We start from the raw sequence: 56,443 nt of genomic DNA on the forward strand, positions 1-56,443 counted from the left end.
TTCCGCCTCTTGCTGGTGCTTCTGCTGGCCCTGCCCGCTACTCCGGCCGCGGCCTATTCGGTGCTTACCCACCAGGCCGTTATTGATTCCACTTGGGAGCGGTGCCTGGTGCCGCTACTGCGCCAGCGCTACCCCACCACCGACTCGGTGCAGCTTATGGAGGCCAAAAGCTACGCTTATGGAGGAGCCATCTTGCAGGACATGGGCTACTACCCGCTGGGGGCCGAGTTCTTCACCAACCTCACGCACTACGTCCGCAGCGGCGACTTTGTGCGCAACCTGCTGCGCCAGGCCCGCAACCCCACTGAGTACGCCTTTGCCCTGGGTGCCCTCTCGCACTACGCCGCCGACAATGTGGGGCACCCTGAGGGTACCAACCGCATCATGCCCACCGTATACCCCGATTTGCGCGCCGAATACGGCCCCATTGTGACCTACGAAAACGCACCCATTCGGCACACCGAGCTGGAGTTTTCGTTTGATGTAGTGCAGGTGGCCGCCGGCCGCTACCGCACCCAGGACTACCACAAGGCCGTGGGGTTTCGGGTGAGCAAGCCGGTGCTGGAGCGGGCGTTCCGGCAGACGTACGGATTGGAGCTGGGGCAGGTATTTCTGAACGTGGACGTGAGTGTGGCCTCGTTTCGGTTTGCCGTCAACCAGCTGCTGCCGGCGGCGGCGCGGGCGGCCTGGCACAGCCAGCACCGGGAAATCCGGCGGGTGAGCCCCCGCGCCCGGCGCCGCGAGTACCTCTACAAAACCAACCGCCGCCGGTTCGAGCAGGAGTTTGGCACCGACTACGAGAAGCCCGGCTTTGGAGCCCGGATGGCGGCGCGCGTCATCAACCTGCTGCCCAAAATCGGGCCGTTGAAAACCTACGCCTTCGAGCTACCCAGCGCCGAAGGGGAGCGGCAGTTTCGGCAAAGCTACCGGGCCGTGCTGGGGCAGTTCTGCACCCTCACCGCCCAACTGCCCCCCGATACCACTGCCCGCAGCCCGCACTTGCTCAACACCAACCTCGACACCGGCCAACCCGCCCGCGCCACCGCCTACCAGCTAGCCGACGAATCGTATGGGGAACTGCTGCGCGAGCTGCACAAGCGCCAGTTCGAGCACCTCACGCCCGCTCTCCGCGAGGAGCTACTCACGTATTTCGCCAACGGCATACCCACGCCCGCCCAGCAAACCGACCACAAAGCCCCCGACGACGACGAGGCAGAGGACCAGCGCGAAGACGAGCAGGAGCGCCAAAAAACCGCCGAGGCTCTGGAGGCATTGCGGCAACGGCTGCCGTAGATATACAGTGACAAGGATTTAAGCTAAACTTCGGGCGAGGGTACCTGGCTGCGGCCTTCGTAACGACTGCCGGGCTCCACTTGATGTTCTGGCAGCGTGAGCAGCCTGTGGTGGGTAGCAGCGGAGAATGCGCGAGGGGGCCGCATTGGCAATAAGCAAACTCATTACGCCCAGCTCGGCAATGGTGAGCCGCGCACTCATCCGCTTGCCCAGCCGCCGCATCACCTCCAACAAAAACAAGTGAATCAGGAAGGTGTGCACCACCACTGCCCACGCACGCCCGCCCGGCGTGTCGCCGAATAACAGGCGCTGCCAGTCGCTGAGCTCAATAGTAGGCACATGCTTACCAAGCAAACGTACGATGACTGGATGAAGGAAAGAGAGAATAGAGGGAGAATAGGGAGTTTTTACCTTTGAAACGGTGTTTCTACTTCGTGCATCCGAGCATCCAGTCATCCGTTCAATCAATCATTGCATCCTGTGCCTCGCCCGAAACCAGTTACCTACGGCCTGTATTCCTGGACGCCCGACTACGGCTTCCGCTACATTCATCCTGCCAACCGCCGTTCGTTTGAGTGGCTGGAACCAGTGGGCAAGCTGTTCGAGAAAATCGACGAAACCGACGACTGGATTCTGCTGCGCTATGATGAGCAGCAGTTCAAAGTCAGCGGCGAGCTGTTCAAAGAGCTGTACGATAAGCCCACCTTCAGCTTCGGCGACTTGGTGGAAGAAAACAACCCCGCCCCCGGCCAGCCCGCTCATCAGGGTCTCGTTTCCGACGTGTATTGGGACGAGCCCAGTGCCACTGCCCGCTACCAGATAGTGGAACGCAAGCGCAAGCTCCCCCGCATCTTTGAAGCGCATGAGTTGGTGAAATTGTGAGATGGTGAACTGGTGAGTTTGACGTTCCGTTGGCGCGAGTTGCGCAGTATGCGCGGCCAGAACATGAAACTCACCACTTCACCATCTCACAATTTCACCAAAATGCCGGTGATGATGGCCACGATGCCGAGTAGAACCAGGCCCAGGTACATCGGCAGCACAAATTTCCACCACGCATCGAACCGGACGCCGCACACGGCCACAATGGCCATGAGGGCGCCGTTGGTGGGCGTGATTAGCTCGCAGAGGCCCGCCCCGTATTGGTAGGCCAGCACCGTTACCTGCCGCGAAAGGCCGATGAGGTCGGAGAGGGGCACGAGCAGCGGCATGGTGAGTACGGCCTGGCCGCTCACGCTGGGTACCGGCAAGTGCAGCGCCGTGTGCAGCCCCAGCATACCCAGGGCCGAGAGCGTAACCGGCAGCCCGGCCAGCGGCGCCGACAACCCATTGACGATGGTATCCACAATCTGGCCCTGCTCCAGCACCACGAAAATGGCGCGGGCAAACCCAATAAGGATGGCCGAAAACGCCATGTCGCGGCAGCCACTGATGAAACTTTCGGCGGTGCCGGTCAGGCCCAAGCCCCCTACGAGGCCGGCCGCAATGCCCAACGCCAGAAACAGCGCCGCCATCTGCTCGAAGTCCCAGCCTAGCTTGAGCACCCCGTAGCCAAACACCGAGAACGTAACCAGCAATAGGGCTAATACCAGGCCGCGCTGGGCGCCGTGGGCGGTTTCGGTGGTGGGTTCGTCGGTTTCCGGCGCTACGCGGTGGCGCGTGGCATAGCGCAGGGTACCGGCAATCCAGAAAGCCACGGCCAGCACTAGAAACACCAGCCGAAACCCGCCGCCCGACAGCAGCGGGAGTTGCGCCAGTTGCTGCGCCACGCCCACCTGAAACGGATTGAGTGGGCTGAAGGCCGCGCCCACCGCCGCCGACCCCAAACTCACGGCCGCCGCCGTGAGGGGCGGGTACCCGATGCGGCGCATGAGCACCAGCAGCACCGGAATCAGCGGAATTATTTCCTCCTGCATGTTTTCCAGCGCCCCCATCGTGGCAAACAGCACCGACACAATAGGAATAACCACCGCCTCGCGCCCCCGAAACCGGACCAGCAGCCAGTCGACACCGTGCCGCAGGGCCCCGGTATGGTCCACAACGGTAAACGCGCCGCCCGCCAAAAACACCAGAAAAATGACGGATGCCGCATCAATAAGGCCTTTCGGAATATCCACCAGGGCTTGCAGCGGGCTAACCGGCGAGGCGGGCACGTGGTGGTAGGAGCCGGCCACCACCACGTCGCGCCCGGTGGCGGCGTCGGGGTGGCGCTCAAATACGCCGGCGGGCAGCACGTAGCTCAGCAGGCAAGCCAGCAGGATAAACCCCACCATCAGTACCAGCGGATGCGGAAAGCGGATTGTCTTCATTTAAAACAGTGAAATTGCGAACTTGTGAAACAGGGAGTTTGTCGTTTTGGCGGCGCAATATGCGCAAGCAACGCAGCTTGAACGGTTGTTCGCTATTTTATCACTTCACCACTTCATCATCTCACAATTTCAGCGCATGAACCTGCTCGCCTTCAAAAAGCTCCCGATGGGTGAACAGGCCAGCCTGCTGCGGCAGCAAGGGCACTTTTTGGTGGAGCGGCGCGAAGACAGCTTCCGGTTGCGCCTCTATGCGCTGGGTGACTTTTACGCCGAGGAATGGCGCGTCCACGACGAAGACCATATTCTCTTCATTCACCTGTTTCAGCATTCGGGCGGGCTCCGCGAGTACTTGGCTACCATCCGGCTGCCCGAGGTGTAGCAGTGTATATTCGGTAGATGGAATATTTGCTTTAGCGGGGTATTTTAAAGAAGTTCGGCAACTGCCCGCGGCTGATGTTTCCCTGGGCAGCCTCGTGCATGGCACCAATTAGCGAGTGGCCCGACGGCCTGTTCAGCGCCCTGGTTGCGGCGGTGGTCAGTCTGATTGGCTTCGGCCTCAAGGAACTCTACGACCAGCGGCGCAAACGGCAGGAAGAGGCGCGGCAGGCCCAGCGCGCCGCCCAAGAAACCCAGCGGCAGGCGGCACGCACACTAGCCGATTTCGGCCGGTTGCTCACCGAGAGCGACGCCATTGTGAAAGCCCATTTCGAGCTACGCGAACGGCTGGCGGTTTCGCTGCCGCAACCCATGGTGCCCAACGAAACTTACAACGCCCGGTTTGCCCGGCTCTACGACGACTTTACGCCCCCGCAGACCGCTCTGTTTCGGCTTTTGCGCAGCAATACGGCCAATTCTATGCGCATCCAGAACCAGCTGCTGCTCGATTGGGCCGACCGGTACAGCGCTTACACGTTGTTTGGGGAAGGCCCTGAAGAGCAGGCCTTCGATGAACAACTGCGGCAGCTGCGGCTGCACTTACGCACCTGGCGCGACAAATTCCAGGCAAGCTTCGAAGCTGACCCGCGCCAAAGCCTGGTGTATCTGCACGATGAAGACCAGCACGGCAAACCCTTTCCCAAGCAGCTGAGTGCCGCCACGGCCGCGTTGCTGGCGAAGCATCCCGCCTGAATTTACCTTGGTATAAGTGTTGAATGCTGAGATTTTTACAAACGACTCACGCTGACTTTCTCCCCCCCCCTCCAGAGCGGTTTCAAAGTCAGTGTAAGGTAATGGCGGGGCTTGCCCCGCCCCGACACCAGCGCCGTTTCACCGATTCCGTTCGACGACGGGCGGAGGCAAGCTTTACGGCGTGCAACCTGTACACTAACCCTGAAACCGCGCTAACCACCCAATAACTTATGTCTCAGTACTTGCTTTAGCTTCCATGCTTCCCAAACGCCTTTTGCCGCTGCTGCTGGCGCTACTCAAATTCGCGTCCGGCTACCTGCTGGCCAGCCGGGCCTACGAGCTGCACCGCGACGAATACCTGTACCTCAACTACGGGCGCCATCTGGCCTGGGGCTACCTGGAAGTGCCACCACTCACGGCCCTGCAAAGCTGGCTGACTATGGCGCTGGGCGGGCACTGGTTCTGGGTGAAGCTCTGGCCGATTTTGTGGGGTAGCGTAACGGTGTACCTGGTGGTGCGGCTGGCGCAGCGGGTGGGCGGCAACTGGTTTGCGGGGGCGCTAGCGGGCATCGGCTATATTGTGTCGGCGTACGCGCGGCTCAACTTTCTATTTCAGCCCAACTCGTTTGAGGTACTGGCTTTCACCGGGGCCGTGTACGCGCTGGTACGCCACTTGCAAACCAGCCAGCCCGGCTACCTCTATGCATTAGGGATGATGCTGGGACTAGGGGCCCTGAACAAGTACACCACGTTCTTTTTTGTGGGGGCGCTGCTGGCGGCGCTGCTCCTGACGCCCCAGCGCCGCCTGCTGCTTGCCCCCCACTGGTGGGGGGCAGCCGCGCTGGCCTTGTTGCTGTGGCTGCCCAATATGCTGTGGCAGCTAACCCACGGCGTACCGTTTCTGCACCACATGGCCTTGCTGAAAGAGTCGCAGCTGGTGCATGTATCAGCGGCTGATTTCTGGAAAGACCAGCTGCTGATGTGCTTTCCGGCCGTCTGGATTTGGGTGCCGGGCTTGCTGGCGCTGCTACTCTACCAGCCGTTCGGAAAATACCGCGCGGTGGGTTTCCTCTACCTGGCGGGGCTGCTGATCCTGACGGTGCTGGACGGCAAAAGCTACTACGCGCTGGGCTACTACCCAATGCTGCTGGCGTTTGGAGCGGTGTGGCTGGAACAACAGCTGGTGCGGTTCCGGTGGGCGGCGGTGGTCCGGCCACTGCTGCTGGCCGCGCCCGTGCTCGTGATTCTGCCGATGCTGCCGTTCCTGTTCACGCTCTACCCGCCGGCCCACATGCAGCGCATCGGCCCGCAGTACCAAAGCCTGGGCATACTGCGCTGGGAAGACGGCCAAAACCACCCGCTGCCCCAGGACTACGCCGACATGGTAGGCTGGCAGGAACTGGCCGACAAAACCTGGCAAGCCTACCAAAATCTGCCCGATTCTACGCGCCAGTTCACCCTCATCAAGTGCGACAACTACGGGCAGGCGGGCGCCATCAATTACTACAACCGCCACCGGCCGCTGCCCGCCGCGCATAGCTTCAATGGCAGCTACCTGTTCTGGTTTCCGCCGCGCCCGGTGCAGCCGTTTCGCCACCTGATGCTGATAGGGGAGGGCAACCCCTCCGAGCTGACGCCGCACTTCCGCACGTTCCAGAAAGTAGGCGAAATCACCAATCCGTACGCCCGGGAGCTGGGTACCACCATCTACCTCGGCACCGACCCCAGCACCGCCCTACTCGACCGGGTGTACCAGGAGCACCACGCCGCACTGGCTGAGTGGCAGGGCCCAGAATAACGGTTTATGAACTGCTGCTCCCCCCGATAGTTGAACGATGTAGCTACCGTTTTCAGTTGACAAACAGGCGGGGCATGGCAACGGGCAGGTAGTGTTTCTAAGAACTGGCTTGGCTGCTGCCAGTTCAGGGGCTGCCTACAACCTTGTTGGGAGTGCCCCGTACGCCAAACACCCCGCCGCAAAGCTGGTTTGGTTTTCTTACAGCTGTACTCGAACAGCACTCAAATACGCTTTATGTGGATAGTTTTTTCCTTGCTGGCCGCCTTATCTGCGGCGGTAGTCGTCACGTTATCAAAGGCGGGCATCAAAAATGTAGATTCCAGCCTGGCTTTTGCCGTGCAGTCCATCCTGATTGTGCTGGTAGCCTGGAGCGTGGTGGCCTGGCAGGGCAACTTGCCCAACGTAGCAGCCATTGACGGGCGCAGCTGGGCGTTTTTGGTGGCAGCCGGCGTAATTACCTGCGTGTCGTCGTTGCTGTCGTTTCGGGCGCTGGCGCTGGGCAATGCCTCCCGCGTGTCGCCACTCGATAAGGTGTCGTTGGTGTTTGCTATTGTGCTGGCGGCCGTGTTCCTGAAAGAAAAAGTGAGCTGGCAGGTAATGCTCGGAGCCGGGCTGATGGTAATTGGCGCCGTAGTTATTGCCTTGGCCAAGCCGGTAGGGGAGTAATACCAAGCGTATATTCAGCGGGCTACTGAGAATACTAAGGGCAAGGTAGCCAAGCATCTGGGCGGCCCGAATGGAAGCCAACTTGAAAGCTTATAACAGGCAGTGCGGTTGCGTAGCGGCTTAGCAAAGCAGGTACATAATATTAGGCTGGTTATGGGCCTGACAGGCAGGATAGGGCTAAGCCAATAATAGCTTATATATAAAATAGATTAGCTAAATATATTTTACGAGTGCATATAATTATTTCGGAAGCATCACCTAGTTTTAAGAATTCGTTATTTGTTATTCGCCGGGACTTGGGCGGCTTACTACTTTATGTTTCGATACGTTTTATGCTTGTGGCTGCTGTGCCTCGGTGGCCGGGCCGCAACGGCGCAGAGCACGCCGTATTTACCTTTTTATTCTTCTGATACCAGCAAGGTATACGCGTTGGCGGTAGCGCACCGGAGTGCGGTTAAAGCTCATTTTGTAGTCCCTAAAACGGGTAATAGTGAGTATCGGGAGCATTATAAGCGTATTGTGCAGGATGCTTCCACTGAGGTGTACAACGCCGTCCGCTACTCTGCACTGCTCGACCCCGTGCTCGACGCTTCTGTACAGCAGGTTTTTGCGAAAGTGGTGAAAGCCAATCCGCAGTTGCCACCTTTGCGGCTAGTCCTCACCAAGAACCCGGAACCCAATGCGCGGGCAGTTGGCAATGGTACTATTCTGCTGCACGTTGGCTTGCTGCCTACGCTCGAAAACGAGAGCCAGCTTGCCTTTATCCTATGCCATGAAATAGCCCATATTCAGGCGCGCCACATGGAAACGACTATTGCCGAGCGGCTTACCGCTTTGCATAGCCGGGAAATGAAGCGGGAAGTACGCCGTATTATTCAAGCGGAATACAACATCAATTCGCGCATGAAAGCCCTCATTCTGGGCTTCTCGCTCGATGGCACTTACCACCAGCGCAAACACGAGCAGCAGGCCGATTCGCTGGGCTACGAGCTACTTAAGCGCACTCCGTACGATGCCACGCAGGCGCACCGGGCCCTTCAGCTGCTCGACCAGATGGATGCGCCTGCCACCCAAGACCAGTTGGAGCTAGGGCAGTATTTCAGCTGCGCCAGCTTCGCCAAAACATTCAACACCGCGCCTGCCAAGCCCCAATCCATTTTTGCGGTGAAAGCACCCGAGCAAACCGTGCTGCAAACCACCGACACGCTCAAGTCGCACCCCGATTGTGCGAAACGGATGCGCTACATCCGGGCACTGGCGCAGGGGCAGGTAGCCGAAGGACCGCAAGTGGTGGCGCCCGAGTTTGCGCACCTGCGCACCGTAAGCCGGCTGGAGGTGGTGCAAAGCTGGTTCGACGCCGACTGCTACGACCACGCCCTGTTTGATGCGCTACTGCTGCTCCGCCACGACCCGCAAAATGCCTACCTCCGCTCAGTGGTGCAGTTAAGCTTGTATGAGCTGCGCCAGCATTTGATTAATCACCGCTTCACTGAAGTGGTGTCCAACGTTTCAACGCATAATCCGGCCAACTTCAACCAGTTGCTGACCACGCTCTATGGCTTGCACAGCACTGAGTACAAGGGGTTGAGCACCTGTTTCGAGCAACTGGTGCCACCCGCCTCGGCCGCCGATGAATACGCGCTGGCCGCCCGCTATGCCGCTGCCGCCCTTGCCGAAGACCCCGCTCAAACTACGGCCTTGCAGCAGCAGTACCTCGCGCAATACAAAAGCGGTAAGTTTTCGGCGCTGCTTTTTCCCACTCCGGTTTCCACTCTCAAACGCAAATAACCTCTCTCCATTTCCAACCTCTACTTTTTATGTTTCAATTTAAACGCACGCTCCTGACGGCTGTAGTTGCCCTGGCGGTGGCGGCTACGGCTTCTGCCCAAACCCAAACTCTGGACGGGGTCAAGAGCATAGGTCGCTCGGGTATATCGCCAATTTATGCGGGCAATGAAGTGAAAGGCTATCTTATGTATAGCGAGGCCGACAAAGCCGACCGCAAGAATGATAACTATCACCTCGACTTCTATGACCAGGATTTAAACAAGGTTTCGACGGTGGTAATTCAGAAGCCAGCCGGTAAGTATTACTTGCTCGACAACGCTTTCAATGGTACCACTTTCGGGTTGTATTTCTACAACCACAAAGACAAGACGATGGAAATCGAAACCTACGATACCAGCCTGAAGAAGGTGGCCTCGAAGGTGGTGGGCGAGGTGAACCGGCAGCAACTCATGGCTATTGGGATGCAGATGCGCAGCGCAGGCGGTGAAGGCAAAATGCCCTTCGGCGGCCTCGACCTGCGCCCCATAGCCGACAAAGGTTTTGCCCGCGTCAACGTGGACGGCGAAAAGTACGAGGTGGAGATGTACGATAACAATCTGCAACTGAAGTGGCGGCAGAAAACCGACCCAAAATCCAAGTTTTTGGAAAGCATCATTATTTCTGAAACCACCGACAAGTACATGATTGGCACGGTGCTGCGCAAAGGCAGTATGATGTCGAAGAAGGTGGATCCCTACATGGTGGCCTTCGACTTGAACACCGGTAAAAAGATTCTCGACCAGCCCGTAGAGTCCAGCAAAACCGAGCAACTCTCGCTTAGCTCGTTCACGTATGACGCGGCCAAGCACGAGTTTGTGGCCGTGGGCGAATACTACAAACCCGACGACAAGCCGTTCGTCAATAAAAGCCAGGGCTTCTACATCAAGCGCTTCGGCGAGGATGGCAAACTGGTTGGAATTAAGCCCTACAACTGGCAGAAAGAAGTGAAAGGCTTGATGCCGGCCGAAGCCCAGCAGGCAATGGAAGATGGATTCATGAACTTCACGCACTCCATCAGCAAAGGTGCCGACGGCCGCATGTACGTGGTGAGCGAACAGTACCGTATTGCCGGCAAAGGCCTGGATGTGGCCATGACGCTGATGGGCGGCGGCGGCGGCTCCAAGGGCGTTATCGGCAACATGCTGGTATTCGTGCTCGACCCCACCTACAAGCTGGCTGATATAAAGTGCTATACCAAAGATGTTTCCAAGGTGATGCTACCGCCCGGTGCCGGTTTCGCGGGAGCGGGCTTGCTAGGCCAGTACATCAAAGCTATGGGTGGTTTCGACTACCAGTTTATGCAGCGCAGCGACGCCAACTCGCTCTTCAACGTGGTGTATATCAACTACGATAAAGAGAAGGGCGAGGCAACCAAGAAGGTGGTAGGTAACATTGCCTTCGGCGAAAACGGCAAGTTTGTGGTGGATAAGATTGACGGTACCAGCGCCGCCACCAACTCGTTTGTGTATCCGGCCAAGCCCGGCTACGTGATGATGGTAGACTACCTGAAAAAGCAGAAGCAACTGGGCATGAAGCTGGTGAAGCTGAACATCTAAGTTCTGATTTTGCAGTCTTACCTAAACAACAAGGCCCGGCACTTGCCGGGCCTTGTTGCGTTACAACAGAATCATGTGGATGTGCGGAATACCGTCTTCGAGGTAGCCTTCGCCATGCTGCCGGAACCCGAAGCTTTCGTAGAATTCCTTGAGGTAGAGCTGCGCCCCAATCTGAATGGGCTGGCGGCCGAACAGCGTTTCCACGGTTTCAATCGACTGCTGCATCAGCGCCCGGCCCAGGCCGTAGCGCCGGAATTTTGGGCTGGTAACTACGCGCCCGATGCTGGCCTCGGGGTAGCTGATGCCCGCCCCAAACAGCCGGGTGTAGGCAGCCAGCTCGCCGGTTTCGGTGTAGCCCAGCAGGTGCGTGGCCGCTTGGTCTTGCCCATCCAGGTCCTGAAACGCGCAGGCTTGCTCCACCACAAATACTTCGGAGCGGAGATGGAGCAGGGCATACAGCTCGGCAAGCGTGAGGGCCTCGAACGGCTTGGTAATCCAGGTGAGCGTCATAAGGAGGGAACAAGTAAATAGGGCTGCAAAGATGGCAGCTCGCGCGCAAAGCATGCGGCCGAAGAGCCGACAAATTACAGCTCAACCACAGCGTCTGCGGCGCGCCTTGCGTATACCGAGGCACTGTCTTGGCTGCTTACCGCGGCCGCAACTACCCAACCACATGGACTATATCCGCTTGGGGGCCACGGGCCTCAAAGTTTCCCGCATCTGCCTGGGCACCATGACCTATGGCACGCCTACCGAGCGTTGGCCCTGGGCGCTCGAAGAAGAGCAGAGCCGCCCGTTTATCAAACAAGCCCTGGAATTAGGCATCAATTTCTTTGACACCGCCGACGTGTATTCCAACGGTGCCAGTGAAGAAGTGGTGGGCCGCGCCCTGCGCGACTTTGCCAAGCGCGACGAAATTGTGCTGGCCACTAAAGTTTACAACCCGATGGGGCCGGGCCCTAACCAAAAGGGGCTTTCGCGCAAGCACATTATGAGTGCCATTGATGCCAGTTTGCAGCGCCTCGGTACCGATTACGTGGACCTCTACCAGATTCACCGCTGGGACTACGATACGCCGATTGAAGAAACCCTGGAAGCCCTGCACGACGTGGTGAAGGCAGGCAAGGCCCGCTACATTGGGGCCTCGTCGATGTTTGCCTGGCAGTTTGCGCAGGCGCTGTACGTGGCCGACAAGCACAACTGGACCCGTTTTGTGAGTATGCAGCCGCATTACAACCTGGTGTACCGCGAGGAGGAGCGCGAAATGCTGCCGCTGTGCCAGGACCAGAACATTGGCGTAATTCCCTGGTCGCCGCTGGCACGGGGGCTGCTTACGGGCGGGCGCAGCAAGGAGCGCAACGAAACCGAGCGGGCCAAAACCGATGCTTTTGGCAAAAGCCTGTACGGCCGCGACGACGATTTTGCCGTGGCCGACCGGGTAACGGAAATAGCTCAGGCGCGGGGCCTGCCCAACGCCCAAATTGCGTTGGCCTGGATGCTTTCCAAATCTGCCATTACTGCCCCCATTGTGGGTGCCAGCAAACCCGGCCACCTGGAAGATGCCGTGGCCGCTGTGCAAGTGAAATTGTCGGGCGAGGAAATCAAGCGCCTGGAGGAGCTGTATCAGCCGCATCCGGTGCTCGGGTTTTCGTAGTAAAGTGAAGCGCCGACGCTGACTCTTGACTGAATTCCCCCCCCCAAATCTTGTTCTACGCCTTCCCGTCAATCCTATGAAAACGCTGCTTCTTGTTTCCCTGCTGGCTTTTGCGGCCTGTTCGCCGGTGCGGGTGGAATCCACCACCCAAATGCCGGGCGTGAATTTCGCGGCTTACAAAACCTATAATTTCATGGACGTAACGGCGCGCAACGAGGACGTATTTCGGGGCAGCAGCGCCAGCGTCGAGCAGCTTAAGCAAGCCGTGGCGCGGCAGCTGGAGCAGCGCGGCTACCAACGCGCCGATACCCCCGACCTCTGGGTGAACATTGGGGTGGTAACGCAGCAGAAGGTGCAAACCCGGGAAACCAACATCTGGGACGCGCCGCGCTACATTGGGCAGCGCAACTACCACTGGCAAAGCCAGGAAGTGCCGGTCGGCTCGTACCGGGAGGGCACCGCCACCGTGGACATTGTGGATGCCGCCCGCAACGAGCAAATCTGGCAGGGAATAGCCGCCAGTGCCCTTTCCAAAGACCCCGAAAAGCTGGCTGCCCGCATTGATGAGGGCATTGCCGATATGTTCAAGGCCTACCCGGTGCCACCTCGGCAGTAGCCTGAAAGGTATTGGTTGATTGCTGGTAGTTGCTTGTTTGCGTACCAAGTAGTCAACTACCAGCAATCAACTAGGAGTAACAATCAGTAATCAACCTTTAACAACCAACCCATGAGCAAGAAAACCAGCACCACCAAAAAGAAAATCAGCAAGAAGCCAAACACCGCCGCTATTGTAGGCGCCTCGTTGGCGGCGGTAGCCGCAGGCGCTGCCTACTATAGCTACAACAAAGGCGGCTGGCCCTTCGCCGGCAAGAAAATTCCTGGCAAAAAGATTGGCGCTAAAGCCCACGGCGTAAGCGCCGCCGACAACGTAGACGTGGCCCTCACCAATGAGGTAGCCGAATCGACGTTGCACAACCCCAACAACGCCGGCGACTTCGTGGATGAAGGCGGCACCGGCAACGCCGACTAAGTATAGTCACACCAACAAAAAAGGCCCCATGCTGTGCAGCATGGGGCCTTTTTTGTTGGTGCATTAAACGAATCTAGCGGCTGCTCACTTTATCCAGCACCGCTACCACATCTTTGGTGGATACTTTCTGGCCGGTGGCGGCGGCGCGGTAAATGGCTTCGATGATCTGCATGTCGCGGAGGCCCATTTCGCCGGGTACGCGGGTGGGTTTGTTGTTGAGGATGCAGTCGGCGAAGTCGTCCATCTGGCGGGCCTGCTGGGGCACGTTTTCGATGTTCATGGGGCCCTGGCTGGTGCGGCCCTGCAAGCCGCCGTAGCCGAAAGCCGGCTCCAATTCCATCCAGCCCTTGGTGGCATCGGCGCGGAGCAGGCCGCTCATGTTTTCGGCGTAGCTGGTGCGGCAGTCGGCCACCATGCCGTCGGCAAACTGCATCTGCCAGTTCACGCCGGCCTCCACCTCGTTGAATAAGCCGTTGGGGTCGGGGTTGGGCGCAAACTTGGCCGTAACGGACACCGGTAGCTGGCCTTTGGTGTAGATGATGCCTTGCAGGCAGTAGATGCCCATGTCCATGAGCGGCCCGCCGCCGGCCAGCTCTTTGTCTTGCCGCCACGTTTTGCTGCCGGCCCGGAAACCGTTGTCGGCTTTCATCTTCTTGATAGGGCCGTACACCTGCTGCTGACCCAGGCGCATCATTTCGCGGTTGTGCGGCTCGAAGTGCAGGCGGTACCCGATGCTGAATTTCTTGCCCGCTTTCTGCATGGCCGTTATCATGCGGCGGCAGTCGGCGGCGGTGTTGGCCATGGGTTTCTCGCAGATAACGTGCTTGCCCGCCTTGGCCGCCCGCTCCACGTACTCGGCGTGCAAGCCCACCGGCAGCACAATGTAGATAATGTCGATGGCCGGGTTGTCGGCTATCCGGTCGAAGGTTTTGTAGTCGTAGACGTTCTGGTCGGGAATGCTGTACTGCTGTTTCCACTGCGCGGCCTTGCTGGGCGTACCCGTTACGATACCGGCCAGCTTGCACAGCTTGGTTTTTTGCAGGGCCGGGGCCAGCTGCCCGGTGCTGTAGCCGCCCAGGCCCACCAGCGCCACGCCCAGCTGCCGGCCGGTTTGCAACGCCGCCAGGCTGGCCGGACCATAACTGGCTTCCTCCAGCCAAGCCAGGGAGCTGCCCAGCGCCGAGGTGCCTGCCAGCGTAGCCCCCATGCCCAACGACAAGGTGCGCATAAACTCCCGGCGGGAAACAGCGGAAAACGAATTGAAATTTTTCATAGCGTAGTCAGTGGGTTCAGGTAAGCAGTACCTCGTTCAGGGGCTGATGGTTACGAACCGGAGCTGGGTTTGGCTGCCGCGGTAAGTCTGGTAGCAGGCTGCCAGTGGTCAGTAGCTTCAGCCACCTAAAGGTTGGAGCTGAAACTATAGTATATTGCTCGACAACTAGATAGAAAACGTACTACTTGAAATTCAACAAGCTAACCGACACTATTTTCACCGTTGAAGATTTCCTGACGCGCAAGGAGTGCCTCGACTACATTGTGCAGAGCGAAGGCATCGGCTATGAGCTGGCCAAGGTGAATACCGCCAGCGGCGCCAAGGTGATGACCAGCGTGCGGAACAACAACCGTGCTTTCTACAATAGCGAAGAACTGGCCGCGTTGTTGTGGGAGCGGGTGCAGCCCTTTGTACCCGCCCAGCTAGGCAACAGCACCGCCATCGGCCTCAACGAGCTGTTCCGGTTCTACCGCTACCAGCGTGGGCACCAGTTCAAAGGCCACTTCGATGAAAGCTACGTCCGCAACGCCACCGAGGCCAGCTACTTCACGTTCATGGTGTACCTCAACGACAATTTCCAGGGTGGTGATACCACCTTTCGCAAGCTGCGGATTCAGCCCAAGCAGGGCATGGCGCTTGTCTTCCTGCACAGCCTCTACCACGAAGGCAGTGAGGTAACTCAAGGCGTGAAATACGTGCTCCGCACCGACGTGATGTACCGGACTGCTGCCGAGTAATTTCGTGCTGCCAGCCCAACCAACGTTTTATACGAGTGGATGCCTACGCCCGAGGCGGTAATCTACTCATCAAGCAAGCGGGTAAAGTGCTTGCGCCGGGAGTCCGATAAGTATGGCAGGTCGAGAATGGCCTGGAGTTTCTGTGGGTCCTTGGGGCCCGAAGTGTCGGCATCTACCATATCCTGAATGGTAACGGTGTAGGCAGAGGGCTGCACCAGCGTAATGGCGTCGCCGGCCTGTACTACGCCTTGCTGCTCCACCCGGAAGTAGATGCCGCTCCGCCGGGCCTGTTCAAACCGGCGTACCATCCCGTCATCTTGCAGCCGGATACCCAGTTTGTAGCACGGCTGGCGGGGCTGAAACGCCATCAGCACCGCTGTTCCCATCTGGTAGTAGTCGCCCACGCGCACGTTGGTTTCCAGCAGCCCAACCGTTGTCAGGTTCTCACCGAAGGTTCCGGCTACCAACTGCGCTGGCGGCAGGTAGGCTTGCCAGAACGCGTAGTGCTCCTGCGGGTAGGCGTACACGGCCTTGTTGGGGCCGCCGTGTACGCGCAGGTCGGCTTGGCCGTCGCCGGCCAGATGCTCCGTTAGTACCTGCACCGGCCCCGCAACTGGCTGCTTGAAGATGCTGGTACGTAGCACTTTATCGTGCCACACGAGTTGTTGGGGTAGTCCTACGTTCACAGAAATGATGCGCATGGTATAGCAGTTCAAGCCGTGGAATAACCCAAGGTAGAAGCAATTTCGAACACGTGCGAAAGGCGTGTTTGCCGGCGTGTTCAGCTAGCCCGTTTCCGCGTGCAGCTGTAGGCTATTCGTCTTCCGGAAACCGGCCCATGCCGCCGCTTTCGAAGTCGGCAATGGCTTGTACCAGCTCTTGGTTGGTGTTCATCACGAAGGGACCGTAGGTGGCCAGCGGCTCTTCAATCGGCTTGCCGGCCAGCGCCAGCAGCACCGTGTCTTCGGTAGCCGTAAGGTGGATGTCGGGCGAGTCCCAACCGAACACCACCAGCTGTTTGGTGGTAGCCGAACGGTTGCCGGGCAGCGTGATGCCACCCTTCACCACGTAGATACCCACGTTAAAGTCGGCAGGCAGGTGCAGGGTAGTGGCTGCGTTTTCGGGCAGGTGGACATCCAGCAGCGTGATGGGCGAGAAGGTATCGGCGGGGCCGGCGGCGCCTTCGTAGCTACCGGCTACCACTCGGATGCGGCCGCGCCCGTCGGTGGTAGGCACGCCGGGAATGGCGGCCGCCCGAATGTTCTGGTAGCGGGGTGGGGCCAGCTTGTCTTTCTTGGGCACGTTCACCCAGAGTTGCAGCAGCTCCAGGGTGCCGCCTTGCCGGGCAAACTCCCGCTCGTGGCGCTCCTCGTGCAAGAGGCCCGCGCCGGCCGTCATCCACTGCACGTCGCCGGGGCCGAGGGTGCCGCTGTGGCCGGCCGTGTCGCGGTGCGCGAGGGCGCCTTCATACACCACCGTCACGGTTTCGAAGCCGCGGTGCGGGTGCGGCGGCGTGCCCAGCGGCGAGTCGGTGGGCTGCACCAGCATCGGGCCGGTGTGGTCGAGGAGCAGGAACGGGCTGAGCTGCCGAATACGCGGCCCCGGCATGGGGCTGGTTACGTCGAACCCGTCGCCGACCAGTTTCTTGTTGCCATCAATAACCTGAAAAATGCGGCGGCCAGTGGTTGGAGTCATAGGGAAAATTGGAAGCAGATAAATTCGTTGCTTACGAGGTGGTATCCGCCACAACCAGCCGGTGGCCTCCTGGGTTTACATGCGGCTGGTTGCAGCAGCCAGGCTGGCATGCGCTTCTCGAACAGCATAGTAACTATCAAACGGAATTTCTTCCCGGATTTTATCGGGTAGTACACCATTGCGGATCATTGTTTCCACTACATCAGCCCGGTGCATACCGCAGTTCATGCGGTGGTAGATTTTCCGCAGTGGCTCCTGCGACTCTTTGGTTTTGTGCTTCTGATAAATCCTGATAAAGCTGCTGGCAAGATTCTCTATTGCAAGTTCAGAATCCGCCTGCCTTGCCAGGGTCGTGAGCAGCACATGGTCGCCGCGGCGGTAATGGTTGATCAGCAAGTCGAGGTATAGCCAGGGCTCTTTCGAGGTGGTGAGGGCCGTCAGCGCAAACTCTCGGATAGGTGGGGCCTTGAAGAACCGGAGCGCCGCAACGGCATGTTCCACCAGCCGGTCGGTGCGCCGTACCGGGGCCTGAGCCAAGGCCAGCAGCTTCTCGTAGCCGTACGGAAACTTTACGTGGCGAAACACCAGTAGGTAGCCCTCCTGCCGGTGCCGGTTGGTTTCCAGTAAGAAGGCATCCGCCAGAAGCCGGATTTGTTGGCGGTTGAGCTTTTCAACGATTGAAGCTGATAAATGCTTCCTGGTTCGATTCTCAATGTTGTTGCGGATGAATTCGAAGCCAGGTGCGGCCGGACGCGGGGGCATTTCGGCTTCCCGCTGCCGGGTTGCCTGCACGGCAGTGAGGTAATACGCAATGTGTGTATTGTGCTGGGCGGCTTTTGCCAGCTCTTCTTCTACGCGCACCTCCGGGTTGTGCTCTTGGGCATAGTTCAGAAGCCATTCGTGTTCGGTTTCTTCCGGATTGGCGGCCAGAAACTTGCCAATCACTGCGGCGGCGCGCTTCATCCCTTCAACGCCATCGAGCTTAACGGCTTCGTACATTCCAACACAGGCATAGCCTGGAGAAGCGCCCAATTCCAACCGCTCATAGAAAGCTACTCGTGCCTCCTGGTTGCCAGCTTGCGCCAGTAGCCGGGCAATTTCGAACAGCTGATCGAGGCCCCAGGTGTTGTCTTTTTGCTCCACCAGCTTCTGCAATACCTGGCGAGTGAGCTTCTCCCTTTGGGCCGATAAGTTGATTAGCTCTACAGTATAGAGTCCACGGCTTCTTTCACATTGCGGATCGTAGGCGTAATTGGTAACGGCGGCTTTCAGGATTTCCTGCGAGAAATTGATGTGCGGATAGTCACGCATCATCAAGTGTGCCCGCCCCGTACCGCGCTGAATAGCCCCACGAAAAATGCGCTTGATTCTGGTAGTTTCGGTCATGTATTACCGGCGGTTGCTTTTACTTATGTGCGCAGAGTAGCGCAATGGTAGCTTCAGTAAGCCGCTTATTGAGTGCACTAGCGAATTGAAAATGGAAACACATGAATGGTATGGGGCCCGCTCAGTATATGAGTTGGTTGGGCGCGGTTCTCAGGAAAGCGGCAGTAGACTCTTTGAGGAACGGGTTGTGCTGGTAAAAGCCAGTTCGTTAGAAGAGGCCATTAACGAAGCGGAACAGGAAGCTCTAGCTTACGCAAACGAAGATTCTGGTTTTGTTTACTTGGGATATATCAACGTGTATAAGTTGGCTGACACAAGAATCGAGAACAAAATAGAAGTATATTCCCTGATGCGCGAAAGTGCCTTGGCGCCTCAAGAATATATCAACAGATTTTTCGATACTGGGCTTGAGCGTACAGGGTAATAATAAGAATGCTCTTTCTTAAATTTTAATCTACTAGAAATTATGGATGATAAAGAAGTCAATATTAAGTTGACCAAAGATGAAGCGCTGGTTTTATTTGAGTTTTTGGCGCGATTCAACGAAAGTGATAATCCTACTATTTTCGAAGATCAGGCGGAGCAAAGAGTTCTGTGGGATATTGAATGCATTTTGGAAAAACAGCTTGTAGAGCCGTTTAGTCCGTATTATATGGATATAATTAAAGAGGCAAGGAATAGAATTCGAGACGAGGAATAATGTTTCGGTGTGGGCTAGCAGCTTGTTGCTAGAATAAGTATTGTCAGCGCGAGTTTGTAGGTTGTGCCATCGGTAGCAAGTAAGGATGTTATAGAAACAACATCGAGCATATACAGTGAAGGCACAAAAGCAGAAGGCATTTCTGAAGATATTCTTGGGTGCATTGGGCGCAGTTGACCTTGTATGGGAAGAAGTTTATTCTGATAGAACATACGGAACGGTGCTGTACGATATGGAACTCAAAGAGCAGCAGGCTTTCGTGTGGCATATGACTGAGCAGGCTGTTCCGTCGCAGGAAGTAAGTATACTGCTTGAGTACATAGTGCATCAACAACTGCTGGATATCGACAGATTACGCCGGCCGCTCAGCGAAATAGCAGAAGAGATACTTGCACTAGAAAAGCGCGAAAAGGCAGTTCAGGACCTGTTCGAAGTGGAAGTAAGAATGCTGGATGATGGGGTAGAAACGGACAGTTACTTCCTGCATGAGTAAGACCGTTATACGTGCGCATTACGCTTCATCTCCCTAATCCGACGCTTCGGTAACAGGGAATTTCATTGGCTGCGGTGGCCGCCCACATTTGGGCATCACTTCACCGCACCGCCATGAAACGTCTGTTACTCGCCCTGTTCCTGCTGCTGGCTTCGGCCCTCAACCTACTGGCCCAACCTGCTACCATCCTCAGTGGTACCGTCCGCGACGGGGCGGGGCAGGCCCTGCCGGGCGTGAATGTGTTCCTGAAAGGCACTTTTGATGGGGCCAGCACCGATACGCTGGGCGCGTTTCGGTTTGACACCCAGCAAACCGGCGCGGCTACGCTGGTGCTGAGCTTGCTGGGATATCAGGCCCAGGAAGTGCCGGTTACACTGAGCGGGCAGCCCGTAAAGCTGGCCCTCAAAATGAAAGGCACGCCCCACGCCCTGGGTTCGGTGGTGGTGACGGCCGGGGCCTTCGAAGCCAGCGACGAGCACCGCAGCGCCGCCCTCAACACCCGCGACGTGCAAACCACGGCCGGGGCGTTGTCGGATGTGGCGGCGGCGTTCAACACGCTGCCCGGCACCACCCGGGTAGGGGAGGAGGGTATGCTGTTTGTGCGCGGCGGAGCCGCCAACGAAACCAAAGTGTACCTGGATGGACTGCCCGTGCAGAACTTTTACGCCGGCTCGGTGCCTGCTGTGCCCGCCCGCGGCCGGTTTGCGCCCACCTTGTTTCGGGGCACGGTGTTCAGCACCGGCGGCTACTCGGCCTTGTATGGGCAGGCGCTGTCGGGGGTGTTGCAGCTGAACTCCACTGACCTGGCCGAGGAAACGCAGACCGGTATTTCGGTATCGTCGGTATTCGTGGGCGTGTCGCGCACCAAGCGCTGGGACCGGATGTCGGTGGCCGTAGCAGCGGACTACACCGACCTGACCCCCTACACCGGCCTGATGCCCCAGAATGTGCGCTGGGAACAGGCGCCCCGCAGCGGCAGCGGCTCCCTGAAGCTCAGCCACCGCACTGGCCAGGCGGGCATGCTGAAAGTGTACGGTACCTGGAGCGCCCAGCGCTTCACCATCGGGCAGCCCAGCCCCGAGCCCGCCGGCTGGCAGACGGTAGCCTTGCAGAACGGCAACGGTTACCTTAACACCACCTTCCGCAGCCCCTTGCGCCGCGGCTGGAGCATCCAAACCGGCGTGGCCCTGAGCCGGGACGATAAAACGGTGCAACCCGATACCCTGCGCCTGCGCACCCTGGAGCAAGCCCTGGTGGGCCGGGTGGTGCTCACCAACGACTCGGCCGGCAGCCGCTGGAACCTGAAGCTGGGCGTGGAAGGCGTGGGCCAGCAAGTCACCCAACAGTATCAGCCTCACGTAACAGAGCCTGCCCGCTATGAAACCAGCTTCTCGGAGCAACGCACCGCCGGCTTCGTGGAAACCGACTTTCAGCTGACCGACCGGCTGGCGGGCCGGGCCGGCGGCCGGGTGGAATATTCGGCGCTGCTGGGCCGGGCCAACGCCGCGCCCCGGCTGGCCCTGGCCTACCAGACCACCGAGAACAGCTCGATATCCGGCGCCTACGGCCGGTTCTACCAGACGCCCGACAACAGCCTGTTGCTGGTGCAGTCCAACCTGCGCTTCGAGGCGGCTCGCCACGCGGTACTCACCTACCAATACAACCACGACGGCAAGCTGCTGCAACTCGAAGCCTACCACAAAACCTACGACCACCTCACCCGCTACAGCGCCCACGACCCGCGCAACCCCAGCACCTACGACAACGGCGGCACTGGCTATGCCCGCGGCCTCGATGTGCTCTGGCGCGACCGGAAAACCGTGAAAAACCTGGAGTACTGGGTGAGCTACGGCTTCCTGGATACCCGCCGCCAGTACCGCCAGGACCCCGTATCGGCCGTGCCCACGTTTGCCGCCCGGCACAACGTATCGGTGGTAGGCAAATACTGGGTACCCAAGCTGAACACGCTGTTCGGCGCCACCTATTCCTACGGCAGCCCCCGCCGCTATAATGACCTCAACCAGGAAGGCTACAACCAGGGCGTGCTGCCTACTTTCCAGGATGTTAGCCTGAACGCCAGCTACCTCACCCGCCTGTTCGGGCAGTTCACCATCGTGCACGTATCGGCCTCCAACGTGCTGGGCCGCCCCAACATCTACGGCTACCGCTATGCCAGCGCCCCCGATGCCGCCAGCGGCCAGTTCAACCGAGTGGCCGTCACGCCTACTGCGCCCCGCATGCTGTTCGTGGGCGTGTTCATCAACATCAACAAGAAGAACCCCGGCAACGTGAACGAGCGGCCCGAGTAGTTGCCAGAAGCTGTAGCGCGAAGCCTTTGCTTCGCGTGTCGTTGAACGATACTCACCGGGGCGACAGTCCGGAAGTTTGCAACGATACGCGAAGCAAAGGCTTCGCGCTACAACGTACACACCACCTCGAAAAATGCGCTAAGTACTCCCGTCCGGCTGGCTTCATCATGAGCTGCACAAGCAATGCTACCGGACTACCCGCTTGGGTTTTTGCTTTGATGCGGGAGGGTTGGTGGGCTGAATAGTGCTGCTTACCAAGCTGTTCAGATATTCTTCCAGGTGGGTGTAGCCACTGGCTGCGGTGCCGTTGCGGTCGGCGTCGTTTTTCGGGTTTAGGCTGTGGCTGGTTTCCCAGGCATCCGGCATGCCGTCGTGGTCGGTGTCGGTGGGGGCGGGGCCGCTCTTGTACTCGGGCCAGCCGCCCACGTCCTGCTGCGAGTCGATGATGCCCTGGTGCAGGCCATAAGTAGCACTGCCGCCGGGGCTGCTGCCGGTAGCCGTACCGGTGCGGGTTTCCTGCACAATGCGCGCATCCACGGCGTCGCGGACGGGTACGGTGGCACCCGCCCCGGCCAGTACCGCCTGGTAGGCCGCCTCCGCCGTTTCAGTGGTAATAGGGGGCAGGTTGGGGGTGGGGGCAGCCTGCTTGAAACGAGCAAAGTTGGCGGCCGTTTCGGGGTAGGCGTGCAGCCGAATGCCCTTCCAGTTGTTTTTCGTGACGGCGGGGTAGCCCGCATCGTAGTTGCCGGTGGCGTACACGGTGCCCACGGGTTTTTCGGGGGTGGCGGCGTCGTAGGCCTGATAGATGTAAAAGATGACGGCCGCCCGGGCCGCGGGGGTAGCCGGGCCGCCTTTGTAGTAGTTGTTCACTAGATTGAGCTGCGCCGTGCCGCCCTTGATGTTCAGCTCGTTGCCATAGGCCGCGTTCATGTCGCCCCAGTTGTAAATCACGTTGTTGCGGTAGTCTATTACCGCCGTGGTGTCGTGGGCGCGGGCACCGTTGAAGCGGATGGCCCGGCTGTGGTGGTGGGCAACCAGGTTGTGGTGGTAGGAGGCATATTGCCCGCCCCACACGCCCGCGTAGCCGTGGTCGCCTTTGCCATTAAACGACGAGTTCAAGCTCTCACTCACCAGGCACCACTGCACGGTGGAGTACTTGTTGTCGTAGAACGTAGCGGCTTCCTCAATCGACCAGCTCATCGAGCAGTGGTCCACAATGAAGTTCTGGCAGTTCTCCAAATTCAGCCCATACACCCCCGACTTGTTGGCCCCCGACAGATTGCCGGGCCGGGAGCGGATGTAGCGCACAATAATGTTGTTGCCGTGCAGCTTGAAGGTGTAGTTTTTCAGGCAAATACCGTCGCCGGGGGCCGTTTGGCCGGCAATGGTGACGTTGGAGCGGTTGGGCTTGAGGGTTGATTTCAGCTCGATGATGCCTCCCACCCGGAACACAATGGTAATTGGCTCGCCGGGGTACTGGTTGAACGCCTCGCGGAAGCTGCCCGGGCCGGCGTCGTCGAGTGTGGTTACCTCCACCACGTTGCCGCCCCGGCCGCCGGTAGCCAAGCGGCCAAACCCCTCGGCCCCCGGAAACGCTACCAGTTGCGCGTGAGCAGGCAAGGCCACCGCCGCGCTCAGCAAGAGGCCAACAAACAGTTTGCGGGGAGTGGATAAGGCAGCGCGCATGAACAAAGAGTAGGTGAGGAAAAGCCAGGTGCACACAGCAACGGCAACGTGTGTAGCGCCAATAACTGCGGGCGGAGAAAAGCCTGAGGGTGGTCTGCCGTCAGCGCCGCAAGGTAGGGTACTAAACGAGGAGCAGACTATAGCATCTTAACGGTTTGTTGGCTGGCATTAACCGACAAAACCGGTGGCTGGCATCGGTGTAATAGGCCGCGCAAGCTGCGCTACTGGCCCAGCTGTGTGGACAGTAACCGGCTTGCAACAAACCATAATCAATAAGACCGTCATTCTGAGCGCAGTCGAAGAATCTCGCGTGCTGAGGTTGTGGTAGTAATTCCGACATCAGCACGCGAGATTCTTCGACTGCGCTCAGAATGACGGTCTTTTACTGGGTTGCTGTCCATGCCGGTCAGCTCTGGTAAGTGAGCTTCAGGCCTCTGCGAAAAACGTTGGGCAAGGGTTTGCTACGCTTCATCGGCCTTATCCGACGCTTCGGTAACGGCAAATTTCCTGGCGGCCCGGCGGCGTGCACCTTTGAATCACTCGAACGCCACTAACCACTTCCACATCCTACTTCCTTCCCTGTCATGAAAAAGTTACTCTACACCCTTGCCCTTGTTGCCACTTCCTTCGCCGCCGTAGCCCAGAAGCCGGCCAGCGTGGCCGTTGCCGCCGCTCCCGCCACCGATGCCTACGCCAGCATGATGGCCGCTACCATTCAGGAGTTGATGAGCACCGGCGAGCCAGCCCAGCTCAAGCAGGCCGATGCCAAATTCGAGCGCGCCGCCGCCGTAAACGGCAAAGACTGGCTGCCCCGCTACTACCAGGCCTATGCCCGCCTCATCACCTGCTTCCAAAGCAAAGAGGAAGGCGACGTGAAAGACCAGTACCTCGACCAAGCCGAAGCTGCGCTGGCGCAAGCCCGCAAGCTGGGCGGCGACGAGTCGGAGCTGCTGGTGTTGCAGGCCTACATCTACCAGGCTCGCCTGGGTGTCTCGCCGATGCTGCGTTCCATGAAATACTCGCGCATGGTAACCGAAGCCCTCGACCAAGCCAAAAAGCTGAACGCCGCCAACCCCCGCATCTACCTGGTGCAAGCCAACAACGTGTACTACACCCCCGCCATGTTCGGGGGCGGCGCCGACGTAGCCAAGCCGCTCTACGAAGAAGCCAAAAAGCGCTATGCCGCCTTCAAGCCCGCCTCCAGCACCGCGCCCAACTGGGGCGAGCGGCAGCTAGTGGGCCGCCTGAAAGCCTACGAAACGGCCGCCGTCACAACGGCTAAATAGCCAGTACGCGGGGCCGGCAGGCGCATTGCCTTGCCGTGGCCCCGCGTGGGCGGGCCGGGTCCGTGCGGGGCGGCACTCAGCTGGTGCCTGGGGTATCGTTTCTGCTGGCTTTTTTAAAGGACGTTTTTGCCCTTACTTTCATGCAAACTTCCCTGCCTGCTGCCGTGGCCGTTCCCAAGCCTTCTCTGCCCGCAATGGCCCCCGTGTTTCGCGCGCCCAACTCGCTGCGTTCAATTGGGCGGGCCCTGCGGGTTATTTTACTTATGTCCGTGGTCATTAGTCTGTTGGTAAACCCACGGGCGCTGCACAGCGGGCAGGCCTTTGCTATCACCTACGCCTACACCGTGATGTACAGCACCGGCCTGTGGCTCACCAACGGCTACGTGGTGGAGTGGCTGAACCGGCGCTATGCCTGGACGACGCAGCCGCTGCGCCGCCTGCTGCTCACGCTGGCCGTGTCGCTGGGCGGCTCGGTGCTGGTAATTGTGCTCATGAACGCCGTGCTGCTGCTACTGCTGCACAAGCCGCTGGAGCGGTTATGGTCAGACGATATGTACTGGCAGATTCTGGTGCCACTCATCATTACCGTCATTATCTCCTTGTTCAACCACAGCCGGGCCTTTTTCCTGCAATGGCGCGAAGCTGCCGTGCGTGCCGAGCGCCTCGAAAAAGAAACCGCCGTGGCCCGTCTCGACTCGCTACGCCGGCAGGTAGACCCGCACTTTCTGTTCAACTCGCTGAACGCCCTCACCAGCCTCGTAGAAGAAAACGACCCCGTCCGCGCCGTGCGCTTCATCCGCCAGCTCAGCCAGGTGTACCGCTACGTGCTCGATAGCCAGGCGCAGGAAGTGGTGTCGCTGGAAGAGGAAATGCGCTTCGTGGAGTCGTACGTGTTTCTGCAACGCACCCGCCTCGGGGAAGGCGTGCAGGTTGACATTGTGCTGCCCCCCGCCCCCGACTTGGATACCCTGCTGGTGCCGCCGCTGGCCATCCAACTGCTGCTAGAAAACGCCCTCAAGCACAACGCCACCAGCCAGCGCGACCCGCTCCGCATCAGCATCACGCTGGACGCTGCGGCCCGGCAGCTGGTAGTGCGCAACGCCCTGCGCCCGCGCCGCCTCGCCGAAGGCGAATCCACTGGCCTGGGTTTGGAAAACCTGCGTGCCCGCTACGCCTTCCTGACCAAGCAGCCCATGACGGTAGTGAAAACCGCCACTGAGTTTGTGGTAACGCTGCCCGTATTAACCCTGGAAACCGAGCCAGCGGCCGCAACAAATAGTGAGCTTAGCTAGGCGCTGAAATAAGGAGTTGAAAATTAAAGCTGCTGATTGATAGGATAATAGCGAGGATTGGGAGTTTATTTCTGGGAACGGCAAACAAGCATGTAGCTACACAGGTTGTAGGCGAGCAATTAGCAAAACAACCAACATAGCAACTCTTCTCAGCCATGAGCCACGATTCAACCTTATTCACGCCGTTCCAGATGGGCGCGCTGCACTTGCCCAACCGCTTGGCAATGGCCCCCATGACGCGCAGCCGCGCCAACAACGACGGCAACGTGCCCACCGATTCAACGGTAACGTATTACGAGCAGCGGGCTTCGGCCGGCCTCATCATCACGGAAGGCTCGCAGGTTTCGCCGCAGGGCGTGGGCTACATCTCCACGCCCGGTATCTACAGCGAAGAGCAGGTGGCCGGCTGGAAGAAAGTAACCGATGCCGTGCACGCCGCCGGGGGCCGCATCTTCATTCAACTGTGGCACGTGGGCGCTATTTCGCACCCGTTTTTTCACAACGGTGAACTGCCCGTAGCTCCTTCGGCCGTGCAGCCAACCGGTGTAAAGGCTTTCACGGGCAGCGGTATGGAAGAAATTCCAACACCCCGCGCTCTGGAAACCAACGAAGTGAAAGCCGTAGTGGAAGACTTCCGCAAAGCCGCTGAAAACGCCAAAAAAGCCGGTTTCGACGGCGCCGAAGTGCACGGCGCCAACGGCTACCTAGTGGATCAGTTCATCCAGGACGGCACCAACCAGCGCACCGACGAGTACGGCGGCAGCGTGGAAAATCGGGCGCGTTTCGCGCTGGAAGTGGTGCAGGCTGTGGCCGACGTATTCGGGGCCGACCGCACCGGTATCCGGCTTGCGCCCACCGGCGGCATGGGCGGCATCAACGATTCCGACCGACTGGGTACGTTCAGCTACCTCACCGAGCAGCTCAACCAGTTTGGGCTGGCGTATCTGCACGTAATTGAGGCCCTGCCCGGCCACCCAATGGCGGCCAAACCCGGCCAGGAGCCGGTAGCTCCGGCGTTGCGCGGCATCTTCAAGGGGCCGTTTATCCTGAACGGCGGCTACACCCAGGAAACGGCCGAAGCGGCCCTCGCCAACAACGAAGCCGACCTGATTGCCTTCGGCGTGCCGTACATTGCCAACCCCGACTTGGTGGAGCGCTACCAGCAGGGCGCGGCCCTCAACAACCCCGATCAGGCTACGTTCTACGGCGGCGATGACAAAGGCTACATCGACTATCCGTCGTTGGAAGAGGCAACGGCCAAAGCCACCCAGGACATCGACCAGAGCAAGAGCTAAGGGCTTCCGGTAGGGTGCCAAAGTGAAAATAAAAAGCCAGCTGCTGCAAAGCGGCTGGCTTTTTTGTGAGGTGAGAGTACCTTGTGCGGGCTGGGTTTATTCCACTACTTCGCAGACCGTACCGGCCCAGCTTTTTCACCAGCTTCCACCGTATGCCGCAAGCTCTCCGCGCCCTGATTATTGAAGACGAACCACTGGCCGCCAGCCGCCTGGCCGGGCTGCTCCAAAAGCAAGTGCAGCCGATAGAGGTAATTGGTATGGCCGAATCGGTGGCGGAGGCAGAGGCACTGCTGCGGGCCGCGCACCCGGCCCCCGACGTGCTGTTTCTGGATATTCACCTGGCCGACGGGCTGAGCTTCGAGCTATTTGAGCGGCTGGAAATCCGCAGCCCGGTCATCTTCACCACCGCCTACGACAAGTACGCCCTGCGCGCTTTCAAGGTGAACAGCGTGGACTACCTGCTCAAGCCCATCGACCCGGACGAGCTGACGGCGGCCCTCGCCAAGCTGTACCGGCAGCGGGATGCCGCCGCCCCCCAGTTTGATGCTACGCTGCTGGCGCGAGTGTTGCAGCAGGCGCAGCCGGCAAAAGAGTATAAGTCGAGGTTTGTGGTGCGGGTGGGCGAGCACCTCAAGGCCATTCCGGTCGAGCAGATTGCCTACTTCGCCAGCCTCGAAAAAGTGACCTTGCTGCACACCCGCGAAGGCCGCAAGTTTGTGGTGGACTACACACTGGAACAGCTGGAAGGCATGCTCGACCCCACCGAGTTCTTCCGCCTCAACCGCGCCTACCTAGCCCATGCCGAAGCCATCCACGACATCATCCACTACACCAACTCCCGCCTGCAAACCGTGCTTAAGCCCACCCCACCCGACAACGACACTGTGCTGGTGAGCCGCGAGAAAGTAGCTGTATTCAAAGCCTGGCTGGACCGGTGAAATAGGGAGGTGGTGAAAGGGTGATTTGCGTTTCGCCATGAGCCTCAGTAGCCCTACTATCAATATTTCGGCCCGACACGCACAACGCTGGAATCTGCGTCGTATGGGTCGGGCTGAATTTCTATTATTCAGGCAGTTGGCTAATTCACAGACTGCTGGTGTCAGCTGCTCCTACGGCCGGTCGATGCGGTAGAGGCGGCCCTGGTCGGTGACGGCGTAGAGGGCACCGTCGCTGCCCTGCGTGATGTCGCGGAAGCGCTGCCCTTCGCTGGCCAGCAGGCGTTCTTCGCCCACCACCTTATTGTTATCAATAACCAAACGCACGATGTGCTGGCCGCTGAGCGCACCAATAAACAAGTTATTGCGCCAGCCAGAAATTCGGTCACTGGTATAGAACGTCATGCCGCTCGGCGACACCACTGGGTCCCAGTAGTATACTGGCTGCTCTAAACCTTCCTGTTGCTGAATGCCTGCGCCAATGGCGGGGCCAGTGTATTCAACGCCGTAGGTGATGGTGGGCCAGCCGTAGTTGGCGCCAGCTTGCAGGCGGTTGATTTCGTCGCCGCCTTTGGGGCCATGCTCTCCTTGCCACACGTCGCCGGTGGTGGGATGGATGGCCAAGCCCTGCGGATTGCGGTGGCCGATGGAGTACAACTCAGGGCGTGCACCTGCTTGCGCAAACGTTGGGTTGCCAGGGGCCGGCTGCCCATCCTTGGTGATGCGGATAACCTTGCCCAAAGCCGACGACGCTACTTGCGCCTGCGGCCGGGTTTGCAAATCAGAACGTTCCCCGGTGCTCACCACCAGGTTGCCGGTGCGGTCGAACACCACGCGGCCCCCATAGTGCAGGTTGCCGGAGTAGGCCGGCAGCGCCCGGTAGATAACGGTAGCACCTTCAATGCTTTGCTCATTATCAGCTAAGCGGCCTTTGCCGATGGCCGTCACGTTGCCGCCGGATATGGCCTCAGAAAACGACCAGTATATCATGCGGTTGGAAGCGAAATTCGGGTCGAGGCACAGCCCCAACAACCCGCCCTGCCCCGCCGGATTTACGGCCGGTATGCCCGTGATAGGGGCACTTACTGCGCCGGCAGCCGTTACAATGCGCAGGCGCCCCGCTTTCTCAGTTACCAACAAGCGGCCATCAGGTAGCGCCGTAACCCCCCACGGGCTGGTTAGCTCCGACGTAATTACCGTGGCCTTGTAGGCGTTGGCGGGTGTCATGACGCCACTGATGCGGGTCTGGCCCTCAAAGGCAGGTTTGTAGGTGGTATTGGGGGCGCTAGTTTCCACCGGGGGGAGGTTCGGCTCCGAAGCCGAGTCATCATCCTGCGAGCAGGAGAGCAGGGCGAGCGAACCGCCAAAAAAGTACATCAAGCTTCGCTTCATAGCATGGCGAATTAAACGTGGATGAATGAACGAAGCCTTTAGTACGGTAGAGCTTGGGTTTTCGTCGATTTTCGCTTGTATTTCCTGGTATCCAACTGTCTGATTTACTCTGCATTTCAATACTGTAGCTGCGGTGTATTTTGTGCTTGAATAGTTGCTAAAGAACTGTTAATCAATAGCTAGATGCGTAGCTCTGTTCGCGCATCAACCACCTTCCAGCCAGCTTTTCACGGCGGCGGCCTTCTCGCGGCTTACCAGCACTTCGTCGGTGGGGGCGGGGTGGAGTTCCAGCAGCAGCTTGCCGTTGAAATGGGGGTGCAGGCGCTGCACGGCGGGTAGCTGGGCAATGAACTGGCGGTTGAGGCGGAAGAACTGGCGCGGGTCGAGGAGGCTTTCCAGCTGTTCCAGGGTGTAGTCCACCACAAAGCGGCAGCCGTCGGTGGTGGCGAGGGTGGTGGTTTCGTGGCGGCTCTGGAACCAGGCCACCTGCGCGGCCGGCAGCGGCAGTAGCTGCTCGCCACTGCGCACCAAGAAGCGGGTTTTGTACTGCTGGTCGGGGCGGGGTAGGCTGTCGAGCAGACGCTCCAGGCGGTGCGCCGTATCGTTGGGGGGCAGTGGAATAGGCTGGGCGGTGGGTGTGCGCCATTCGCGCAGCTTGGTGAGGGCCGTGGTTAGCTCCGCCAGCTTCACTGGTTTCAGCAGGTAGTCTACGCTGTTGGCCTTGAAGGCGCGGATGGCGTAGGCGTCGTAGGCGGTGGTGAAGATGACCGGGCTGCGTACCACGGTCTGCTCGAACACCTCCAAACTCAAGCCGTCGGCCAGCTGGATGTCGCTCAGAATCAGGTCGGGGGCGGGGTGGGCATCCAGCCACGCCAGCGCCCCGGCCACGCTGTCGAGTACGGCCGACACTTGCGCTTCGGGCGCGGCTTGGCGAAGCAGGCGTTGGAGCCGCTCGGCGGCCGGGTATTCGTCTTCGAGCAGCAAAACGGTCATTTAATTAAGAATTAAGAATTGCGCTGTTATAAGTCAATGGTGAGTGGGTGGCTGACTGCTGAGTACGGGAAATTCTTACTTTCAAAGTAAAGGAAGTTGTACCCGAAACCAGCCGTTTTCGGCTTGTACTTCTACAGCGTGCGGGGCTTGCAGTAGCTCGTAGCGGTGGCGCACGTTACGCAGGCCGGTGCCGGTGCCCGGTGCCAGGCCCGCCGTGCGGGGCCGAAGCGTGTTTTCCACCACCAGAAACTGGCCGGCGGCATCACTGGCAAGGCGTAGTTCGAGCGGGTGCTCCCGCGAGGCTACGTTGTGCTTCAGCGCGTTTTCCACCAGCAGCTGCACGCTCAACGGGGCCACGTGGCGGGTGAGCAACTCAGGCAGTATCTGCTGGCTAACGCGCAGGTTGTCGCGGAAGCGGGCTTTGTGCAGCGCCAGATAGGTAGCCACAAATTCCAGCTCTTCGCTAAGTGGCACGGTGGGGGTGGAGCGGGCCAGCAGCACGTAGCGGTACACGTCAGCAAGCTGCTCCACAAACTGCTGGGCGGGCTCGTTTTCGGGCTCGATGAGGGCTGAGAGTGTATTCAGGGAATTGAACAGGAAGTGTGGGTCGAGCTGGCTTTGCAGCACTTCGAGTTGGCTGCGGGTGCCGGCGCTTTGCAGCTGCTCGGCGCGGCGCACGTTCTGGGCCCACTGCTGAAACAGATTCCAGCTTTCGTAGATGAGCTGAATGACGATGGTGGGCACCATGTTCAACCCGAACTCGAACAGAAACGCACTGAGCGTGAGGCGCCCGCCTTGTGCCCGCGCCGCCAGCAGGCCAATGCCCAGCGTCACGAGGGCCGTGACGGAAGTGTTGATAAGCGCCAACGACCAGAGCCGCCGGGTGGTTTGCTCGACCCGCGGAAAGCGCCGAAACAATAGCCGCCACAAGGCCCGGCCCGTCAGCCAGAACGTGGTGGTGATGGCCGTTGAAACCACCCACGCCCCCAGCACTTCCGGCACCGACTGCACCCGCGTCAGCCCCCGCGGCAGCAGCGCCAACATGCCCAGCACCGGAATGCCTATCAGCAGAAACCAACGGTCATTCATGAAAACAAGGGGGCGTTCGGCGGGCAGCGGCATAGGCCAGAGGGTTAGCGCGGGAGCTTCTGCACGAAGCTAACAACTGCCTGCCGGAAGGCCACCGGCTGCTCCAGAAACGAGTTGTGCTTGCCCGGCAGCGTCACGGTTTGCTGCCGCGGGAGCCGGAACGTGCTGGGGGTAGCGCCGGTGGTGCGGTCGTCCTGGCCCACGATGTTGAGTACGGGCATGGTCAGGCGGGCGGTGGCGGGCCCGAAATCCTGGCCGTAGTCGGGCAGCTGGCCGCTGAAAACCTGCTGGCTGAAATCCGAATTGCTGGGTACGGCACGGGCTGCGCGGCTGGCGCGGCTGGCCAGGGAGTCGGCGGAAAACTGAAGCTGCCAGGCTAGTTTCTGCTGCTGCAAGGCGCCCATCACCATCCCAAACCGCTGGGGCAGCGGCAGGCTGGGGTTGGGCTGCGCGGCAGCGGGCAGCAGCGAGGTACCGTAGTGCAGCATGCTTTCCAGCGAAGCCGGCGGGTTCAAAACAGCATTGGTAAGCACTAGCGCTTGCACTCGTTGCGGATAGGTGGTGGCGTAGGCCGTGGCAATAGTGCCCCCGAACGAGTGGGCCAGCACCACCCATTTTTCCAGCCCCAACTGCTGCCGCAGCTCCTCTAAATCCTGCACCATGCGCGCCATCGAGTAGTTTTTGCGCGGCGAGCTGCCGGAGCGGCCACTGCCGCGCTGGTCGTAGTACACCATGCGCAGCTGGTCTTCGAGGCGGTTGCCACCCAGCTTCTCAAACGAATAGCTACCCGCGCCCGGCCCGCCGTGCACATACACGCAGGACACACCCTGGCCCGCTACCTGCACGTACAGCCGCACCGAATCAGAAGTAAGCAACGTGGTGGAACCGTTAGTGAGGAGGCGCTGAGCCTGCACGGCCGTAGTCAAGAGCAAAAGCAGCCCGAAACCCAGGAAACAGCAGCGGCATGCAGCAGAAAATCCGTTCATAACAGACACGATAAAGGCAATAATGGATTTACAGAACTATGTCAGCCCGGCTTTTAGCGGCCTGCCAGCAGCGGTACGCCGTGCATGGCCTGCATAAACAAGGCCGCAACCAGGCCGGCGTAGGTGGCAGCGCCCAGCCACGTTAGGAGCACGGCGCGGCGCGGCAGTTGGCGGCTCAGCCACCAGCCCAGCAGCGGTACTACCTGCAAGGCGTGCAGCCCCAGGAAGTGCGCAATGCGAAGGTCGCCGGCGCGGGTGCTCCACCCAATACCAGGCAGGCCGGGGCCGCCGTCGGGGGCACCTACGGTGTGCTGGTTGAGGTGAATCATCATGCCGCCCAGCACGCTGCCCACTAAGAACAGCAGCAACCCCAGCCGCACGCCCCACACGTAGCCAGCCGGACCGTGCGGCCGGTGCCGCCACACCAGATACACCGCCCACAGCGTAAGGGCCGTATTCAGCATGATAAATACTCCCATCACGGCGAATACCAGGCCGTCGAAGGCCGTAGCGCCGTTGAAGTGCGAGGTGGTACCGCGGCTGGCTTGCAGGAAGATGCACGTCTGCTCCGCTACCATGCTTAGGGCCACTCCCGCGCTCAGCCAGCGTACGGCGCGTTGGCTGGCCGCTGGCAAGTCGGCCAGCAGCCAGCCCAGGGTCCAGGCGTAGGCCAGTACCGAAAAGCTGAACTTGAGCGGTTTCACCCACACGGGTATTCCCGTTACCACGCGGTGGTCGAAAGGCAGCAGGGCCAGCGCTACCAGGGCCAAGCCCACGTTCAGCCAGCCCACCCAGCTAAGCACGGGGTTTACGCGGTACAGCACGCGCAGTGCATGAGCGGCGCGGCTTGGCCATGAGGCAGGAGCGGAACCGGTGGCCGTGGCAGTAGTCGGGGCGAAAGAGAGGGAAGTAGCCATACAATAGGTGCTAATTGGTTAGTTGATCGGCAGGCAGGCAGTTTGTGCTGGTGCTGGCGCCTGGCTTTATGCGGCCGTTGTGCCATAGAAGCGGCGCACCACGGCGTAGAGCAGCAGCCCCACCGGCCCGAACAGAAACGTGAACAGTAGGCAGGGCACCAGCAGCAAATGCGGCACGCCGCGGCGCCGCGCATCCAGGCTTTCCCAGATGCCAATACCCAAATCGAAGCACAGGTAATGCACCCAGCCGGCCAGCAGCGCCCACGGACTACGGAAAAACGCGGCCACATCCTGCAACGAGCTAAATCCGCCTTCTGAAGCGTGCGGCCCCAGGTAGTGGCTGCCAATGAGCAAGGCATACGCCACTGCCAACACCAGCGGCAGGGCGCCGCTCAGTACCACGCGGCGCGTGCCCACCCAGCGGGGCGCCAGTAGCAGCAGAGCCCAGCCCAACATAACCAGTGGGTTGGCCAGGGAAAACAGGAAGTCGGGGGTGAAAGCCATAGCAGCGTATCGGTTGGATGACGAGCCTAAACTACTACCTGGCCGGCGGCGGCGCATGCGCAAACCAGGTGAACCGACAGCGTAAGGCGGCGAACCGTATGGCGGTGGTGGGTGAGGCGTTACGACTTTCGGGGAGCCGGCTTACAACTTCGCCGGTATCTGGCCGTAACTTGCGGCGTGAAACTGCCGATTCGATATGCAAGGCCGCTAGGATTGGCCCTGGGGTTTGGCCTATGCCAAGCCGGTACAGCTCAGGCGTACGAGTTGCCCGTTGCTCCTGCTGCCCTGCACGACAGCGTAACCGTACGGCAGGCCCACCGGCGGTTCACGTTTCAGCTCGACATCCGCAATTCCATCATCAACCACCGCGTTGTGACGCTGCCCGGCCTGAAGCTGGGCATCGAGTGGCGCGGCCGAATCCGGACGGGCCTCGGGGTATATCTGCTCAGCAACGGCATTCCGTCGCGCCAGCCTATTCCGGCTGAGTTGCCCGCCGCCACTGCCGCTGAGCTGCGCTTGCGTTACGTGGCGGGCTTTGGCGAGTACGTGGTGCTGGGTAATCCGCGCTGGGAGCTTACCAATCAGCTTCAGCTTGGGGTAGGCAAAACCTACGCCCACTACGAACTGCCCGATGGCAGCGTGGTTCGTTCCCCGAAACGGGTTATTTGGTTGGTTGAGCCTTCTATTGCTGCCCAAATGCGGGTGTACCGCTGGCTGGCGCTGGGCACGGGGCTGGGCTGGCGGCAGCCGGTGTTTGTGAATAGCCTCACCCAGCGCGAACTAAACGGCCCCGTGTTCTACGGCCGCGTCAAGGTTTCGCTCGGCGACTTATACAAAATAGTCCGTGGCCGGGAGCGGGTATTCAGCCAGCGTGGCCTGCGCCGCTCTGAGTGGTAGCGCGGGTGCGTAGCCAGGCGGGCAGTACCCTGCACTGGTACCCCAAAGCCCTGCCTCCTGAAAGCAGGAAGCAGGGCGGGCCGGATAACAAGGAATTGGGGGGAAGATTAAGCTTCTACCAGCTGTACTTTGGGGGCACCGGCCAGAATGTCGGCGCTGGCAAAGTCGGCGTACTTCTGGAAATTGGTTACGAATTGCTGGGCCAGCTCGGCGGCCGTGCGGTCATAAGCTTCGGAGTTGGTCCAGGTTTGGCGCGGGTCGAGGAGGTGGGCCGGCACGCCGGGCACTGTGGCGGGCATCTCCACCCCAAACACCGGGTGACGATGGAACGACACGTCGGTTAGCGCGCCGGTGAGGGCGGCCGTAATCATGGCGCGGGTGTAGCTGAGTTTCATACGCGCGCCTACGCCGTAGCTGCCCCCGCTCCAGCCCGTATTGATGAGCCAGACCTGTACGTTGGGGTGTTCCTCCATTTTCTCACCCAGCATTTCGGCGTAGCGGGTAGGGTGCAAGGGCAGGAACACCGCCCCAAAGCAAGCCGAAAAAGTCGTTTGGGGTTCGGTAACGCCCATTTCGGTGCCCGCTACCTTGGCCGTATAGCCTGAGAGGAAGTGGTACATGGCGTGGCTCTTATCCAGGCGGCTGATGGGCGGCAGCACTCCAAAGGCGTCGGCAGTCAGGAAGAATATGTTCTTCGGGGCCGGGCCCACGCTCGGCTCCACGGCATTCGGAATAAAGGACAGGGGGTAGGCCGTGCGGGTGTTTTCGGTTACGCTCTTGTTGGCGTAGTCTACGGTGGTGGTGCCGGGCACGAAGCGCGTGTTTTCCACGATGGCGCCGGGCCGGATGGCGTTCCAGATTTCCGGCTCCTTCTCCTGGCTCAGGTCGATAACCTTGGCGTAGCAGCCGCCCTCGAAGTTGAAAATGCCGTCCCGCGGCGTCCAGCCGTGCTCGTCGTCGCCAATCAGGCCCCGGTTGGGGTCGGTGGAGAGGGTGGTTTTGCCGGTGCCCGAGAGGCCGAAGAAGATGGCCGTGTCGCCGGCGGCCCCCACGTTGGCCGAGCAGTGCATGGGCAGGGTCTGGCGCTCATGCGGGAGCAGGTAGTTGAGCACCCCAAAGATGCCTTTCTTCATCTCGCCGGCGTAGCCCGTACCGCCAATCAGAATCAGCTTGCGGGTGAAGTTGATGATGGCGAAGTTCTTCTGGCGCGTGCCATCCACGGCGGGGTCGGCCTCGAAACCGGGGGCGCAGATGATGCTGAAGTCGGGCAGCCAGCTGGTATCGGCGGCCGCCTCGGGGCGCAGGAAAAGGTTGTGGCAGAATAGGTTGTGCCAGGCCAGCTCATTCACCACGCGCAGTTTGAGCTGATAATCTGGGTTGGCGCCAGCGTAGGCTTCCCGCACGAACAGCTCCTTGCCTTCCAGGTAAGCCACCATCTTCCGGTGCAGCTGGTCGAACTTCTCCGGGGCAAAAGGAAGGTTGATGTCGCCCCACCACACGCTGTCCTGGGTGCCCGCGTCCTGCACAATGAACCGGTCTTTAGGCGAGCGGCCCGTAAAGCGGCCGGTGTCGGCCATCAGCGCGCCGGTGTCGGTAAGCTGGCCTTCGTGGCGGCGCAGGGCGTGCTGCACCAGCGCGTCGGCCGGCAAATTCAGGTGTACTTCGGCCGGGGCGGTGGTGAAGCCCAGCGGGGCCAGACGGGCGAGGAGGGAGGGGGTAGACATACGGTTAAGGTGAAATGTGGGAAATTGGGAAAACCGAAAATCTGAGGGGAAAGACAGAGCCGGGTGGGCTCCGAAACGGACATACCTCTTCCTGCTTCGGCCGCGGTGCTAAGCGGACAAAAAAAACATGCAGGAAATCTGGTGGAAAAAGCCCGTTAAATAGCCCAGGCGCTGTGCTTCCGAAAACGCCATTAAGCTTATGTCAAAACTACAATCCAACTTCTGGCTTGAATAACATATTTCGCTATTTTACCAGGACAAAACAAACATCTTTGTTTTTCTATTGTCTGCTGGCGGCCTTCGCGCCCGTTTGGTCTCACTTTATTTCTCTCTCGTCCCGATGCCCAAAGAAATAGCCCACTACAACGGCCTCTACGGCGACGACAAGGCGCAGGTGTCGCACACTTATATCTATAGCCAGCTGATTGGGCAGCGCAACCGCACCACCACCTGGGGCCTGAAGCCGCATTTGCACGGCAACCTCTACCAGCTGTTTTTTCTGGAGGCCGGGCAGGCCACCCTCGATACCAGCGCCGACCCGGTGGAGTTGCGCACGCCCTGCGTGGTGCTGATTCCGTCCAACACGGTGCACGCCTTCACGTTTAGCCCGCAAGTGCGCGGCCGTTCCCTCACCGTAGCCGACGCCCTACTCGACACGATTCTGCAAGTCAGCCCGGCTATTCTTATCGAACTCAACAGCGTATATGTGCTCACCGATTTCACCGAGGAAGAAAGCTTTGCCGAGCTACTGAGCCTGGAACGCGCCATTCACGCCGAAATGCACTCCCAATTGCCCGAGAAGCAATTGGCGCTGAATGGGTATTTCAAGCTGCTGTTTGTGAAGCTGTTCCGCTTGCTCAAGCACCAGCAAAACAAGGCCAAAGGCAGCTCCAACCGCAACCTGCACTACTTCCACGAGTTCCAGAAAAGCGTGGCCCGCGCCGCGCCGTTCGAGAAAAAGATTTCGCAATACGCCCAGGAACTCAACATTACGGCCGTGCACCTGAACCGCATCTGCCAGGCCGTGAAAGGCCGCTCGGCGCTGGAAATCGTGAATGCCAACACCATCCGGCGCGCCCACAACCACCTGGTGTACACCTCCTCCTCGATTTCCGAAATTGCTTACACCCTGCAATTTGCCGATTCCAGCTACTTCACGCGCTTTTTCCGCAAGCACACCGGCCTCTCGCCAATGGCCTACCGCGCCCGCGCCTACCACGACGAAAAGCAGAGCCAACAGCCGGATGCGTGACCAATGAAACCTTCCGGTAGTGCAGGTTGGTTCTCAGTCGGTCGGCACTTATTAATTCATATGTTTACTTTGTTGCTGGCGAGGCCTCAACCGAAATAAGTAAGTCGCCTGCTCGTTTTATTGGTGCGGCTAACCCGCCGTTACTTTTCAGTTTCCTGCTCTTATGAAGTATACTCTTCCTTCCCTACGTTTCTGGCGGCCCCTGACTGGCGGCTTGCTCATGCTTGTTGCTCCCTTGCTGCTAGCTTCCTGTGATGATAACAGCAGCGACTACGAGCTATTGCAAGCGCAGGCTTTGGCGCGGCAGAAAGAAGTCCGTGCGGCCGATTCGCTGGTCATCAACAAGTACATTGCCGATAGTAGCTTAACCAACGTGCAGCGGCAGCCTTCTGGCTTATGTATCGTGTTCAAGAACACTGGTACAGGTGATGTGCCAGCCGCAAGCCAAACGGTGTCAGTGGTATACAGAGGCGCGTTCATCAACGCCTTCAGCAACCGCGTGTTTGATCAGTCACCCCTTGTAGATGGCAAGCGCGAGCCATTCAAGTTTGTTATAGGACAAGGGCGGGTAATTCCTGGCTTCGACCAAGGTATTTCGCTGATGCGCAAAGGACAAAAGGCCATCCTGTTGATGCCTTCTTACTTAGCCTACGGCCCGAACGGAGCCAGCACAATTCCGGCGGATTCCCCTCTGCGCTTTGATGTAGAACTGACCGACATTACGCGTTAGGATACCGCGTACTAATCTTTAGTAAACACGAAGGGCTCGGGTTGAAACATGCAACATGTTTCAACCCGAGCCCTTCGTGTTTACAAGCAATAGCCTGATGAATTACTCCTCGGTTTCAGTGGCAATGGGCAGGCCCTGCAACGTGGCTAAGCGGTTGAGTTTACCGGAAGCTGTGGTTTGAAACTGCGGTATGTATACTAGCTCACGAGGCCGCTCGTACTTGCCCAGGCGTTTGCGCAACAAAGTCATGAGCTGTTGCTGCTGTGCATCCGGCAGCGGTTCGCCTTCCAGGTAGGCCGTTACTTGTTCGCCCAGCCGCTCATCGGGGCGGCCGGCAATGAATACGCGGCGGCCCGGCAAATCCAGTTCGGCCAGGGCTACTTCCAGCACTTGCTCCACCTTTTCGGCCTGCACTTTCACGCCGCCGCTGTTTATCACGAAGTCCACCCGGCCCAGCCATTCGAAGCTGTGGGCGTCGAGCAATTTTATTCGGTCGTTGGTGGTGATGAGTTGGTCGTCGGTGACGTCGGCGCGGACGGTGAGGCAGCCGCGCGCGTCTTGCGCTGCATGAATGCCGGGCAGCACGCGGTAGGCGGTGGCCGGGGCAGCGCCGTTGAGGCGGCGCAGCGCAATGTGGGAGGCGGTTTCGGTCATGCCATACGTGAGGTACACCGGCACCGTCAGCTTCCTGATTTCCTTGGCCAGGCTGGCATCTACGGCAGCGCCACCCACCAATATGGCTTTCATCTGGTTGAGGCGCGGGGCGTGCCCGGCGGCCAGCACCGCCCGCAGTTGTAGGGGTACGAAGGAAGTGAAATCGAACTGCGCTTCGGCGGGTACCAGCGCCAATGGGTCGGCCTGGGGCTCTACAATGGTGAGGTGCATGCGCCGCTCAAAGCCGCGCACCAGCATCATCATACCGCCCACAAACTCGCAGTTTAGGCACACCAGCATCCGGTCCGCCGGCCCCAAGTCGAAATAGTCGCCGGTGCGGCGGGCCGAGGCTTCCAGCTGGTGGCGTTTCATCAGCACTGGCTGGGGCTGGCCCGTGGAGCCGCTGGTGTGCAAGGCCACGTCTTGGGTGCCGTTCAGCCACTGCCGGCAGAAATCCAGCACCTTGGCCTCGTAGCCGTTCAGCTCGAAGCGGGTAGTGGCGGGGTATTGCTGAATATCAGCGTAGTGAAATTCGCGGCCGTTGAGCAGCAAAGAGTCAGGAAGTAAATCGGAAGTGGAAGCCATTACAGAAGAGGAAAAGGTAGGCGCAAACTTAGCTGAGCAGCCACCGCTGATACGTTTTCGCCGAAGGTAAGGTCAGATAAGCCAATGCCCCCAGCAATACGCCCGCCGCCGCCAAATCGAGCGAGGCCCGCGTGAAGACGTACGAAATGAGGAGGGGCAGGGCAAGCAAGCTTAGTAAGCTGTTGTGCAAAAACACCCGGCTCTGGTACAGCCGCAGGTTTTGTTCGGCGGGCCGCCGCAGATTCGGCTGCAACCGTCGGGCCACCACGTACAGCAGCCCGCCCAGCAGCAAGAGCACCGCTGCCAGCAGCAACAGCACCGGCCACGACGCCAGCCGTGGCTGCGGGGCGCTACCTGTGGCCGCTTGGCTGCTGCCCGCCAGCACCACGCTGCCCATCAGCAGTGCCTGCACCAAATAGTGCAGCCAGTGCCGCCCCCGGATGCGCCGGATGGCTTGATGGAAATCAGCGTCGGTCATGGGTGGGGAGGCCGGGAGGAAAGGCGGTGAAGGGCGGTGTCAACAAACAAATCAGCATACGAAGCTGCGGCGCGGAAGGCGGAGAAAACAAGATGGAGCTTGACATCCGGTAAAGAAAAACGTACCTTAAAATCAATCACCAACCTCCCGCCACCATGAAAGCCACCGTTCTAAGTCCGTTTGCTGGCGCCCGCACCTTCGTATTTCGGCGCTACCTTACGCTCCGTTATCAGCTTATTTCTGCCACCGAGTTGGCCGCTCAGGCAGCTCGCCGGGCTCGTAAGCTGCGCAAGAAGGAAGTGAAGAACGAACGGTTACGCAACTTCTTTGGCTGGTGCGAAGGCTGTGCGGCCTACGGCTCCATATTCTAGATTTTAGCAGACTTCTGCATAAGAAAACCGCCACCTTAATGAGTGGTGACTTTCGTTTTAATAAAAATAGGGGAGAAAATCTATCGTGCACTTTCGATTAAGAAAATCGAAAGAACCGGGGTCATCAACAACAGCATTATGAACAGGTAAGTTTTTCTTTCTTTCTGCACTCGTAAAGCTGCGATAAAAAAACTGATGAGATAAACCACGACGATGATGGCTGTAATAAAGCCTAGTCCAATAGATGCTGTAGCACCTGCATAATTATTGTCATATGGCTTCCAGTACATAAAGTGGATAAAGTAAATCCACCATAAGACATATAGTAGCAGGAAAAATCTTGTCATACGTTATAATGTGCAAGTATTCAAGGGATGGTTTTTTAGAAAAGAATACCTGTCTAGGTAAAAGAAATAGATTGATTTTATAATTGCACTATTGAATTGCACTGGATTTACTGGTGGTATTCATCTATTATTTGCCAAGTAATTGCAACGTTTTGCGGTCCTTTTCGCCGCTGTAGAACTTGTCGAGCACTGCCTGAAAAACCGGGTCGGCGTTGGGCAGTGCCCCAAAGAGCGTCATCGATGATTGCAGCTTCATGTCGTCGGGGCTGCCTAGTACCGTGTACGGGTCGTGGCCGGGCAGCGCCAGCAGCGCCCGGCTGATTTCAACCAGCTGGCCACCCAGTACCGGGTGCTGCACAAAGGCCTCGGCTTCCTGCGCGTCTTCTATGGCGTAGAACTTCGCGGTTTCGCTGAGCCCCAGCCCCTGGATTTGCGGAAACACGTACCACATCCAATGGGTTGTTTTCCGGCCGTTTTTTATTTCCGCCAACGCATCGTTGTAATTACGAGCCTGGGCGTCGATGAATCGTTGTAAGTTGTTTTCTGTGGACATTCAGTTTGAGTTTTAGTTAAAATATTCGATAAAAATAGACGTGTTATTTATAACGTTTCACGGCTTTGCGATGTGGTGGCATTCCGTGTTCCGTCAGTTTAAATTTATTACTAAAGTTCAATAGTAGTACAATCGTTCAGCACTTATTCATCAGCCACCATATTGCAAAACCGATGTTAGGTGCAGTTTTTATCCAAATAGTTTCTTCCAAAAGGTTTTTGGTTCATCTACATTTCTAAACTTGTCAACCACTTCATCTGTCGGTAGTCCGAGGTATCGTGTCGCATTATAAGCTACGAGATACTTTTTATGATTTCGATAGTTATGCAGCAAGCGAGTAATTCTCTCGTCTTTAAAAAATGGTAGGTAATATAAAACGTCAATTAGTTCGAACTCACCTGTTATTTGCGGCATTGTCTCTAGGACAATGTCTTTCATTTTATCGTCTTGAGTTATTTGAAAAATAGAATGTGCGATTTTCACCTTTATTGCTCCTTTGCTATCACTAAGCAAGTTCAATAATGTGGGAAGAGCGTCTTTTGATTTAATGTGTCCAAGACCAACGATTGTCCAGTCGTCACGAAGGCTTGCAGCTTCTATAAGTTCGAGTTCTGCAACTTTAAGTTCGTCGCTAGATAAGTTGTCTAGAAGGTTAAGTGGAACACCGTCTTTACGTTGTGCCCAGGTATTAGCACCTAAAAATTCTTGTCGGAATATGTCTAAGTTGTTTGTCACTTAATGTGTGTCTGTAATTGCACCTAACATCTGTATTGACGACATTGTCAATAGGGCTTGAATGTCGTCAAGCGGCGCTTAGTACGCAAGTGTATGTCGTCAACACAACCAGCAGTAGCTGTATTGACGACATAAGGATATTTACAGCTCCATGTCGTCAAGCGGTGAGATAGGAGCTTGTGCTGGGCGACATGCGTATAGATTTCGGTGGTTTTGATGCTGCTCTATTCCAACTAATTCCGATTAAGCCAGACAATAGATTCTTCCTTGCCAACCGAGCAGCATAAAAACGTCCTGCCACGGATTGGCAGGACGTCCTGAATATCTTAACGAGGCGAGCTACCTCACGGGAACTTCGGGTATTTTGAGAAGTCGGGCTTGCGCTTTTCCAGGAAGGCGTTTTTGCCTTCTTTGGCTTCCTCGCTCAGGTAGTAGAGCAGCGTGGCGTTGCCGGCCAGCTCCTGAATACCAGCCTGCCCGTCCAGCTCGGCGTTGAAGCTGGATTTGAGCATGCGTAGCGCCAGCGGGCTTTTCTCCAGAATCTTGTGGCACCAGGCCACGGTGGTTTCTTCCAGCTTATCCAGCGGCACCACTTTGTTCACGAGGCCCATGTCGAGGGCTTCCTGGGCGTCGTACTGGTCGCAGAGAAACCATATTTCGCGGGCTTTCTTCTGGCCCACGATGCGCGCCAGGTACGAAGCGCCAAAGCCACCATCGAACGAGCCTACGTTGGGGCCGGTCTGGCCGAAGCGGGCGTTATCGGCGGCAACCGTCAGGTCGCAGACTACGTGCAGCACGTGGCCGCCCCCAATTGCCCAGCCGGCCACCATGGCCACCACGGGCTTGGGAATGGAGCGGATCATCTTCTGCAAGTCCAGCACGTTGAGGCGGGGCATGGCATCGTCGCCGACGTAGCCACCGTGGCCCCGCACGCTCTGGTCGCCGCCCGAGCAGAACGCCTTGCCGCCTTCACCGGTGAGGATGATGACGCCAATATCGGTGCGGTTGCGGCAGATGTCCATGGCCTCAATCATCTCCTGCACCGTGAGGGGCGTGAAGGCGTTGTGCACCTGCGGACGGTTGATGCTGATTTTGGCGATGCCGTCCGCCTGCGTGAAGAGAATTTCTTTGAACTCCTTGATGGGGGTCCAGGTAAGTTGTTCGGCCATAGGTCTAAGAGTAATGAAAGGAAAGAAGGCCGTCATGCTGAGCTTGCCGAAGCATCTCGCGGGCTGATGTTGGATTACTACTCCTGTGTCAGCCCGCGAGATGCTTCGGCAAGCTCAGCATGACGTTCTGGGTATTAACGCGTCAAGAAACGAAAGCGGCTTTCACCGCCGCCCGGTACTGTTCAAAAAATTCGGCGTTGGTCTTGCTGTCGGTGGTTATTTCGAGCAGGGCCGCGCCGGTTTCCAGTGCAAAGAAAACCGGTAGCGCCGACTCTAGTTCTGTGAACGACGAAACCGGGAAATACCGCAGCTGGAAATCCCGCGCCGTATTCTCGGCAGTCAGCACTTGGCGCGTCTCGAAAAACTCGTCTAGCTCCGGCTGCTGGCGCGGCCCGTCGATGATACGGAAGATACCGCCGCCGTGGTTGTTGAACACCACCACCCGCAGGTTGGGCGTGGGGTAGTTGTGCCAGAAAGCGTTCCGGTCGTAGAAAAACGCCACGTCGCCGGTGAGCAGCACCACCGGCCGCTCGGGCTGGGCCAGGGCCGCGCCTACCGCCGTACTGGTGCAGCCATCAATGCCGCTGGTGCCGCGGTTGGCAAACACTTCCACTTGCTGGCCCTGCGGCAGACCGAGGATGTTGGCGTAGCGCACGGCCATGCTGTTGGCGAGGTGCAAGGCAGCGTGGTCGGGGAGAAATTGCAAGCAGTGGTGGAAGGCCGTAAACTCATTGAACGGCTGCTCGGGCTGCTGCATGAACTCCTGTAGGAAGTCGGTAGCCCAGTTTTCGGCCGCCAGCCACGGCTTTAGGTAAGCGGCTTTGGCGGAAGCATCCGCACCATATAGCTGCTCAGGTTGCGGCCACTCCAACCGAATCGGGCCGGTAGGAGCGGGCTTGGTGGCTACCCGTGTAGCATCTTGCGCCGCAACGAAAACCTCACCCCCCGACCCCCTCTCCAAAGGAGAAGGGGAGCCGAATGATTCAGTTGCAGGCAATACGTCAGGCTCCCCCTCTCTTTTGGAGAGGGGGTCGGGGGGTGAGGTCAACGCCCCAAAGAAATCCGCTGGCTCCATGCGCACCAGCTTGGTAAGCGACTGAAACGTGTCGGCTTGATAACCGGCGGCTTGGATGTGCCAGTGCTGCGCGGGTTTGGCGTTGCGCAGGTACAGCTTCAGCGACTTCGAGATGAGCGACTGGCCGAAGGTGATGAGCAGTTCCGGCTTCAGCGCTTCCTTCAGCCCTGGCTCTGGCACCGCCATAAACACATCCTGGTGGCCTAACGGGCGCAGCCGTTGGTCGTAGCCGGCTGCAACGGGCAGGTGCACGTTGGCAATCAAGTCACCGACTACGGGCACCTGCCAGGCGGCGGTAAAGCGGTGTAGCGTCAGCAACAGGTCGGTATCGGCGGGTTGTTGGCCGGCTACTACCAATACCCGGCTGGTCGTGCGCAATGCCTCACGAAATTCCGCTAGCACCGAACTTGGCAACTGTGGGCGGCCGGGCAGTTCCCGCGTCACTTTCACGTCCTGCTCGTACTGGATTGCCTCACCGGCCTTTGGGTAGAATGGCTCCCGCAACGGCACGTTCACCTGCACCGGCCCTGCTGGTCCCGCCTGCGCCAAGTTGATGGCCTCGTTTATAATGCGCGCCGAATGCCACTTGGCATCAGCATGCGTGGTATCGGCCGGAAACTCGAAGGCTCCTTTGGCGTGGGCGCCGTACAGGTTGTGCTGCCGGATAGTCTGGCCGTCGAGCTGGTCAATCCACTCCGGCGGCCGGTCGGCGGTAAGAATCAGCAGCGGAACGTGCTGGAAATAGGCTTCGGCTACGGCGGGGGCGTAGTTGAGGCCGGCCGTGCCCGAGGTACACACCAGCACCACGGCCCGCCGTTGCGCCTGCGCCATACCCAGCGCAATGAAGGCCGCCGCCCGCTCATCGGGCACCACCCGCACCGTGAGGGCAGGGTGGCGGGCAAAGGCCAGCGTCAGCGGCGCCGAGCGGGAACCCGGCGACAACACCACATCGGTAATGCCGTGCCGGGCGCAGATTTCAGCAATGTTATGAACAGCCTGCATTTTCTTAATTAAGAATTTAGGAATTAAAAATTAAGAATTGGACTGCCAATTGAGGCGAGAAACGAAAGCAGAAGAGGCGTAGAGGTGCCACTGATTTTTAATTTATAATTCCTTAATTTTTAATTCAATACGGCCCCTACGGTGGTTAGCTTCAGCTCGGTTTCCTGCCACTCCCGCGCGGGGTCGGAATCGACGGTGAGGCCGGTGCCGGCGTAGAGGATGGCTTCGGTAGGGCGGAGCTGGAGGCCGCGCAGGTTTACGTACAAGCGCGACACGCCGGCCACCGGCAGGTTCACGGGGCCCAGGAAGCCGCTATAATACGCCCGGTCGTAGCCTTCGTATTGGTGCAGAAAGTCCAGGGCAGCCTGCTTGGGCATGCCGCCTACGGCCGAGGTCGGGTGTAGCAGGCGCAGCATGTCGGTGCCGAGGGTAGGGAAGGGGACGCGCCGCAAATTCACCGAAAAATCGGTGCGCAGGTGCAGCAATTCGCCCGCCGCCACGGTGCGGGGGCCGGTTTCGTCGTACTCGCGTAGCCGCAGCTGCTTGAAGCAGCTCACGACGTAGCGCGCCACCAAGGCCTGCTCCTCGATTTCCTTTTGCCGCCAGACGGCCGTGTACGGCGAGTGGGCGGGGGGGCGGGGCTGGGTGCCGGCCAGCGCCATGGTACAGAAACGGCCATCTTCGGTGAGCTGCACCAGCGTTTCGGGCGTAGCCCCAAACCAGGTGCCGGCCCCAGGGGCACTCACCAAACTGGCAAACGCCAGCGGATACCGATGCTCCAACTCCACGAAGGCCCGCAAGGCATCAAACCCCGCCGGCAACGGCCGCCGCACGGCCCGGCTGCTCACCACCTTCAGTACTTGCCCCGCCTCAATGGCCGCCACCCCGCGTTCCACCAAGGCCATGTATTCTTCCTTAGAAGCCTCGTGCGGTACCGGCTGCGGGCTTACATGCCAGGGTAAGTTGGTTGTTGGTTGCTGGTTGTTGGTTGCTAGCTTTTCAGTTGTCAGGTCGTGACCTGCTGCCTCATCTTCTTGGTTCTTAGTTCTACTATCTAAGTTCTCAGCAGCCAGCCACTTCCGCAGCTTCGGCAGCAAAGTAGCGGCCCCACTAGCTGTTTCGTTGATGCGTAGCTCCCGGGGTTGCGCGCTATCAAACCACACATCGGCGGGGATGAACAGGGCCGGGTTGTGGTCGGTGTCGCGGAAGGGGAAGAAGGCGAAACCGGCCGGAGCCGTGGCTTCCAGCGCGGGCGGCAAACCAGTCAGGGCCGCTTCCGCCGAGAAGCTGAAACACAGCTGCGTGGTTTGGGCTTGCGGCAGCCGCCACATGGCCACGGGCAAGCCATAGTGCAACGCAAAAGCCGTCAGGCAGCGCAGCTGATTGGGCAGGGTAGCCGGGGCTGGCCAGGTGATAATCAAGGGTGTTTTACTCATGCTTGTGGCTGAGCCGGGGCAGGCAAATCAATAACGGCCATGGTAATGCGGCTGATGCACACCAACGCGCCGGTTTCTTCGTGGGTGATGCGGATTTCCCACACCTGCGTGGTGCGGCCCACATGCAGCGCCGTGGCCTTGCCCACCACGTACCCTGATTTCACTCCTTTAATATGGTTGGCGTTGATTTCCAGCCCGACGCAGGCTTTCTTGCGTAAATCCACTTGCAGGGCCGCCCCGATGCTGCCCAGCGTTTCGGCCAGTGCCACCGAGGCCCCGCCGTGCAGCAAGCCCATCGGCTGGTGCGTGCGGTGGTCAACGGGCATCCGGCCGGAGATAGTCTGCTCGCCAACTTCGGTAATCTCGATGCCCAGGTGCTCGCCTAAGGTGTTCTTCGACCAGGCATTGAGTTGGGCAACGTCGCGGGTGGGGTAGGTCATTTAGTGGTGGAAAAACGTACAAGGACAGCCGGTAACGCCCGAAATCGGGCTACTTTTGGGTATAAACAGCAAAGCTAGCGGGAAAGTGAGCGTCAAAAAAATATACCTGATTCGCCACGGCCAGACCGACTTCAACGTGCAGAACATCGTGCAGGGCAGCGGCATCGACTCCGACCTCAACGAAAAAGGGCGGCAACAGGCGGCGCAGTTCTTTGCGGCCTATAAACAGATGCCCTTCGATAAAGTCTACACCTCGGTGCTGCGCCGCACCCACCAGTCGGTGCAAGGCTTCCTCGACATGGGCTTGCCGCACGAGCAGTACGCGGCGCTCAACGAAATCAGCTGGGGTGTGCGCGAAGGCACCCGCATCACGGCCGAAGAAGATGCCGAATACCACGGCGTGCTGGCGCAGTGGAACCGCGGCGAAACCCACGCCCGCCTCACCGGCGGCGAAAGCCCCGACGAAGTAGCCGCCCGCCAGCGCCCGTTTATCGAGCTGCTAACCTCGCGGCCCGAAGAAGAAAACGTGCTGGTGTGCATGCACGGCCGCGCCATGCGCGTGCTGCTCTGCCAATTGCTGGGCTACCCGCTCCGCCGCATGGACGCCTTCGAGCACCGCAACCTGTGCCTCTACAAAGTCCACTACACCGGTTCGATGTTCACGGTGCGCAATTTCCTGGATGTAGCCCACTTAGAGTAATATGGTGAAGTGGTGAGATTGTGACATGGTGAGTTTGACGTTCTCTCGGCGCGGCTCCGTGCCGTTTGCGCTAACAGAACGTCAAACTCACTATTTCACCACTTCACCATTTCACTCATGGGTTTGCACCGCCGGATTTTCGGGCTAATTTTGACCCCCACTCATTTCAACCGAAGAAACAGATGGCCGAAATCATAAAAATGCCCAAAATGAGCGACACCATGACGGAAGGCGTCATTGCGTCCTGGCTCAAGAAGGTAGGTGACAAAATAAAATCTGGTGATGTATTGGCCGAAGTCGAAACCGACAAAGCCACCATGGAGCTGGAAAACTACGAGGACGGCACCCTGTTGTACATCGGCCCCAAGGAAGGTGAGTCGGTAGCCGTAGACGGCATTCTGGCCATTGTGGGCAAAGAAGGCGAAGACTATTCGGCTCTGCTGCAAGGTGGCGGCGCTGCCCCTGCCCCAGCCGCAGAAGCTCCCAAAGTGGAAGCCGCTCCGGCCCCTGCGCCTGAAGCTCCGAAGCCCGCCCCGGCTCCGGCCCCCGCCGCTGCACCCGCTCCGGCCCCCGCCGCCGCGCCAGCTGCTGCCGGCAATGGCAAGAAAGCCACCGTGGTGCGCATGCCCAAAATGAGCGACACCATGACCGAAGGCACCATTGCCTCTTGGTTGAAGAAGGTAGGCGACAAAGTGAAGTCCGGTGACGTGCTGGCCGAAGTGGAAACCGACAAGGCCACCATGGAGTTGGAAAACTACGAAGACGGCACCCTGTTGTATATCGGTCCGAAAGATGGCGAATCGGTAGCGGTTGATGGCATCCTGGCCATTATCGGCGAAGAAGGCGCCGACGTGCAGGCTCTGATTGGCGGCCAGAGCGGCGGTAGTGCTGCCCCCGCCGCCGAAGCGGCTCCTGCCGCCGCACCAGCTGAAAATGCTGCTGCCGCTGCCGCTCCACAAACCGCAACGGCTACTCAGCAGCCTGCTGGTGGTCGTCTGCTGGCGTCGCCGCTGGCCAAGAGCATTGCCAAAGACAAAGGCATCGACCTGAATACCATTAAAGGTTCGGGCGAAAACGGCCGCATCATTTCCCGCGACCTGGAAAGCGCGCAGCCAAGCGCCGCTGCTGCTCCTGCTGCCCAGCCCGCTGCTACGCCTCAGTCCGAGTACATCAAAGCCGCCCTGCCCGAGCAGCAAGCTCCAGCCGAAGCGCCGAAAGCCGCTCCGGCGCCCGCCACGTCTTCGGCCGACTACACCGAGACGCCGGTTTCGCAGATGCGCAAGGTTATTGCCCGTCGCCTCTCCGAAAGCCTGTTCACAGCCCCACACTTCTATCTGACGATGGAAATTGTGATGGACCGCGCCATGGAAGTTCGCACCCAGCTCAATACCCTGTCGCCGGTGAAGCTCAGCTTCAACGACCTGGTTATCAAAGCCTGCGCCGTGGCCCTCAAGCAGCACCCTGCTATCAACTCCTCGTGGCTCGGCGACAAAATCCGCCAGAACAAGGTGGTGAACATTGGCGTGGCCGTAGCCGTGGACGAGGGCCTGCTCGTGCCCGTAGTGCGCAACGCCGACGGCAAAGGCCTCTCGACCATTGCCACCGAAGTGAAAGAGCTGGCCGGCAAAGCCAAGAGCAAGAAGCTGCAACCCGCCGAGTGGGAGGGAAGTACCTTCACCATCTCCAACCTGGGCATGTTCGGCATCGACGAATTCACGGCCATCATCAACCCACCGGATGCCTGCATCCTGGCCGTGGGCGGCATCAAGCAAACGGCCGTGGTAAAGGATGGTGCATTGGCCATCGGCAACATCATGAAAGTGACGCTCAGCTGCGACCACCGCGTAGTGGACGGTGCTACCGGCGCAGCCTTCTTGCAGACAGTAAAGAGCCTGCTCGAAGACCCCATGCGGATGCTAATCTGATAATTTAAGCGCCACATACATGCAAGAAAGCCAGTCCGCAAGGGCTGGCTTTTTTATTTATTCACTTTATTGTGAAAATAATATGTTTTCCCGCTCCGCTCCGCCCTGCCAACAGACTTAACTCTCTTTCCAGTACGCTATGAAAAACCTAGTACCCATCACCATTTTTTGCTTAGCCAGCGGGGCGGCTATGGCGCAAAGTCAGACCTTGACCGGCCAAGTGCTGGATGCCAACGGCCGGCCCGTAGTGGGCGCCACCGTAGTGGAAAAAGGCACCAACAACGGCACCGGCACCGATGGCAACGGCCGCTTCACGTTGCGCGCCCGGGCGCAGGCGCCTACGCTGGTGGTTAGCTCTATTGGGTTTGCCAGCCAGGAAGTAACGGGCGGCAACGGCCCGATTCGGGTGCAGCTGGCGGAGGCTTCCACGGGCCTGAGTGAGGTGCAGATTGTGGGTTCGCGCAGCCAGAACCGGTCCGTTACCGATTCGCCTTCGCCGGTGGATGTGATTGACATTCGGGAGGTGACGGCCAAAACCGGGCAGCTTGATGTGAACCAGTTGCTGCAATTCGTGGCCCCGTCGTTCAACTCCAACCGCCAAACCGGGTCCGACGGCGCCGACCACGTGGACCCCGCCTCCTTGCGCGGCCTCGGCCCCGACCAAACGCTGGTGCTCGTGAACGGCAAGCGGCAGCATCAGTCGGCGCTGGTGAACCTGTTCGGCTCGCGCGGCCGTGGCAACACCGGCACCGACTTGAACGTCATTCCGGCGGCCAGCATCGAGCGGATTGAGATTCTGCGTGATGGTGCGGCGGCCCAGTACGGCTCCGATGCCATTGCCGGCGTCATCAACATCGTGCTCAAGAAAACCACGAACGAGCTGACCGTAAGCACCAACTACGGCGCCTACGACGCGAAATACCGCTTCGACGACCAGAACTTCGACGGTGGCAACTTCAACGCCAACGCCAACTACGGCGTGAAAGTGGGCGAGCAGGGTGGCTACGTGAATGCCACCCTCGACTACAACCAGCGCGAGCACACGCAACGCGCCAACGTACCCGCCGAGGATGGCATTGCGCGCCGTGAGTACGGCGACCCGCAAGTGAAGAACGGCGCGGCGTACCTGAACGCCAAATTCCCCATCAACGACAAAGCCCAGGTATACGCCTTCGGTGGCCTCAACAAGCGCCGCGGCGACTCCTATGCCTGGACGCGCTTCGCCGACGATGACCGCAACGTACCGTCCATCTACCCCAACGGCTTCGACCCCATCATCACCAGCGACATCTGGGACGGCTCGGCTGTGGTAGGGGCGCAACTGCTGGCTGGCGGCTGGAACCTGGATTTGAGCAACAACTTCGGTTCCAACCGTTTCGAGTACGGGGTGGAGAATACCCTGAACGCCTCATTGGGAGCCAACTCGCCGACCACATTCAACGCAGGCGGTTTCCAGCTCCAGCAGAACGTGGTGGGGCTCAGCGCCACCCGCAACTACAAAACTGTGCTAGATGGATTCAACCTGGCCGTGGGCGCCGAATACCGGCGCGAATGGTACTCGCTGTTTGCCGGCGAAGAAGCCTCGTACCGCAACTACGACCCGGCCGGCACGCCCGATTCGTTGCGGCGGGCGGCCGGTTCGCAGGGTTTCCCGGGCTACCAGCCCAGCGACGCCATCAAGGCCAAGCGGAGCAACTTCGGTGCGTACGTGGATGCCGAGTTGAACGTGACCCAGCAGTGGCTGGTGGCTGCCGCCCTGCGCTTTGAAAACTACAGCGACTTTGGCAGCACGCTCAACTACAAACTAGCCACCCGCTACAACCTGACCGAGTTCCTGACCTTGCGCGGCACCTACAGTACTGGCTTCCGGGCACCTTCGCTGGCGCAGGTCAACTTCAATTCTACATTCACCAACTTCATCCAGGGCCAACCGGTGGAAGTGCTGCTGGCCCGCAACAACAGCGCCGTTACGCAGAAGCTGGGCATTCCGAGCCTCAAGCAGGAGACTTCCAACAGCGCCAACATCGGCCTGACCAGCCGTATCGGTTCCGCGCTGAGCTTGACGCTGGACGGGTACTACATCAAGATTGACGACCGGGTGGTGCTCACCAGCCAGTTCTCGGCCGACGACCCGGTGATTGGTCCTGATTTGCAGGCGCTGAACGTGGGACAGGCGCAGTTCTTTGCCAACGCAGCTTCCACCAAGTCGTTGGGGCTGGATGCCGTGCTGAGCCACACGCTGGCGCTCAATGGCGGCCGGTTGAACTCGACGCTGGCTGCCAACTTCAACCGCCTGCGCATTGACCGGGTGCAGACTTCGGGCCGCCTGACGGGCCGCGAAGACGAGTTTTTCGGGCCGCGTGAGCAGGCGTTTGTGAAGGCCTCGGCCCCGCCGTCCAAAATCAACCTCACGTTTGATTACCAGATGGGCCGCTTTGGGGCGCTCCTGCGTTTCGTGCGCTTCGCTGATGTGAAGCTGATTGACTACGACGGCCAGGAGCAGGTGTACGATTCCCGCATCACCACCGATTTGGCGCTGAGCTACTCTCTCACCGACCATTTGCAGCTCTCGGTGGGCAGCTCCAACCTGTTCAACCGCTACCCTTCGTTCTTCAATCCGCAGGTGACGGAAACCGGCGGGGCCTGGGACCCGGTGCAGATGGGCTCGAACGGCCGGTTTTACTTTGCTAAATTGCAGGCCCGATTCTAAGGTCAGTTGCCAGTTGCCAGTTTATAGTTGCCAGAAATGGTAGAATGGGGAGTTGGTTGTTGGTGCATTAGCACTGCCAGCCAACTCTTCGTTGTTTACAGCTATGTGGCACTGGTGAACTGACAACGGGCAACTCACAACTGATAACTGCAATGAGAATAAGATCCACTACCGTACTCGGTATCCGCCACAACGGCGAAGTAGCCCTGGGCGCCGACGGGCAGGCCACCATGGACAAGCACGTGGCCAAAAGCAACGTGCGCAAGGTCCGCAAGCTCCAGGATGGCAAAGTCGTGACCGGTTTTGCCGGCTCCACCGCCGATGCGTTTATGCTGCTCGATAAGTTCGAGGAGAAGCTGAACGGCTACGGGGGCAACCTGCGCCGCGCCGCTATTGAGCTGGCCAAGGAATGGCGCAAAGACCAGTACCTGCGCAAGCTGGAAGCCATGATGGTGGTAGCCGACCGTGACGAGCTGCTCATCATTGCCGGCTCCGGCGACGTGCTCGAACCCGACTCCGACGTGGCCGCCATTGGCTCGGGCGCCATGTACGCCCAGGCCGCCGCGCTGGCCCTCAAGAAGCACGCCCCGCACCTTACGGCCCGCCAAATGGTGGAAGATGCCCTGCACATTGCCGCCGACATCTGCATCTACACCAACCACAACCTCATGATTGAGCAGCCCATCTAAAGCGGCTTTGCTGTTATGACCGAAAACCTGATTTACTATAATTCCCGCGGGCGTTACGCGCTGCTCACTTTCGGTGGGGTGGCCTTTGTAGTGATGGGAATCTGGATAATAGTGAAAACCGGGAATTGGGGGCTGGGTCTGGTTACTATTCTCTTCTTCGGGACGGGAATTGCCGTAGGTATATGGCAACTGCTAGACACCCGCCCCCGGCTGCAACTCACCGATGTGGGGATTCTGGACCGTACTTTGGGCGTCGGCTTGATTCCCTGGGCCGATATCATGGGGGCTTATATCAACTCCGTGAACCGGGAATATTTCATCTGCTTGCATTTGCGTAACGAGCAGACGTATCTAAGTCGGTTGTCGCCCCTCAAGCGCAAGTTGGCCGGGGCCAATGAGGCGCTCGGTTTCACTCCTATTTCGGTGAATTTAAGCGGCGTCGACCTCAACCCTGAGCAGCTACTAGAGTATATCCTGAAGCAGAGCGCCGTGGCTCAGCTTCAGCCGCCACCTATTTCATAACAGTATAACTGTCGGCGGAAAGCTATTTTTGCAAGCAACCCAGCCGCAATTGGGCGTTATGCAGAATCTTCGATATAGCGCTTAATTCTTGAACGATTCCTGGTTGCAATTTGATTGTACACCGCACACCCACTAATACCGAACATACACGCAATGCAAATCACCAACTTCCTCAAGCACCACTACCGCCACTTCAACGCCGCTGCCTTGATTGATGCCGCCGAAGGCTACAACAAGCACCTCGCCGATGGGGGTAAGATGATGATAACGCTGGCCGGCGCCATGAGCACCGCCGAAATGGGCATCCAACTGGCCGAGCTGATCCGGCAGGACAAGGTGCAAATCATCAGCTGCACGGGTGCCAACCTGGAAGAGGACATCTTCAACCTGGTCGCCCACGACTTCTACGAGCGGGTACCGCACTACCGCGACCTGACGCCCGCCGACGAGCAGGCCCTGCTGGAGCGCCACATGAACCGCGTAACCGACACCTGCATTCCCGAGGAAGAGGCCATGCGCCGCTTGGAGCACTCGGTGCTGAAGTTCTGGGAAAAGGCCGATAAGGCCGGCGAGCAGTATTTCCCCCACGAGTTCTTCTACCAGATTCTGAAGTCGGGCGAGCTGGAGCAGTACTACCAGATTGACCCCAAGGACAGCTGGATGCTGGCCGCCGCCGAGAAAAACCTGCCCATCATCTGCCCTGGTTGGGAAGACAGCACGCTCGGCAACATCTTCGCGGGCCACGTTATTTCCGGTGATATTAAGAATGTACACACCGTGCGCACCGGCATCGAGTACATGATTTACCTGGCCGAGTGGTACACCCAGCAAGCTACCGAGGAAAGCAAAGTGGGCTTCTTCCAGATTGGCGGCGGCATTGCCGGCGACTTTCCCATCTGCGTAGTACCCATGCTGCACCAGGACCTGGGCCGCACCAGTGTGCCGCTGTGGGGCTACTTCTGTCAGATTTCCGATTCCACCACCTCCTACGGTTCCTACTCCGGTGCCGTGCCGAACGAGAAAATCACCTGGGGCAAGCTAGGCCAGGATACGCCCAAGTTCATCATCGAGTCGGATGCTACCATCGTAGCGCCGCTGGTGTTTGCTATGGTGCTGGGGCAGTAGACGTCAGCAACTCTCTGAATGTCTTCATTTCGACTTTCCTACCACGGCCGCTCCCTTATGGGGGCGGCCGTGTTGCTTGCGGCTGGGGCAGGAATAGGAGCGTATCTACTCCATTCCTACGCGGAGCTTCGGGGCTGGTACCTGGGGCTGAATAGCTGCTTTTATCAGGTTGAGACGTGGGCTGAAAAATTCTTTACGCCTGCTGTCAAAAACCAGGGCAACCAGTTGGGGCTGTTGGGGCTAGCGTTGTGCCTATTCGGAGCTGGCTACTTGGTGTACCATAGCCGGCAAGCCCCGGTTCCGGAGCCTAGTGCGCCGCCAAGCCAAAACTGGCGGCCCGATGTTTTGTATTTGCTGCCGGTGCTGGCGGTGGCCAGCGGTGTGTGGTGGTGGGGCAATGTTCGGGTGGCGCCTGGAACCGATGAAATATTTTCTGCTCTCTACTGCGCAAAAGTGCCGCCGTTTCAGACCGTGGCTTACTACATGCTGCCCAACAATCATCTGCTGTTCAACCTGTTGAATGGCATCTTGTTTGGTCGTGCCGACAACCTGGTAGCTACCGGGCGGTGGCTGTCGGGGGGAGCGTACCTGGCAACGGTGGTGCTGGCGTACGGCTGGCTGCGGCCTCTGCTGAAGTATCGGCTATTAACGGCGTTCGTGACGCTGATACTAGCGTTGCAATTTCCGCTCTGGGCCTTTGGTTTTCAGGCCCGCGGCTACGCGTTGTATGCGCTAATGCATTGGGGCGCTTTTATTACGTTGTTCACTTATTTGCGTGAGCGGCGGCGCAATGATATGCTGGTTAATGGGCTATGCTGCGTGGCGGGCTACGCTTTGGTGCCCACTTTTCTGTATTTCCATTTAGCTCAACTGGCATTCGGCGTTGTCTATCAACTGCTACACCGAGAAATTGACTGGCGCTTCTGGCGCTATCAAATGGCAGTGTTGGTGGTGGTGTATCTGTTCTACTTGCCGGCTCTGTGCTTTTCAGGTTTGGCGGCCATCACCAGCAATGAGTACGTCCGCCCCAAAAGTGACACACTCCAGCAGTTTCTGCCCATCATGGGCCAAGACTTTGGGAACTACGCTACTTAC

The 56,443-nt window shown here is 59.0% G+C and carries 54 protein-coding genes (2 of these 54 only partly in view); 31 read left to right on the plus strand and 23 right to left on the minus strand.

Features of this window, described 5'->3' with window-relative positions:
- Positions 1-1,293 carry the 3' portion of a zinc dependent phospholipase C family protein gene (locus tag J0X19_RS19185; RefSeq protein WP_206986040.1) on the plus strand. It extends 12 nt beyond the left edge of the window, so 1,293 of the gene's 1,305 nt are visible here — the last part of the coding sequence; its start codon lies beyond the left edge, outside the window; its stop codon occupies positions 1,291-1,293.
- Between the two features lie 18 nt (positions 1,294-1,311).
- Here J0X19_RS19185 and J0X19_RS19190 read toward each other — a convergent pair whose 3' ends face one another.
- Positions 1,312-1,632: a hypothetical protein gene (locus J0X19_RS19190; RefSeq protein WP_206986041.1), complete on the minus strand. Its 321-nt coding sequence runs from the start codon at positions 1,630-1,632 to the stop codon at positions 1,312-1,314.
- A 141-nt stretch (positions 1,633-1,773) separates the two neighbouring features.
- Here J0X19_RS19190 and J0X19_RS19195 point away from each other — a divergent pair, with 141 nt between their 5' ends.
- Positions 1,774-2,175, plus strand: a complete 402-nt coding sequence (locus J0X19_RS19195; protein ID WP_206986042.1) for a DUF6960 family protein — start codon at positions 1,774-1,776, stop codon at positions 2,173-2,175.
- 86 nt (positions 2,176-2,261) lie between these two features.
- Here J0X19_RS19195 and J0X19_RS19200 read toward each other — a convergent pair whose 3' ends face one another.
- The gene (locus tag J0X19_RS19200; protein ID WP_206986043.1) at positions 2,262-3,602 is read right to left on the minus strand and encodes a YfcC family protein; all 1,341 of its coding nucleotides are present in this window, start codon (positions 3,600-3,602) and stop codon (positions 2,262-2,264) included.
- Between the two features lie 136 nt (positions 3,603-3,738).
- On the opposite strand from J0X19_RS19200, the gene J0X19_RS19205 reads away from it, so the two are divergent.
- From J0X19_RS19205 to J0X19_RS19230, 6 genes are all read left to right on the plus strand, one after another.
- Positions 3,739-3,981: a hypothetical protein gene (locus tag J0X19_RS19205; RefSeq protein ID WP_206986044.1), complete on the plus strand. Its 243-nt coding sequence runs from the start codon at positions 3,739-3,741 to the stop codon at positions 3,979-3,981.
- Positions 3,982-4,079: 98 nt separating this feature from the next.
- On the plus strand, positions 4,080-4,730 hold the full coding sequence (locus tag J0X19_RS19210; protein ID WP_206986045.1) for a hypothetical protein: 651 nt from the start codon (positions 4,080-4,082) through the stop codon (positions 4,728-4,730).
- A 256-nt stretch (positions 4,731-4,986) separates the two neighbouring features.
- Positions 4,987-6,528: a glycosyltransferase family 39 protein gene (locus tag J0X19_RS19215; protein WP_206986046.1), complete on the plus strand. Its 1,542-nt coding sequence runs from the start codon at positions 4,987-4,989 to the stop codon at positions 6,526-6,528.
- A 234-nt stretch (positions 6,529-6,762) separates the two neighbouring features.
- Positions 6,763-7,194, plus strand: coding sequence for an EamA family transporter (locus J0X19_RS19220; protein WP_206986047.1), 432 nt, complete (start codon positions 6,763-6,765; stop codon positions 7,192-7,194).
- Between the two features lie 315 nt (positions 7,195-7,509).
- The gene (locus J0X19_RS19225) at positions 7,510-8,982 is read left to right on the plus strand and encodes a M48 family metallopeptidase (RefSeq protein ID WP_206986048.1); all 1,473 of its coding nucleotides are present in this window, start codon (positions 7,510-7,512) and stop codon (positions 8,980-8,982) included.
- Between the two features lie 29 nt (positions 8,983-9,011).
- Positions 9,012-10,577, plus strand: coding sequence for a DUF6770 family protein (locus J0X19_RS19230; RefSeq protein WP_206986049.1), 1,566 nt, complete (start codon positions 9,012-9,014; stop codon positions 10,575-10,577).
- Between the two features lie 60 nt (positions 10,578-10,637).
- Here J0X19_RS19230 and J0X19_RS19235 read toward each other — a convergent pair whose 3' ends face one another.
- Positions 10,638-11,087, minus strand: coding sequence for a GNAT family N-acetyltransferase (locus J0X19_RS19235; RefSeq protein ID WP_206986050.1), 450 nt, complete (start codon positions 11,085-11,087; stop codon positions 10,638-10,640).
- 163 nt (positions 11,088-11,250) lie between these two features.
- On the opposite strand from J0X19_RS19235, the gene J0X19_RS19240 reads away from it, so the two are divergent.
- From J0X19_RS19240 to J0X19_RS19250, 3 genes are all read left to right on the plus strand, one after another.
- A complete protein-coding gene (locus J0X19_RS19240) occupies positions 11,251-12,231 on the plus strand; it encodes an aldo/keto reductase (protein WP_206986051.1) in 981 nt (326 codons plus the stop codon).
- 76 nt (positions 12,232-12,307) lie between these two features.
- Positions 12,308-12,847, plus strand: a complete 540-nt coding sequence (locus J0X19_RS19245; protein WP_206986052.1) for a DUF4136 domain-containing protein — start codon at positions 12,308-12,310, stop codon at positions 12,845-12,847.
- Between the two features lie 111 nt (positions 12,848-12,958).
- Complete coding sequence (locus tag J0X19_RS19250) at positions 12,959-13,261, plus strand: hypothetical protein (protein ID WP_206986053.1); 303 nt, start codon at positions 12,959-12,961, stop codon at positions 13,259-13,261.
- Positions 13,262-13,334: 73 nt separating this feature from the next.
- Here J0X19_RS19250 and J0X19_RS19255 read toward each other — a convergent pair whose 3' ends face one another.
- The gene (locus J0X19_RS19255) at positions 13,335-14,534 is read right to left on the minus strand and encodes a Gfo/Idh/MocA family protein (RefSeq protein ID WP_206986054.1); all 1,200 of its coding nucleotides are present in this window, start codon (positions 14,532-14,534) and stop codon (positions 13,335-13,337) included.
- A gap of 185 nt (positions 14,535-14,719) precedes the next feature.
- Here J0X19_RS19255 and J0X19_RS19260 point away from each other — a divergent pair, with 185 nt between their 5' ends.
- Complete coding sequence (locus tag J0X19_RS19260; protein WP_206986055.1) at positions 14,720-15,271, plus strand: prolyl hydroxylase family protein; 552 nt, start codon at positions 14,720-14,722, stop codon at positions 15,269-15,271.
- Positions 15,272-15,333: 62 nt separating this feature from the next.
- Here the strand turns inward: J0X19_RS19260 and J0X19_RS19265 are convergent, their stop codons facing one another.
- The 3 genes from J0X19_RS19265 to J0X19_RS19275 all read right to left on the minus strand — a co-directional run bounded on the left by J0X19_RS19265 (position 15,334) and on the right by J0X19_RS19275 (position 18,352).
- Complete coding sequence (locus J0X19_RS19265; protein WP_206986056.1) at positions 15,334-15,972, minus strand: MOSC domain-containing protein; 639 nt, start codon at positions 15,970-15,972, stop codon at positions 15,334-15,336.
- A 112-nt stretch (positions 15,973-16,084) separates the two neighbouring features.
- The gene (locus tag J0X19_RS19270; protein ID WP_206986057.1) at positions 16,085-16,966 is read right to left on the minus strand and encodes a pirin family protein; all 882 of its coding nucleotides are present in this window, start codon (positions 16,964-16,966) and stop codon (positions 16,085-16,087) included.
- A gap of 75 nt (positions 16,967-17,041) precedes the next feature.
- Complete coding sequence (locus J0X19_RS19275; protein WP_206986058.1) at positions 17,042-18,352, minus strand: hypothetical protein; 1,311 nt, start codon at positions 18,350-18,352, stop codon at positions 17,042-17,044.
- A 91-nt stretch (positions 18,353-18,443) separates the two neighbouring features.
- Between J0X19_RS19275 and J0X19_RS19280 the strand changes: the two genes are divergently transcribed.
- The 4 genes from J0X19_RS19280 to J0X19_RS19295 all read left to right on the plus strand — a co-directional run bounded on the left by J0X19_RS19280 (position 18,444) and on the right by J0X19_RS19295 (position 21,854).
- Positions 18,444-18,776: a DUF4288 domain-containing protein gene (locus J0X19_RS19280; protein WP_206986059.1), complete on the plus strand. Its 333-nt coding sequence runs from the start codon at positions 18,444-18,446 to the stop codon at positions 18,774-18,776.
- Positions 18,777-18,818: 42 nt separating this feature from the next.
- Positions 18,819-19,052, plus strand: a complete 234-nt coding sequence (locus tag J0X19_RS19285; RefSeq protein ID WP_206986060.1) for a hypothetical protein — start codon at positions 18,819-18,821, stop codon at positions 19,050-19,052.
- Between the two features lie 115 nt (positions 19,053-19,167).
- A complete protein-coding gene (locus J0X19_RS19290; protein ID WP_206986061.1) occupies positions 19,168-19,545 on the plus strand; it encodes a hypothetical protein in 378 nt (125 codons plus the stop codon).
- Between the two features lie 113 nt (positions 19,546-19,658).
- Positions 19,659-21,854 carry a TonB-dependent receptor gene (locus J0X19_RS19295; protein ID WP_206986062.1) on the plus strand — a complete coding sequence of 732 codons (2,196 nt, stop codon included), beginning with the start codon at positions 19,659-19,661 and terminating at the stop codon, positions 21,852-21,854.
- Between the two features lie 186 nt (positions 21,855-22,040).
- On the opposite strand, the gene J0X19_RS19300 is transcribed toward J0X19_RS19295, so the two are convergent.
- On the minus strand, positions 22,041-23,540 hold the full coding sequence (locus J0X19_RS19300) for a pectate lyase family protein (protein ID WP_206986063.1): 1,500 nt from the start codon (positions 23,538-23,540) through the stop codon (positions 22,041-22,043).
- Positions 23,541-24,124: 584 nt separating this feature from the next.
- Between J0X19_RS19300 and J0X19_RS19305 the strand changes: the two genes are divergently transcribed.
- The 4 genes from J0X19_RS19305 to J0X19_RS19320 all read left to right on the plus strand — a co-directional run bounded on the left by J0X19_RS19305 (position 24,125) and on the right by J0X19_RS19320 (position 28,351).
- Positions 24,125-24,826, plus strand: a complete 702-nt coding sequence (locus J0X19_RS19305) for a hypothetical protein (protein ID WP_206986064.1) — start codon at positions 24,125-24,127, stop codon at positions 24,824-24,826.
- Positions 24,827-24,966: 140 nt separating this feature from the next.
- Positions 24,967-26,118: a sensor histidine kinase gene (locus tag J0X19_RS19310; RefSeq protein ID WP_206986065.1), complete on the plus strand. Its 1,152-nt coding sequence runs from the start codon at positions 24,967-24,969 to the stop codon at positions 26,116-26,118.
- A gap of 155 nt (positions 26,119-26,273) precedes the next feature.
- Complete coding sequence (locus J0X19_RS19315; protein ID WP_206986066.1) at positions 26,274-27,413, plus strand: alkene reductase; 1,140 nt, start codon at positions 26,274-26,276, stop codon at positions 27,411-27,413.
- Positions 27,414-27,565: 152 nt separating this feature from the next.
- Entirely contained in the window at positions 27,566-28,351 is a 786-nt protein-coding gene (locus J0X19_RS19320) for a LytR/AlgR family response regulator transcription factor (protein WP_206986067.1), read from the plus strand.
- A 171-nt stretch (positions 28,352-28,522) separates the two neighbouring features.
- Here J0X19_RS19320 and J0X19_RS19325 read toward each other — a convergent pair whose 3' ends face one another.
- The 6 genes from J0X19_RS19325 to J0X19_RS19350 all read right to left on the minus strand — a co-directional run bounded on the left by J0X19_RS19325 (position 28,523) and on the right by J0X19_RS19350 (position 34,229).
- Positions 28,523-29,740: a PQQ-dependent sugar dehydrogenase gene (locus J0X19_RS19325; protein ID WP_206986068.1), complete on the minus strand. Its 1,218-nt coding sequence runs from the start codon at positions 29,738-29,740 to the stop codon at positions 28,523-28,525.
- Between the two features lie 204 nt (positions 29,741-29,944).
- Entirely contained in the window at positions 29,945-30,733 is a 789-nt protein-coding gene (locus tag J0X19_RS19330; RefSeq protein WP_206986069.1) for a LytR/AlgR family response regulator transcription factor, read from the minus strand.
- An 81-nt stretch (positions 30,734-30,814) separates the two neighbouring features.
- Positions 30,815-31,855 carry a sensor histidine kinase gene (locus tag J0X19_RS19335; RefSeq protein ID WP_206986070.1) on the minus strand — a complete coding sequence of 347 codons (1,041 nt, stop codon included), beginning with the start codon at positions 31,853-31,855 and terminating at the stop codon, positions 30,815-30,817.
- 11 nt (positions 31,856-31,866) lie between these two features.
- The gene (locus J0X19_RS19340) at positions 31,867-32,754 is read right to left on the minus strand and encodes an alpha/beta fold hydrolase (RefSeq protein ID WP_206986071.1); all 888 of its coding nucleotides are present in this window, start codon (positions 32,752-32,754) and stop codon (positions 31,867-31,869) included.
- Positions 32,755-32,861: 107 nt separating this feature from the next.
- Positions 32,862-33,725, minus strand: a complete 864-nt coding sequence (locus J0X19_RS19345; protein WP_206986072.1) for a hypothetical protein — start codon at positions 33,723-33,725, stop codon at positions 32,862-32,864.
- A gap of 66 nt (positions 33,726-33,791) precedes the next feature.
- The gene (locus tag J0X19_RS19350) at positions 33,792-34,229 is read right to left on the minus strand and encodes an ABA4-like family protein (RefSeq protein WP_206986073.1); all 438 of its coding nucleotides are present in this window, start codon (positions 34,227-34,229) and stop codon (positions 33,792-33,794) included.
- Between the two features lie 264 nt (positions 34,230-34,493).
- Here J0X19_RS19350 and J0X19_RS19355 point away from each other — a divergent pair, with 264 nt between their 5' ends.
- Positions 34,494-35,126 carry a hypothetical protein gene (locus tag J0X19_RS19355; RefSeq protein WP_206986074.1) on the plus strand — a complete coding sequence of 211 codons (633 nt, stop codon included), beginning with the start codon at positions 34,494-34,496 and terminating at the stop codon, positions 35,124-35,126.
- Positions 35,127-35,233: 107 nt separating this feature from the next.
- Here the strand turns inward: J0X19_RS19355 and pckA are convergent, their stop codons facing one another.
- Positions 35,234-36,850 (minus strand): phosphoenolpyruvate carboxykinase (ATP), encoded by a 1,617-nt coding sequence (gene pckA / locus J0X19_RS19360; protein WP_206986075.1) that lies wholly within the window; start codon positions 36,848-36,850, stop codon positions 35,234-35,236.
- A 340-nt stretch (positions 36,851-37,190) separates the two neighbouring features.
- Here pckA and J0X19_RS19365 point away from each other — a divergent pair, with 340 nt between their 5' ends.
- Both J0X19_RS19365 and J0X19_RS19370 read left to right on the plus strand, forming a co-directional pair.
- The gene (locus J0X19_RS19365; protein WP_206986076.1) at positions 37,191-38,102 is read left to right on the plus strand and encodes an AraC family transcriptional regulator; all 912 of its coding nucleotides are present in this window, start codon (positions 37,191-37,193) and stop codon (positions 38,100-38,102) included.
- A gap of 220 nt (positions 38,103-38,322) precedes the next feature.
- Positions 38,323-38,832, plus strand: a complete 510-nt coding sequence (locus J0X19_RS19370) for an FKBP-type peptidyl-prolyl cis-trans isomerase (RefSeq protein WP_206986077.1) — start codon at positions 38,323-38,325, stop codon at positions 38,830-38,832.
- Between the two features lie 102 nt (positions 38,833-38,934).
- Here J0X19_RS19370 and J0X19_RS19375 read toward each other — a convergent pair whose 3' ends face one another.
- Complete coding sequence (locus J0X19_RS19375) at positions 38,935-40,071, minus strand: AMP-binding protein (protein WP_206986078.1); 1,137 nt, start codon at positions 40,069-40,071, stop codon at positions 38,935-38,937.
- Positions 40,072-40,099: 28 nt separating this feature from the next.
- Positions 40,100-40,549 carry a hypothetical protein gene (locus tag J0X19_RS19380; RefSeq protein WP_206986079.1) on the minus strand — a complete coding sequence of 150 codons (450 nt, stop codon included), beginning with the start codon at positions 40,547-40,549 and terminating at the stop codon, positions 40,100-40,102.
- Between the two features lie 155 nt (positions 40,550-40,704).
- Between J0X19_RS19380 and J0X19_RS19385 the strand changes: the two genes are divergently transcribed.
- Positions 40,705-40,920, plus strand: coding sequence for a hypothetical protein (locus J0X19_RS19385; RefSeq protein ID WP_206986080.1), 216 nt, complete (start codon positions 40,705-40,707; stop codon positions 40,918-40,920).
- Positions 40,921-41,394: 474 nt separating this feature from the next.
- Here J0X19_RS19385 and J0X19_RS19390 read toward each other — a convergent pair whose 3' ends face one another.
- From J0X19_RS19390 to J0X19_RS19415, 6 genes are all read right to left on the minus strand, one after another.
- Positions 41,395-41,820: a DUF1810 domain-containing protein gene (locus tag J0X19_RS19390; RefSeq protein ID WP_206986081.1), complete on the minus strand. Its 426-nt coding sequence runs from the start codon at positions 41,818-41,820 to the stop codon at positions 41,395-41,397.
- A gap of 189 nt (positions 41,821-42,009) precedes the next feature.
- Positions 42,010-42,555 carry a hypothetical protein gene (locus tag J0X19_RS19395; RefSeq protein ID WP_206986082.1) on the minus strand — a complete coding sequence of 182 codons (546 nt, stop codon included), beginning with the start codon at positions 42,553-42,555 and terminating at the stop codon, positions 42,010-42,012.
- A gap of 344 nt (positions 42,556-42,899) precedes the next feature.
- Positions 42,900-43,724, minus strand: a complete 825-nt coding sequence (gene menB / locus J0X19_RS19400) for a 1,4-dihydroxy-2-naphthoyl-CoA synthase (protein WP_206986083.1) — start codon at positions 43,722-43,724, stop codon at positions 42,900-42,902.
- A gap of 142 nt (positions 43,725-43,866) precedes the next feature.
- Entirely contained in the window at positions 43,867-45,801 is a 1,935-nt protein-coding gene (menD, locus tag J0X19_RS19405; protein ID WP_206986084.1) for a 2-succinyl-5-enolpyruvyl-6-hydroxy-3-cyclohexene-1-carboxylic-acid synthase, read from the minus strand.
- 119 nt (positions 45,802-45,920) lie between these two features.
- Positions 45,921-47,237 (minus strand): chorismate-binding protein, encoded by a 1,317-nt coding sequence (locus tag J0X19_RS19410; protein ID WP_206986085.1) that lies wholly within the window; start codon positions 47,235-47,237, stop codon positions 45,921-45,923.
- Positions 47,234-47,677 (minus strand): hotdog fold thioesterase, encoded by a 444-nt coding sequence (locus J0X19_RS19415; protein WP_206986086.1) that lies wholly within the window; start codon positions 47,675-47,677, stop codon positions 47,234-47,236. Before J0X19_RS19415 ends, J0X19_RS19410 begins: the two co-directional genes overlap by 4 nt.
- Positions 47,678-47,762: 85 nt before the next feature.
- Here J0X19_RS19415 and J0X19_RS19420 point away from each other — a divergent pair, with 85 nt between their 5' ends.
- The 7 genes from J0X19_RS19420 to J0X19_RS19450 all read left to right on the plus strand — a co-directional run.
- Complete coding sequence (locus tag J0X19_RS19420) at positions 47,763-48,377, plus strand: histidine phosphatase family protein (protein WP_206986087.1); 615 nt, start codon at positions 47,763-47,765, stop codon at positions 48,375-48,377.
- Between the two features lie 182 nt (positions 48,378-48,559).
- The gene (locus tag J0X19_RS19425) at positions 48,560-50,302 is read left to right on the plus strand and encodes a pyruvate dehydrogenase complex dihydrolipoamide acetyltransferase (protein WP_206986088.1); all 1,743 of its coding nucleotides are present in this window, start codon (positions 48,560-48,562) and stop codon (positions 50,300-50,302) included.
- 139 nt (positions 50,303-50,441) lie between these two features.
- Positions 50,442-53,012 carry a TonB-dependent receptor gene (locus J0X19_RS19430; RefSeq protein ID WP_206986089.1) on the plus strand — a complete coding sequence of 857 codons (2,571 nt, stop codon included), beginning with the start codon at positions 50,442-50,444 and terminating at the stop codon, positions 53,010-53,012.
- Between the two features lie 152 nt (positions 53,013-53,164).
- On the plus strand, positions 53,165-53,701 hold the full coding sequence (hslV, locus tag J0X19_RS19435) for an ATP-dependent protease subunit HslV (protein WP_206986090.1): 537 nt from the start codon (positions 53,165-53,167) through the stop codon (positions 53,699-53,701).
- A gap of 15 nt (positions 53,702-53,716) precedes the next feature.
- Positions 53,717-54,223: an STM3941 family protein gene (locus J0X19_RS19440; protein WP_206986091.1), complete on the plus strand. Its 507-nt coding sequence runs from the start codon at positions 53,717-53,719 to the stop codon at positions 54,221-54,223.
- A gap of 153 nt (positions 54,224-54,376) precedes the next feature.
- Positions 54,377-55,348: a deoxyhypusine synthase family protein gene (locus J0X19_RS19445; RefSeq protein ID WP_206986092.1), complete on the plus strand. Its 972-nt coding sequence runs from the start codon at positions 54,377-54,379 to the stop codon at positions 55,346-55,348.
- Positions 55,349-55,366: 18 nt separating this feature from the next.
- Positions 55,367-56,443 carry the 5' portion of a hypothetical protein gene (locus tag J0X19_RS19450; protein ID WP_206986093.1) on the plus strand. 633 nt of this gene lie beyond the right edge of the window, so 1,077 of the gene's 1,710 nt are visible here — the first part of the coding sequence; its start codon is at positions 55,367-55,369; its stop codon lies off the right edge, out of view.

The sequence above is a fragment of the Hymenobacter telluris genome (assembly GCF_017313265.1).
Taxonomy (GTDB): Bacteria; Bacteroidota; Bacteroidia; order Cytophagales; family Hymenobacteraceae; genus Hymenobacter; species Hymenobacter telluris.

What these genes read in the sequence shown, in the direction of transcription:
- J0X19_RS19200 (WP_206986043.1), bottom strand. Translation starts at nt 3,602, where the DNA reads ATGAAGACAATCCGCTTTCCGCATCCGCTGGTACTGATGGTGGGGTTT.
- J0X19_RS19205 (WP_206986044.1), top strand. Translation starts at nt 3,739, where the DNA reads ATGAACCTGCTCGCCTTCAAAAAGCTCCCGATGGGTGAACAGGCCAGC.
- J0X19_RS19210 (WP_206986045.1), top strand. Translation starts at nt 4,080, where the DNA reads ATGGCACCAATTAGCGAGTGGCCCGACGGCCTGTTCAGCGCCCTGGTT.
- J0X19_RS19215 (WP_206986046.1), top strand. Translation starts at nt 4,987, where the DNA reads ATGCTTCCCAAACGCCTTTTGCCGCTGCTGCTGGCGCTACTCAAATTC.
- J0X19_RS19220 (WP_206986047.1), top strand. Translation starts at nt 6,763, where the DNA reads ATGTGGATAGTTTTTTCCTTGCTGGCCGCCTTATCTGCGGCGGTAGTC.
- J0X19_RS19225 (WP_206986048.1), top strand. Translation starts at nt 7,510, where the DNA reads ATGTTTCGATACGTTTTATGCTTGTGGCTGCTGTGCCTCGGTGGCCGG.
- J0X19_RS19230 (WP_206986049.1), top strand. Translation starts at nt 9,012, where the DNA reads ATGTTTCAATTTAAACGCACGCTCCTGACGGCTGTAGTTGCCCTGGCG.
- J0X19_RS19235 (WP_206986050.1), bottom strand. Translation starts at nt 11,087, where the DNA reads ATGACGCTCACCTGGATTACCAAGCCGTTCGAGGCCCTCACGCTTGCC.
- J0X19_RS19240 (WP_206986051.1), top strand. Translation starts at nt 11,251, where the DNA reads ATGGACTATATCCGCTTGGGGGCCACGGGCCTCAAAGTTTCCCGCATC.
- J0X19_RS19245 (WP_206986052.1), top strand. Translation starts at nt 12,308, where the DNA reads ATGAAAACGCTGCTTCTTGTTTCCCTGCTGGCTTTTGCGGCCTGTTCG.
- J0X19_RS19250 (WP_206986053.1), top strand. Translation starts at nt 12,959, where the DNA reads ATGAGCAAGAAAACCAGCACCACCAAAAAGAAAATCAGCAAGAAGCCA.
- J0X19_RS19255 (WP_206986054.1), bottom strand. Translation starts at nt 14,534, where the DNA reads ATGAAAAATTTCAATTCGTTTTCCGCTGTTTCCCGCCGGGAGTTTATG.
- J0X19_RS19265 (WP_206986056.1), bottom strand. Translation starts at nt 15,972, where the DNA reads ATGCGCATCATTTCTGTGAACGTAGGACTACCCCAACAACTCGTGTGG.
- J0X19_RS19270 (WP_206986057.1), bottom strand. Translation starts at nt 16,966, where the DNA reads ATGACTCCAACCACTGGCCGCCGCATTTTTCAGGTTATTGATGGCAAC.
- J0X19_RS19275 (WP_206986058.1), bottom strand. Translation starts at nt 18,352, where the DNA reads ATGACCGAAACTACCAGAATCAAGCGCATTTTTCGTGGGGCTATTCAG.
- J0X19_RS19280 (WP_206986059.1), top strand. Translation starts at nt 18,444, where the DNA reads ATGGAAACACATGAATGGTATGGGGCCCGCTCAGTATATGAGTTGGTT.
- J0X19_RS19285 (WP_206986060.1), top strand. Translation starts at nt 18,819, where the DNA reads ATGGATGATAAAGAAGTCAATATTAAGTTGACCAAAGATGAAGCGCTG.
- J0X19_RS19295 (WP_206986062.1), top strand. Translation starts at nt 19,659, where the DNA reads ATGAAACGTCTGTTACTCGCCCTGTTCCTGCTGCTGGCTTCGGCCCTC.
- J0X19_RS19300 (WP_206986063.1), bottom strand. Translation starts at nt 23,540, where the DNA reads ATGCGCGCTGCCTTATCCACTCCCCGCAAACTGTTTGTTGGCCTCTTG.
- J0X19_RS19305 (WP_206986064.1), top strand. Translation starts at nt 24,125, where the DNA reads ATGAAAAAGTTACTCTACACCCTTGCCCTTGTTGCCACTTCCTTCGCC.
- J0X19_RS19310 (WP_206986065.1), top strand. Translation starts at nt 24,967, where the DNA reads ATGCAAACTTCCCTGCCTGCTGCCGTGGCCGTTCCCAAGCCTTCTCTG.
- J0X19_RS19315 (WP_206986066.1), top strand. Translation starts at nt 26,274, where the DNA reads ATGAGCCACGATTCAACCTTATTCACGCCGTTCCAGATGGGCGCGCTG.
- J0X19_RS19320 (WP_206986067.1), top strand. Translation starts at nt 27,566, where the DNA reads ATGCCGCAAGCTCTCCGCGCCCTGATTATTGAAGACGAACCACTGGCC.
- J0X19_RS19325 (WP_206986068.1), bottom strand. Translation starts at nt 29,740, where the DNA reads ATGAAGCGAAGCTTGATGTACTTTTTTGGCGGTTCGCTCGCCCTGCTC.
- J0X19_RS19330 (WP_206986069.1), bottom strand. Translation starts at nt 30,733, where the DNA reads ATGACCGTTTTGCTGCTCGAAGACGAATACCCGGCCGCCGAGCGGCTC.
- J0X19_RS19335 (WP_206986070.1), bottom strand. Translation starts at nt 31,855, where the DNA reads ATGCCGCTGCCCGCCGAACGCCCCCTTGTTTTCATGAATGACCGTTGG.
- J0X19_RS19345 (WP_206986072.1), bottom strand. Translation starts at nt 33,725, where the DNA reads ATGGCTACTTCCCTCTCTTTCGCCCCGACTACTGCCACGGCCACCGGT.
- J0X19_RS19350 (WP_206986073.1), bottom strand. Translation starts at nt 34,229, where the DNA reads ATGGCTTTCACCCCCGACTTCCTGTTTTCCCTGGCCAACCCACTGGTT.
- pckA (WP_206986075.1), bottom strand. Translation starts at nt 36,850, where the DNA reads ATGTCTACCCCCTCCCTCCTCGCCCGTCTGGCCCCGCTGGGCTTCACC.
- J0X19_RS19365 (WP_206986076.1), top strand. Translation starts at nt 37,191, where the DNA reads ATGCCCAAAGAAATAGCCCACTACAACGGCCTCTACGGCGACGACAAG.
- J0X19_RS19370 (WP_206986077.1), top strand. Translation starts at nt 38,323, where the DNA reads ATGCTTGTTGCTCCCTTGCTGCTAGCTTCCTGTGATGATAACAGCAGC.
- J0X19_RS19375 (WP_206986078.1), bottom strand. Translation starts at nt 40,071, where the DNA reads ATGGCTTCCACTTCCGATTTACTTCCTGACTCTTTGCTGCTCAACGGC.
- J0X19_RS19380 (WP_206986079.1), bottom strand. Translation starts at nt 40,549, where the DNA reads ATGACCGACGCTGATTTCCATCAAGCCATCCGGCGCATCCGGGGGCGG.
- J0X19_RS19385 (WP_206986080.1), top strand. Translation starts at nt 40,705, where the DNA reads ATGAAAGCCACCGTTCTAAGTCCGTTTGCTGGCGCCCGCACCTTCGTA.
- J0X19_RS19390 (WP_206986081.1), bottom strand. Translation starts at nt 41,820, where the DNA reads ATGTCCACAGAAAACAACTTACAACGATTCATCGACGCCCAGGCTCGT.
- menB (WP_206986083.1), bottom strand. Translation starts at nt 43,724, where the DNA reads ATGGCCGAACAACTTACCTGGACCCCCATCAAGGAGTTCAAAGAAATT.
- menD (WP_206986084.1), bottom strand. Translation starts at nt 45,801, where the DNA reads ATGCAGGCTGTTCATAACATTGCTGAAATCTGCGCCCGGCACGGCATT.
- J0X19_RS19410 (WP_206986085.1), bottom strand. Translation starts at nt 47,237, where the DNA reads ATGAGTAAAACACCCTTGATTATCACCTGGCCAGCCCCGGCTACCCTG.
- J0X19_RS19415 (WP_206986086.1), bottom strand. Translation starts at nt 47,677, where the DNA reads ATGACCTACCCCACCCGCGACGTTGCCCAACTCAATGCCTGGTCGAAG.
- J0X19_RS19425 (WP_206986088.1), top strand. Translation starts at nt 48,560, where the DNA reads ATGGCCGAAATCATAAAAATGCCCAAAATGAGCGACACCATGACGGAA.
- J0X19_RS19430 (WP_206986089.1), top strand. Translation starts at nt 50,442, where the DNA reads ATGAAAAACCTAGTACCCATCACCATTTTTTGCTTAGCCAGCGGGGCG.
- hslV (WP_206986090.1), top strand. Translation starts at nt 53,165, where the DNA reads ATGAGAATAAGATCCACTACCGTACTCGGTATCCGCCACAACGGCGAA.
- J0X19_RS19440 (WP_206986091.1), top strand. Translation starts at nt 53,717, where the DNA reads ATGACCGAAAACCTGATTTACTATAATTCCCGCGGGCGTTACGCGCTG.
- J0X19_RS19445 (WP_206986092.1), top strand. Translation starts at nt 54,377, where the DNA reads ATGCAAATCACCAACTTCCTCAAGCACCACTACCGCCACTTCAACGCC.